Raw genomic sequence first — 57,671 nt, 5'->3', positions numbered from 1 at the left:
CAGCGCATGTCGCACCGAGCAGCACCATCACCGCGCCGACCGCCTGCACGGTCTCGACGGTTTCGCCGGCCAGCGCACTCAGCCTTGGCGAGAGCACCACCAGCACCCCGACCAGCCCCAGGGCCACCGCGCCGAAGCGGAACACGCCGACGCGCTCGTCAAGGAACATGGCGGCGAACACCACCGTCAGGAGCGGCGCGGCATAGCCGAGCGCCGTCACCTCGGGCAGCGGCAAAAGGCCAAGCCCCCCGAACATAAGCCCCATCGCTGCCGTGCCGACGAAACCGCGCCAGAAATGGCCCATCGGCGATGCGACCCTGAGCCCGGTTTGCAGATCGCCCCGCAGGGCGAGCCAGCCCAGGATCACCGGGATGGCGAAAAAGGAGCGGAAGAACACCGCCTGTCCGGGCGGAACATGGTCGGATGTCGCCTTGATCAGCGCCGACATGATGACGAACAGAATGACGGAAATCAGTTTCAGGGCGATGCCCTTGAATGGGCTCATGGGCGCGACTCCTTGCCGCTTATCCATGCGACGCGACGCGCCCAAGGTCAATCGCCACCCGCACGGACCCGCGCATGGCGCGCCGTAGCGGAGCGCATATCAGGCTCTGTTACAGCCTGATATGCCTGTTTTCATCAGCCGGTTTTCTTTGGCGCACTGTGTTTCAGCACCCAGTCCGGGCGCGGGAAATGGCAGGTATAGCCATTGGGAAACCGCCTCAGGTAATCCTGATGTTCGGGTTCGGCCTCCCAGAAATCGCCGACCGGCTCGATCTCGGTCACGACCTTGCCGGGCCAGTTTCCCGAGGCTTCCACATCCGCGATGGTGCGCTCCGCCTCGTGTTTCTGATCTTCGTCGACGTAATAGATCGCCGAGCGATAGCTCATCCCGAGATCATTGCCCTGCTGGTTGGGCGTGGTCGGATCGTGGATCTGAAAGAAGAATTCCAGAAGATCGCGAAAGGTGATTCGCGCCGGATCGAAGATGATCTCGATCCCTTCGGCATGGGTGCCGTGGTTGCGATAGGTGGCGTTCGGCACATCGCCGCCGGTATATCCGACGCGCGTGCTGATCACCCCGTCGAGCTTGCGGATCAAATCCTGCATGCCCCAGAAACAGCCTCCGGCCAGAACTGCGCGTTCCGTCATGTCACGTCCTCCACTTGGTCCAGGTAATCGCCATAGCCTTCGGCCTCCATGTCGTCGCGATGGATGAACCTCAGGCTTGCCGAGTTGATGCAATAGCGCAAGCCGCCTCGATCCATCGGACCGTCGGGAAACACATGCCCCAGATGGCTGTCGCCGTGGGTGCTGCGCACTTCGACGCGCTCCATGCCATGGCTGCTGTCGCGCAGTTCATTGATATGGGCGGGCTCGATGGGCTTGGTGAAACTGGGCCAGCCGCAGCCTGACTCGTATTTGTCGCCGGATGCGAAAAGCGGCTCGCCCGATACCACGTCCACATAGATGCCCGGCTCCTTGTTCTGGAGGTATTTGCCGGTGCCGGGACGTTCGGTGCCGTTTTCCTGCGTCACCCAATAGCTTTCCGGCTCCAGCGCGGCGATCGCGTCAGGGTTTCTTTCATATTTGGCCATTGATGCGCTCCATTCTCCTGTGCCTGACAAGATGGGGCAAATCGCTGCGGATAAAAGGGTTGTGCGGTTTTGAGGGGCTCAAAGCGCGATTCGCGGACGGCCGGAGGCTTCGACAGTGATTTCGGCCTCGAGAAACACCTCTCGCCCCTCGGCCTCGGCGCTGCGCAACTGGCGGCTGGTCTCGATATGGATATCCTCGGCACCCGCTGCGATCGCGTGGCTGCGTGCCTCGGCCTCAAGCGCGGACTGAAGCGCCGCCATCGCGGCCTCCGGGGTTGGGTAATCCTCGGGTCCGGTTTCAAGGTGAACCCGGTATTTGCCCTGATCGGGCGACGTGACCGTGCCGCTGCGCCGGATCGTGACGCGCCCGACCACGGCACCGATGGCATTGGCGACACCGGCATGCTCCGGCAGGATCATCCTGCATCCCAGCCGCTCGCCCACGGCGGGATAATAGCTGGCGGCGGAGGCGCCCAGCCCGACAACCGGCACGTTCAACCCGGTCTCGAGCCGCACCAGCCCGCGATGCCCGGAAAGCCCCTTCTGCATCAGCACATGGCGCGCCAGCTCTTCGGGGGGCAGTCCGAAATCGTCATGCTCTTCGGCAAAAGCAGTCTCTAACAAGGCGAAACTGGTCTGATATGTCAGACGATCAACAATCATCTGCGCAAGGATCAGCGGGTTGGGCGACAGCATGTTCCCATCCCCCAGGCGCTTGCGCCCGATCAATGCCAGCGCCTTTTGCGCGGCCTCTGCGTCCCAGCTGTCAAGCTGGCCCAGAACATGGCTCGCATCCGAAGGCGTTACCCCTGAAAGCTGCACAAACCCGCGCGCCAGCAGCCGCCGCAGCGACTGACCGTCAAGCCGCGTGCGCAGCACAGCGCCAAGCGGCCTCACATCCGCGCCGATCCTGTCCAGCAACTCGGCTTCGCGGCCGGAAAGGGCGTCGGTCTCGCCGCCGCGCACCGCGCGAACGAAACGGGCGTCATGCTCGCCCGGCACCGTGCGGCGCAACTGGTCGTCGAGCGCATCATGCACCACCTTGGGCGCCTGCCATGCCATGAGGCTGACCGGAATGAGCCGCTGCGGCCCCAGCACAAGACCGCCTTTCAGCCCTTCGTCAAGGATATGCACCTCGCTGTCGCCGCCCAGGCCGGTGGTGCGCATCGCAACCGCCTCGACCATCGTGCGCCAAGGGCCGACCCGTGCGCCGGCCGGGTCGATCAGCGGCTTGCCATCGCGCAGCACAGCCACATCGGTGGTAGTGCCGCCGATATCAGACACCAGAGCATGATCCGCACCCGTCAGCCAGCGCGCGCCGACGATACTGGCGGCGGGGCCGCTCAGGATGGTCTCGATGGGCTTTTCGCGCGCCTGCCGGGCCGAGATCAGCGCGCCGTCACCGCGCACCACCATCATCGACGCGGTGATGCCGTGCGCACGCAACGTGCCTTCGGCCCGCTCGATCAGCCGTGCGATCATCCCGATCAGGCGCGCATTGAGCAGCGCGGTCAGCGCCCGTTTCGGCCCGTTGAGCCGCGCCGACAGGTGATGCGAACAGGAAACCGGCCGCCCGGTGACTTGCCGGATAATCTCGGCGGCGCGCAGCTCATGCGCCGGGTTGCGGGTGGCGAACTGCGACGCCACGGCAAAGGCGGACGCGCCTGAAACAGTCTCTAACCATGCGCAAAGCGCGGATTCATCCAAGGGGGCGGCTTCGACCCCGGCATGGCTGTGGCCCCCCGCCAGAACCAAGGCCGGATCGCCCGAAAGCGCCTCGTTCAGACCGTGCGCCGCCAGATCGCCCTCGCCAAACCCGATATAGACAAGACCGGCGCGCGCGCCCTGACCTTCGACCAGAGCATTTGTTGCGAGCGTGGTCGAAAGCGACGCCAGCCCGATCTGCTCAGGTGCGGCCCCGCTTTGCGCCAGCACTTCGGCAATCGCCGCACCGATCCCCTCGGCCAGGTCGTGGCGGGTGGTCAGCGCCTTGGCCTGCGCGATGATCTCGCTTTCATCATGCCGGATCAGAACCGCATCCGTATAGGTTCCGCCCGTATCCACACCCAGCAACAACGCCATCCGCCTGCCCCTTGCCTGTCTCAATGGCGGTTTAGCGGGTTTTCCCGCTCAATCCATCCCGTTTGCGTCATGCGCCAGTCGCATCGCAGCCCACCGGGCCGCATCGGCGACGGTTTCGTCGGGATCGTCGCGCAAACCCTGCGCCACATCGCGCAGCGCCGGATCGCCCGAATTGCCGATGGCATAAAGGACATTGCGCACAAAGCGATCGCGCCCGATCCGCTTGATCGGCGAGCCCGAGAACATCGCGCGAAACCCGGCATCGTCAAGCGCCGCCAGATCGGCCAGCTTCGGCGCCTCGAGATCATCGCGCGCGTGATAGCGCACCTCGCTTGCCTCTTGCGCGAACTTGTTCCAGGGACAGACGGCAAGGCAATCGTCGCATCCATAGATCCTGTTGCCCATCAACGGGCGCAATTCGGGATCGACCGGGCCTTTGTGTTCGATGGTCAGATACGAAATGCAGCGCCGCGCATCGAGCTGATAGGGCGCCGGAAATGCATCGGTCGGGCAGACGTCAAGACAGGCCCGGCACGACCCGCAATGATCGGTCTCGGCCATGTCGGCTTCGAGGTCGAGCGTGGTAAAGACCGATCCGATAAAGAACCAGCTTCCCAGATCGCGGCTGACCAGGTTCGTATGCTTGCCCTGCCAGCCAAGGCCCGCGGCCTGCCCCAGCGGCTTTTCCGGCACCGGCGCGGTATCCACGAAAACCTTCACCTCGCCCCCGGCCTCGGCGATCAGCCAACGTGCCAGCCGCTTGAGCCGCTTCTTGACGATATCGTGGTAATCCTTGTTTCGGGCATAAACAGAGACTGTTCCGACATCCACTTGCGCCAGTGTCGCGCGCGGATCGCTGTCCGGCGTATAGCTTTCGCCCAGCACGATCACCGAGCGCGCCTCGGGCCACAAGACCGACGGATCGCCGCGCCAATGGCTGCGCTCGGCCAGCCAGCCCATCTGCCCGTGATACCCCTTGTCCAGAAACGCCTGAAGGCGGGGCGGCACATGGCGCACGTCCCAAGGCCGGCAGATCCGCGCCATGTCGAACCCTTCGGCGCGGGCCTGAGCGATCAGTTTGTCCTTCAGCATATCCATGACCGTAACGCGCGGGGCGCGGGGCCAATACCCCCGGCTTCAGAAATCGAGGTCGGCATAATGCGCAGGCGGCGGGAAGCCCGGCACCTGATCGGCCAGGATGCCGCGAAACGCCGGGCGCGACTTGATCTTCGCATACCAGTCCTTGACCGTTTCGCTGCGTGTCCAGTCGACATCGCTGATGTAATCAAGCGCGCTGAAATGCGCGGCGGCGGCGAAATCGGCCAGCGTCATCGCATCGCCCGCCAGCCAGCGGCGCCGGTCCAGCAGCCAGGTCATGTAATCGAGGTGATACTTGATCGCCTTGGCGCCCGCCTTGACATTGGTGCTGTCGGGAAAGCCGAGACCCATGACCTTCTTGTTGACCCGCTCGTAAAGCAATTTCGACGTGACTTCGGAATGGAACTTGTCATCGAACCAGGAAACCAGCCGCCGCACCTCGTAACGTGCTTCGGGGGATTTGGGCATCAGCACCGGGTCGGGGTATTTCTCTTCGATATATTCACAGATCGCGCTGCTTTCGGCCATCGTCAGAGCATCCAGCTTGAGCACCGGCACCTTGCCCGCCGGATTGCGCCGAAGGAAATCGGGGTCTTTTTCCCAGTAGCGTTCCTCGATCAACTCGCATTCGATCTTCTTCTCCGCCAGGCTCAGCCGGACCTTGCGGCAGAACGGCGAAAGAGGAACGTGATAGAGTTTGGCCATGTCTCGATCATACCTGTTCGGGTTCGCAATACCCCTCCATGCCGTGAATGAGTGGGGTTTTCAATCCTCGAAACAATCCGCGCGCCCGTCTCGGTCGATCGTTGCCGCCCCGTCCATGATCCCCGCCGCCCTCTTGCGCAGCCAGGCATCCGGGCGCGAGGCGGACCGTCCCTTGGGATCGGGCAGAACCGCCGCCAGCCGCGCGGCCTGCACCGCGCTCAGCTCGGATGGGGCAACGCCGAAATAGTGCCGCGCGGCCGCAGCCACGCCAAACACGCCCTCGTCGAATTCAGCCACGTTCAGATACACCTCGATGACGCGTCGCTTGGGCCACATGATCTCGACCAGGGGCGTGATCGCGGCCTCCAGCGCCTTTCGCAGCCAGCTGCGCCCATGCCAGAGATAGACGTTCTTCACCACCTGCTGGCTGAGGGTCGATGCGCCACGGTTGCTGCCCGCCTCGATCGCGGTGCGGATCGCCTGCATGTCGAAACCCCAGTGAAGGCAGAAATTCGCATCCTCTGCCGCCACGACCGAGCGCGCCATTTCCGGCGCTACCGCGTCGATCGGCACCCAGAGATGGTCGATCCCGCCCAGCCGACGTGCCTCTTGTCCCATGTAGAAACTGCGTGGCGGGTCGATTTCGCGATGCGCCGCAACCGTGCCGATCACGATCAGCCCGGCAATCAGGGCCAGCCTGGTCCCCGAACGCCAAAGCCGCCGCACGGGTCGAAAACCCGATACGCCTCCGCGCGATGCTCTTGTCGATCTGCTCTTTGCCATCCTTCCAGCTATAGACAGGACCGCTACCCCCGGTAAAGTGAAACGCCGCACGCCTTGCGGGGAAACCACGTGCTCAGGGTCCTTCGGCAAGGATGCGGATCGCGGGCTGAAGGTGATAAAGCGACGAGGCCGGCATGACGGAGGAGATCACCTTGCCGCGCGCATCGCACCTGTCGAACCAGCCACCCGGCACGGCCTTGTCCAAGTAATCCCGCGCGATCCGCGACATGATCTGCTCGGGCGTATCACGCAGGTCGAGGGTATGACCGCGCTGGCGCATCACCGCTGCGGCGCGCAGATATTCCAGCTGCGGCCACAACCTTCGGGTGGCAACCCGCGGATCCGCGCGATCAGGCAGGAACCCCGATTCTGTCCTGTGTCTTTGGACGGCGGCAAACAGGCGTTCGGGCACGGATCCGGGCGAGCGCCCCGTGACCTGCTGATATCGGTGCAGAAGGTAGATCCATTCGGCCATATGACCCGGCTCGACCGATTGCCGCGCCCCTGTCAGGGGTTGGAGTCCCGCATCGTAGTGCTCCAGTATCCGCCCGTCCTTCTGCAGGAACAGGGTCGAAAACAGGTCGTGACATTCCTCCGCGATCCCGAGGAACCGCGGCGCGCCGGTGATATGGTAAAGCTCGGTCGCGGCCTCGAAGAGATGCATATGGGGGTTCTGCCGACGCGGCAGCGCCTGGTCCATCGTCTCGAACCAGCCGCAGCCCGCCTTCAATACACCAAGCGCCGCCTCGAGCCGGGGCAGGTCGTCCGCGCGCAGGCGTCCCTGCGCTAGCAGCGTCGAAGCCGCCAGAAGCATGAACGCCAGATCATAGAGATCATGCGGCGCATGGCGGATGTTCAGGTGGCTGTCGAAAACCGCGGCGAGCCTGCCGCTCTGCGCGCAGAATCCGTGGTCCATTGCATAGCGGAACTGGCGTTCGCCCAGCTCGACCAGGGTGGGCCGACCACTCCCCACGAAACAATAGGCCTGACGCGCCAGCACCCTCAGCCTGCGGTCGCTGTCGAAGAGCGGTTTGCCGGCGTGATCCAGCGCCTCCCAGACGATGCCGGTTGCCGGGTCGACCCCGCGGCCCGACCAGAGCGGATAGGCCGCCTCCTCAAGCCATTGGATGTAATTCGCGGCCACCCCCGAGATCAGCATTGCCTGCCTCTCATCTTGTCAAGATAGCCCGCCCAGCCGCGCAGATGGCGCAACGCACGCAGCATCCGGATGTCGTAGAACCCGCTGCGCAGCGCCCAGTCCGTCGGTGCCTTTCGAGGCGTTGCCGCACAGACCGCCCCATCGCGCTGCGGCGCCAGTGGCAACAGATCGTCAAGCATCGTCTGGTTGCTTGCGCGCCACAGGCTGACATCGCCACGCTGCATCAACGCCTCGAGAATCGCGCGGTCGAGATCGGGGGCATGCAGGCGTTCATCCGTTCCCCGGTGGCCAAGATCCTGCCCCATCAGCGCGCGGCATTGCGGACCCGGTCGATAGATATAGCGCTGCCCCCCGCCATACATATCGAACCCGGCCAGAACGATCCGGTTAACCCCCATCCCATGCGCCATCAGCACCGCATATGTGCCTGTCATCGGCTTGCGGTCATAGCGCGCCATAAGGCTGCGCACCGCCCGCTCGATATGTGCATCGCGATAGTTCATGGGCCGGAACAGAGACTTGAATCGCCGTCGCCCAGCACGGATCACCGCCGGGTTATGGCTGGTCCAGGCAGCAAGTTCGTAATCCTTCCTGCATCGCCAAAGCGTCTCGAACATGAAAGGCGCAACGCGCGGATCGCCCGCCATCACCGCCATGTCCACCCTGCGCCCAAGGAAATACTGCGGCTCGAAAAAGAAGTTGTTGGTGCGAAACACCATGTCCCCGGACAGCACGCGCCCGGACGCGATCCTTGCCAGCGAGGGGCCATTCCCGCCAACGACCGCGATGCGCCCTTTCATTGCGCGGCCTTCGCTGCCAGAAGCGCATCCGCCATCGCGCGCAGCGCACCCGCACCGCCCGGCTGCGGCAGGATCCAGTCGGCGATCGCCAGGATGTCGGGGTGGCTGTCACTGGGACAGGCCGACAGCCCCGCCGCCATCATCGCGGCCTTGTCGTTCACGTCATTGCCGACATAAAGCAGCGCGCTGCGTTCAAGCCCCTGATCGGCCAGCCACGTTTCAAGAGCCCCCGGCTTGTCATCCACACCTTGGAGCACCGGCAGCTTCAGCTTGTCGGCACGGCGCGACACCACGGGGTTGCGTTCCTTGGAGAGGATCATCATCCGCCACGATCCCGCCTCTCGCAGCATCGACAGGCCCAACCCGTCCCCGCGCGACACGCGCACGCTTTCGATGCCGTGCTCGTCGATGCTGGCATGATTGTCGGTATGCACACCGTCGAAATCCATCACGATTGCGCGCACCTGCCTCAGTCGGCTGGCCTCGATTCCCGTTCCGCGCCGTTGCCGTGCAATCGCGTTGCACAGCGCCAGATCGGCCTCGCTGTCGATCTCGACCGGGGGATGATCCAGCGGGCAAAGCGCGACCTTGCCACAGAAGCGATGGCCGGTTTTCGCGAAGGCCTCGGCATCGACGCAATAGATCGCGCCGCTTTCGCGGAATGACGGCGCAAGATCCTGACGGCGCTGGCGGGGCGCGTCATGGGCGTGATTGGTGCCGATGCCGAATCCCTGTGCATCGCGCTGCCACAGAAACGAATGATCCTCGATCACCGAAAGCGCGCATGCCGCGCCCTGGTCTTGCATTGCGACGAGGCACGCCTCGATATCGGCACCGGTGGTGAAGGGCGAGGTGCATTGCAGGAAGACCAGACGCTTCAGCCCCGGCATGTCCCGACGCAGGATGGGCAGCGCATGCAACCAGCCGGATTCGGAGCTGGCACGATCCCCGGCAAGTTCGCGTGGCCGATCAATGACATGCGCCCCGTGTCGTCGCGCCTCTGCCGCGATATCGGAATCGTCCGTGGACACATGGACACTGCCCACAGATGGCGCATCCACCGCCGCCCGCACCGCGCGCGCGACAAGCGAGAGCCCGTCGATACGTCTCAGGTTCTTGCCGACCACCCCTTTCGAGCCGCCACGCGCCAGCACGATGCATGCGGTTGGCAGTTGCGCAGCAGTGGGAAACGCCGTGTTCATGATACCTTACCCAAGCGGCCCACGGCCGCAAACCATTGAACGAACCTGATCACATCATGCTCCGCATTAGGCAGACTCAATACAATTTACAAGAGAGTGCGATAGATTTATAAATCCTTTACGTTGCGTGACCTGAGTTGATTAATGATCAAGAATCTTAAGAATTCGTTTCTGGGCCGAAGGATCCATCGCCTTTCGCGAGACCCGCTGTTCGGCGCGCCGCTGCGCGCCCTCGCCAGGCTCTTGCGTCATGACGGGGCGAACCCGGCCTATTGGTCTCGCGCCAACCGGCACCACAACCGCGCCCAAAGGGCAGCGCTTGCCCGCTTCGAGGCGGATACCGGCAACCAATCATGACCAGACGCGCCCCTCGTATCCTGCTCCTGTTTTCGGACGATTCGACCCTGATCTTCGCCACGAGGATGCGCAGTTTGCTGCGCGACGCCGACGCCCCGGCCGAGATCGTCATGGGCGCTTACCTCCCCGAGACGGCGCTGTCGGATCGCCAGCTTCGCCAGTTCATTCCCGATGGCCGCTACGAGATTCTCGACAAACCCGCCCTGGCCGAGGCGCTGATGGGTGGGCGCTACGCCGCCATCGTGACCAGCCGTGTCTACGGCCATCTGGACTTTCTGCTCTCCAAGGCGCTCAACCGCCAGAAGGCGGGCCGCGCCCGTGTCATCGCCTTTCTCGGCGGGCTCGATTTCTTTCCCCATCGCGGGATGCGCAACCGGCGCAACTGCGATGCGGTCTACCTGTTTCCGCGCAGCACCTGCGACAGGTTCCGCAACACCGAGGTCCGCCCGGCAACCCCCGAGCTCGCGGCATGGCCGCATGTCGGCTTCGGTCACCCGGCCTTCCTCTATCCGCACAAGACCCCGGCGGCCTCCCTGCCAGAAACGGGCGACATCTATTTCTTCACACAGGCGCTCAGCCCATCGACCGCGCGCGCGCGTCTGCACATGCTCAGGGTGATGGCGGCCATCGCGCGGCGCAATCCGGACCGCACGGTCTGGATCAAGCTGCGTCACCTGCCTGACGAGAACACGCGCCACCTGCACCGCGAAAGGCATGACTATCCCTCGCTTGCAGAACAAGTTCCCGACCTGCCCGCAAACCTCAAACTGACGGCCTGCACGATGGACCAAGCGATGCGCAACGCTGCGCTGGGGATCACCTGCACCTCGACCGCGGCGATCGACCTGCTCCGTGAAGGGGTGCCCACGATCATCCACCTCGATTACCTGGACCGCGCGCTCGACCCCCTGGTGGCGCCGATGCAGCGCCTGTTCGAGCACAGCAACCTGATCCGGCCGCTGGAAGATCTGCTGCACCTGCGCTTTGCGCCCCCGGATCCCGGCTGGCTCTCGCGGATGTTCTGCCCTCCCGATCTGGGCGCCGATGTCCTGCGTGTCCTAGACACGCTCAATGCACCGGCCAGGCGGCAAACGGCCCCGCGCCGCAAGAAAACTCCGGCGGCAATGCAACTTTAACACGTTTCTATATTGGATTGCTCGCGCTTAGATGATACGACGCGCCTGTTACTGATTGCTGCGGGTAAGACATGTTCGACAACAAACGCATCCTCGTGACCGGCGGCACCGGGTCCTTCGGCAATCGCTTCATCTCGACGATCCTGAATGACTATTCTCCATCGGCGGTCGTGGTCTACAGCCGCGATGAGCTGAAGCAATTTGAAATGCAGCAACGCTTCCCCGACGAATCCCGCCTGCGCTACTTCATCGGCGACGTGCGTGATGCCCAGCGCATGACCGAAGCGATGGAAAAGGTCGATTTTGTTGTTCACGCGGCGGCGCTCAAACAGGTGCCCGCAGCGGAATACAACCCGATCGAATGCATCCGCACCAATATCACCGGCGCCGAAAACGTCATCCGCGCTGCCATCGCCCAAGGCGTCGAGAAAGTTGTCGCCCTGTCCACCGACAAGGCCGCGAAACCGATTAACCTCTATGGCGCGACCAAGCTGGTCTCGGACAAGCTGTTCGTTTCCGCCAACAACACGGTCGGCGAACACCGCACCCGCTTCGCCGTGGTTCGGTATGGCAATGTGGTCGGCTCTCGCGGGTCGGTCATCCCGTTCTTTTACCGGATGATCGACTCGGGCGCCAATTTCCTGCCCATCACCGATGACCGCATGACCCGCTTCTGGATCACGCTGGATCAGGGTGTGGATTTCGTGATCAAGGCGTTCGAGCGCATGTGGGGTGGCGAAATCTTCGTGCCACGCATCCCCAGCACCCGGATCACCGACCTTGCACAGGCAATGGCGCCCGATATCGAACAGCGCGTCGTCGGCATCCGCCCCGGTGAGAAACTGCATGAGGTCATGTGCCCCGAAGAGGACGCGCATCAGACCGTCCAGTTTCAGGATTTCTTCTCGATCACCCCGACCATCAAGTTCAACAATGCCGGGGTCGATTTCGCGACCACCCGTCTGGGTGAAACCGGCGCGGCGGTCGAGCCGGAGTTTGAATACAACTCCGGCAACAACCCGGTGTTCCTGAACCAGCGGGAGATCGTCGCCCTGCTGAATGAAACAGGGTTCGGGCGGTGATACCCTATGGGCGCCAGTCGATCAGCGACAAGGATGTCGCCGCGGTGGTTGATGTCCTGCGCTCGGATTTCCTGACGCAGGGACCGACGGTGCCGCGCTTTGAACAGGCCCTGCGTGCCGCATGCAAGGCGCCCCATGCCATCGCCGTCAACAGCGCCACCTCGGCGCTGCACATCGCCTGCCTCGCGCTGGGGCTCGGCCCCGGCAAACGGCTCTGGACCTCTCCCAACAGCTTCGTTGCCTCGGCCAATGCCGGCAGGCTTTGCGGCGCGGATGTGGATTTCGTGGATATCAACCCGGATACCCTCAATATGAGTACGACGCAGCTCAGCGACCGCCTTGAACAGGCGCGGCGCGACGATACGTTGCCCCATATCGTCATGCCGGTGCATTTCGGCGGCCAATCCTGCGACATGCGCTCCATCCACGCCCTGTCCGACGAATACGGCTTTCGCGTGATCGAAGACGCTTCGCATGCAATCGGCGCAATCTACGATGGCGCGCCGGTCGGCGATTGCCGCTACTCGGACGCCTGCGTGTTCTCGTTTCACCCGGTCAAGATCATCACCACCGGCGAAGGCGGCGCCGTCACCACGCGCGATCCCGCGCTGGCGAACCGGCTTGGCATGCTGCGCAGCCACGGGGTCATACGCGACGCGGGCCAAATGACCCATGACAGCGACGGCCCCTGGTATTACCAGCAGATCGACCTGGGGCTGAACTATCGCATGACAGACCTTCAGGCCGCGCTGGGCGCCAGCCAGATCGCGCGCCTCGACCGCTTCGTCAAGCAACGTCACGACCTGGCCGCGCGCTACGACGAGGCATTCGAACAGCTGCCCTTGCGCCGCCAGAGGCGCGACGCCGCGAACCGCTCTGGGCTTCATCTCTACCCCGTGCAGCTCGACCCGGCGCTGCCCGACCGCGCCGCGCTGCGCCTGCGCCTCTTTGACATGCTGCGCAAGGATGGGATCGGCGTGAATGTCCACTACATCCCGATCCATACACAGCCCTATTACCGCGCGCTCGGCTTCAACGACGGGCACTGCCCCGAGGCGGAATCCTATTATCAGGGCGCGCTGTCGCTTCCGCTGCATCCGCAACTCACCAGAACCGAGCAATCCCACGTCATTCTCAGCCTGCGCAACGGCCTCAGGACACTCGGCTTGTCCTAGGGTGGGCGCATCCGGCCAACACAGGCACAGAGGTGCATCATGGCAATCGCAGTCATTCCAGCCAGAGCAGGATCAAGGCGCGTTCCACAGAAGAACATTGCCGATATCTGCGGCCGCCCGATGATCGCCTGGACCATTTCCAACGCGCTGGCCTCCCATGCCTTCGACGCGGTCGTGGTCAGCACCGATTGCCCCGGGATCGCCGAAATCGCAGAATCCGCCGGCGCCCATGTGCCGGGCCTGCGCGCGCCGGATCTCTCGGATGATCACACCCCGCTCGATGCGGTGATGCGCGATTTCACCAAGGCCGCCGATCCGCGTCATGACTGGATCTGCATGATCTACGCCACCGCGCTCCTGCTTGAGCCCGCGACCCTCGCGCGCGCCGCACAGCTCGCTGCGCAGGCGGCGCAAGACGACGATTTCGTGCTGTCGCTCCTTCCCTACCCACATCCCCCGCAACGCGCAGTCGCGCTCGAAGACGGCATCGTCCGCATGATCACCCCCGAACATGCCCGCACCCGCACACAGGATCTGCCGCGCCGCCTGCATGATGCCGCGCAATTCGTGTTCGGGCGCCGCCGCGCCTGGCTTGACGGCCAGACCGTCTGGAACAGCCGCACCCGCGGCATCGCGCTGTCCCCGGCCGAAGCCATCGACATAGACCTGCCCGCCGATCTCGAGATCGCCCGCGCGCTGATGGCCCGCCGCATCGCATCAAGGGAGCCCGCGACATGAGCCTCGATCAGACCCTCGAACGCTTCACGCTTAGGATCGCGGTTGATAGCGACAAGGAGGATATCCGGCGCTGGCGCAACCAGCCGCATGTGCGCGCCTCGATGATCCACCAGGACGAGATATCACCGGAAACCCACGCAGAGTGGTGGGACCGCGCCAGATCGGACCCGACCCGGCGGCTGTTCATTCTCGAGCAGGGTCACATACCGGTCGCGGTGCTGACCTTCTTCGACATCACTCCGGACGGGACGGCGTGGTGGGGGTTCTATCTGACCGACAGGATCGCGCCTGGCGAAGACGAACTCGCTATCTGGATGAATGTCGAGGCCATCGCGCTCCGCTACGCGTTCGAGCATTTGCATCTTGAGCGGCTGCTTTGTGACACCAAGGCGGGCAATCACTCGGTTCTGATGCTGCACGAACGCTTGGGATTCGAGACTGTTTCACCTGAAAATTACCCAAAGGCCCAAGCCCATGACCTTGTGATCAAGGAAATGACCGCGCGGAGCTTCTCAAGTGTCAAGGCACGGGTCATGTCGCCAGAGGTTCTTGAAATGGCGCTGCCCGATGATCCCCATCCGTTTCGACTCCCCCGCCTCGCCCTCATCGGTGCGGCCAACTGGGACGAGATCGCCGCCGACCTGTCCCGCAGCATCGCGGCTCATTGCCCCCTGCGTCTCAAGGCCATCGTGCCCCCGTTCGGGCAGGGGATGCTGGATCTGCTCACACCCGGCTCTGATCTGGCGGTAAACCCGCCCGACTACCTGGTGTTCTGCGACCGGGCCGAGGATTTCCTGCCGCCCCTCGCCCCCGCCACCGAGACACAGATCGACGGGATGGAGAGCCGCTTTGCCGCCTATCTGGACAATATCCGACATTTGCGCGGCACAATGAGCGGGCATTTCATCGTTCACGACCTGCATCTCGTGCGCCCGCAAATGCAAAGCCTGCATGACATGACCGCCCGGCAAGGCGCTCTGAGCGCCGCCATCGACCGGATGAACCGAAATCTGGCCGAAACCTGCGCCGCACTGGCCGACTGCACCCTTCTGCCAGTGTCGCGGGTCATCGAACAGATCGGCCATGACGCCGCCGATCCGGGCAAGTACTGGCTCATGGGCCGCTTCCCCTATGGGCCGCGCTTCACCCACGCCTATCACCACCTGCTGACCGGCGCGCTGATGGCGCTGCACGGGCTGACGGCGCGGGCGCTGGTGCTCGATCTCGACAATACGCTCTGGGGCGGGGTGATCGGCGATGACGGCACCTTCGGCATCCAGCTTGGCAGCGACTATCCCGGCAACCAGTTCACCACGTTTCAGCATTTCGTCAAATCCCTGTCCGGTCGCGGCCTTGTCCTGACTCTGTGCAGCAAGAACACCGAAGACATCGCGCTGGCCGCGTTCCGCGATCATCCCGACATGATCCTGCGCGAGGACGATCTGTTGGCCCACCGGATCAACTGGTCCCCGAAATCCGCCAACATCGCCGAGATCGCCGCCGAGATCGACCTTGGACCGGGATCGCTCATGTTCATCGACGACAACCCGATGGAACGCGAGGAGGTGCGCCAGAACCTGCCCGGCGTGATCGTCCCCGAAATGCCCGCCGACGTGGCCGAGTGGCCCCGCTTTCTTGCCAGCCACCCGGCGCTTTGCGCATTGCAACTGCTCGATCAGGACCGGGACCGCGCCGCGAAATACAGGATTCGCCAGCAGATCCTGCAAGTCGAGCAAAGCGCCCCCGACAAGCAGAGCTTCCTGCGCAAACTGGGCATGAAGATCGAGATCGCCACCATGCGCGATTCCACCCGTGCGCGGGCGATGCAGCTGTTTGCCAAGACCAATCAGTTCAACACCACCACGATCCGCTATTCGGAGCAGGAATTAGACACTGTTATGGCCGAAAACGGCGATATCCTGACCGTGCGGATCGAAGACAGATTCGGCTCGAACGAGGTGATCGCGGTGCTGGTTGTGACCTACGGCGCCACGGCACCCGACACGGCGCGCATCGAGAACTTCGTCATGTCCTGCCGTGTGCTCGGTCGCGGTGTCGAAACGGCGGTCCTGGCCGATATATGCCGTCGCGCCAAGGCGCACGGCTGCGCCACGCTGCTTGGCCCGATCATCGATACCGAGCGCAACCAGCCCTGCCGCGATGTCTATGAGCGCCACGATTTCATCGCACAGCCGGACGGGGTCTTCGCGCGCGCGCTCGACAACCCTATAGCGTTTCCGGACTGGTTCGCATACATCTCTGACGTGTAGTTTGCGAGGTTCAAGATGTTTGCAGAGATCGGCGTGCTCTGGGTCGACCATGTCGCCATCACCACCGACCGTTTCCACGATACAGCCCGGCATTACCTCGCCATGCCCAATGCGCGCATCTTGCGCGGCCCCGGCTGGAACGCGGCGCAGAAGGTGCATTTCCTCTTCGTCGGCTTCGGGGGTGACCTCTGCGTCGGTATCCGCGGCCTGCCCCAAGACGGCGACTCGCCCATCGCCGCCCATGTCGCAGGCGGAGGCGGTGCCTCTCACCTTTGCCATGCCGTTGCCGATCTCGACGCCGCGCTGGCCATTGCCGGGCGATCGGGTTGTCACATCGTCGCGCCAGCAAAGCCCGACGATGCCTGTGACGGACGGCGCGTCGCCTTCCTGAAACATCCCGCGCATGGCCTTTTTGAACTGGTCGAGGCCTATGGCACCCTCGCGCCGCCGCTCGATGCAACCCCTGCCGCCGGCGCTGACCCTGACACCGTGCAGGCGCTGCAAGACGCCTTCGCCAGCATCTTTGCCGGGGCGCTGCCCACCGATCCCGCTCATTGGCGCGCCGATCAGGTCGACCGCTGGGATTCCCTTCAACACATGCGCCTCATTATGGAGGTCGAGCGCCGCCTCGATGTGACACTGCCCTCCTATATGCTGGGCGAACTCAGAAGCTACGACGCCTTCCTCGCCGCGATCGGAGACATCTCCGATGGCTGACATGAACAACGCCCCGATCATCGCGATCCGCGCCGACGGCTCCGCCGCAATCGGATCGGGCCATATCCGCCGCGTCGGGTTGCTTGCGGATCACCTGCGCAGGGGCGGGCTTGCCCCGGTTCTCCTGTGCAATCCCGAGGCGTCCGAGATCTTCCCGGACGCGCTCCATTCCTTCGCTGCGGTGCACCCCGTCACCGACGAGGCGGGCGCGCGCACGCTGCTCGCAGACCGCTACCCGCAAGGGATTGCTGGCGTCTTCTTCGATCACTACGGGCTCAATGCCACGGATCACCAGCTCTATCGAAGCATCGCCCCGCATCTTTCGGGCATCGACGATCTGGCCAACCGTCCGCTCGACTGGGACATCCTGTTCGACATCAATCTTGGCCGCAGCCCCGCCGATTATGCCAGCCTGGTGCCCCCGCAGACCGCGATCCATCTGGGTCGCGACTACCAGATCGTCAGGCCCGAATTCCATCAGCGGCGAGACACCTGCCTGAAAGCCCGCAAGGCACGCGGCGACCGGCTCGACCGGGTGCTGATCGCAATGGGCGGAACCGATCCGCAGGGCCTGACCCATTCGCTGCTGAACGTGACGGCCGCGACGCTTCCCGATGTGGCGATTGACGTGATATCAGGCTCTGTTTCACCTGAACTTCCTCGCCTTCGGTCTGCGGCCGCGCGGCTTGGCCCGCGCGTCGCCCTGCATGTGGACACACCCGACGTGGCCGAGCTCATGTGCCGGGCCGATCTTGGAATCGGGGCAGGCGGCACCATGACATGGGAGCGCAACATGCTTGGCCTGCCCTCGATCCTCCTGGTCGTCGCCGACAATCAGCTGCATGTGGGCCGCGTCATGGCACGCGAACGTGCCGCTCTGGTCATCGACCTGCGCCACGGGCATGACGCCCGGACCCTCACCGCTCATCTGTCGCTGTTCAGGAACGCCCCCGGCGATCTTGCCTTTCTGTCGGAACGTGCCGCGCAGCTGAGCGGCGCCGACGGCGCGCGCAACATGGCCCGCATCCTGTGCGATGCGCTGGCCGCCAATCGGTAAGACATGAGGAATGACGCCATGGATACGATCACCATCGCAAACCGCCCCATCGGCCCCGGTCATCCCAGTTTCATCATCGCCGAGCTCTCGGCCAACCATAACCACGACCTCGCGCGCGCCAAGCGCATCGTCGAAGCCGCCGCCGATGCCGGCGCGGATGCGATCAAGCTGCAGACTTACACCGCAGACACCCTGACATTCGACTCTGATTCAGCCGAATTTCGCGTCGACGGCACGATCTGGGAGGGCAAGACCCTCTACCAGCTCTATCAAGAGGCCAGCCTGCCCTGGGCCTGGCACAAACCCCTGATGGACCATGCGCGCAACCTCGGGCTCCTCGCCTTTTCCACCCCCTTCGATGCGACCGCCATCGAGTTTCTGGAAAGCCTCGACGTGCCCGCCTACAAGATCGCGTCCAGCGAACTGGTGGATATCCCGCTCATTCGCCGTGTCGCCGGACTGGGCAAGCCGATGATCATCTCGACCGGGATGGGCACCCTGTCCGAAATCGACGAAGCGGTGCAGACCGCCCGCGCAGCGGGCTGCGATCAGATCATCCTGCTCAAATGCACCGCCGCCTATCCCGCACCCATCGACGAGGCCAACCTCGCCACCCTGCCGCATATGGCACAGCTGTTCGGCACCGTTGTCGGGCTCTCGGATCACACGCCCGGCAGCATCGCGCCGGTCGCGGCAACCGTGCTGGGTGGCTGCGTGATCGAAAAGCACCTCACCTTGTCGCGCGCCGATGGCGGCCCGGATTCGGCCTTCTCGATGGAGCCGCAGGAATTCGCCGCGATGGTCGCCGATGTCCGCGCCGCCGAAAGGGCCATCGGACAGATCCGCTATGAGCCGACCACCCAGGAGATGCGCTCGCGCGATTTTCGCCGATCGCTCTTCGCCGTCCGCGACATCCCCGCCGGCACGCCCTTCACCCCCGAGAACCTGCGCTCCATCCGCCCCGCGACCGGGCTGCACACCCGCCACTATGATTCACTCCTCCAAAGCCGCGCCAGCACCCACATCAAGGCCGGAACGCCGCTCTCATGGGGGCTGGTGGCGCAATGAGTGGTGTCGCGGCGTCCCATGCCAAGCCTCACCGCGTGAACACGTTCTTTCCACCAACCGTGAGAAATGCCCATGATTGACGCAACCGCCAGCGCGAAGCGCAGACTCAGGTCTCTCTTGAAACCGGCGATCAACAAGTTGGTCCCGCCGCCGCCCAAACCCGCGCCGCTGAAACCAGGCCCCGCGCCGCGCCCTCCCGCGCCGAAAATCGCAGCGGTTCGACCAGGCCCACCGCCCAATCCTCCCGCACCGAGCCCCTCGGAAAAGGAATCCCGCGAGCTGCTGCTAAAGGTTTCAAAGGATTTTCAGGGAAGAGGCTATCTCCGTTCCGCCCTCTCGTCACTCGAACTGATTCCCGATCCGATGCGCGTAAACAAGCATTGGCATGCTCTTGCGGACCTCTATCTGGCAATGGGTAAATACGAGCACGCCGCCGCTTCCTTGGACCGCATGCAGGTCCGCGACCTGAGCCAGAACGGGTTCCGGCTCTACCTGATCACCGCAGCAAGGCTTGCGCAGGCGCAGGGCGACACGCGCAAAGCTCTCGATCTCGTACAGAGGCGCCGCGCGGCATTTCCCGAGCACATACTCGAAGCGACTGTGGAATATTATCGGCTGTATCGGCACGGCCATTCCGACGCGGAATTCATGGAATTCAGCGATATCCTTTTCCGGACGCTTCCCAGCCACCAGCTTCTCGCCGAGATCTACGCCCAGCATCTCTATGAGAGCAACATGCTGGCCAAGCTCAAGGCCTTTTTGCAGCTCTACCATCCCCGCTTCCGCCGCTCAGGCAAGCTGTTTGTGCTCGAAGCGACCTGCGCCTGGATCGATCAGGATGACGCCCGCCTCGCCAACGCGTTCGAGATCGCAAGACACGAAAAACTTGTGACACGCCAGGTTGCGGAGATGGTGCAGCGCCTGCGCCAACACCGTCCCGACGCCGAGGAATTCGCACAGGAAATGATAAGGCTCGCTTCCGATGACGCCCCGGCCGAGAACATCACGCGCCTCGATCCGGTCCAGAGAGCATGGGTTCTTCTTTCACTTGACGAGGTCGATGCCGCACTCGCCATTCTGGATACGCACATAGAACGGGAAAACGGACCGGTTCTGGCATTTCTCGTGCGGGGTCTCGCGCATCATGCCGCGGGCAACAGTGCGCAAAGCGAGGCTGACCTCAAGCTCGTCGTGAAAGAGGCTCCGCAACAAGTGCTTGCCTACCGAACGCTTCTTCAGATCGGACTGGAACGCTATCCGGAAATGAGCGGGCCCGATGAGCTGATCCGCTATCGCAATGAACACAACCCGGTCTTCACGCGCCGGGACAAACTGGGGCGGTCCGGTTTCCATGACGTCGAAGCGGGTCAGGTCATGTGGTTCAAGGGGCAATATATGGAAGGATACAGGGCCAAGCTGCAAAAGCAGACCTGCGTCTATCTCGCCACCAAGTTCCCGGCGCAATACAATGTTCTCGAAAAACCCGAACTCGCGGATCTCGAGCAGAAATCGGTTCTCGTGCTTGGCGATGACGGAGTCAGCGATGAAGTGCGCTATGCCTATGGCTACCGGATGCTCCCTGAAAACTGCAGGGCCGTCATCACTTGTGAGCCACGCTTGCACGGGCTCCTCTCCCGAAGCTTCCCCCGGCATGAATTCATCGCTGTCACAAGGCGATGGCCCGACCTGCCCATCAAGGTCGAAGACAACAGAAGCGGGATCGACAACGTGGATTTTGCCCGCATCATCTCGCAGGATCTGTTCGACCGGATTCCCACATTTGATCGCCTGCGCTTCCAGCAGGATCTCGTGGCAGGTCGCTGGCTGCGCCAGCCGGGCGGCGCCCCATGCACCGAGGGCGCAGGCACCGGCGCCTTTCTGAAGCCCGATCAGAAACTGGTCCGCAAATGGAAATCCCGCATGAGATTCAGGGCCAACGGCGCCGCCGCGCCTCTGAAGGTCGGCTTGATATGGCGCAGCGCGTTGCAGAATGCGCGCCGGTCGCGGCAATACCTCAAGATCGAACAGCTTGCGCCGCTCCTCGAGGTCAAGGGTGCCGTCCTCTACAGCCTGCAATACGACATTTCAGAGGACGAAGCGGCATTCTGCAAGAGCAACGGTATCCGCCTTCTGGATGATGTCGATTGGCGCAATGATCTCGAAACCGTGGCCGCGGTGACATCCCAGCTCGATCTCGTGATCGGTATCAGCTCAAGCTCATATGAAATCGCCGCAGCGGTCGGAACAGAGTGCTGGTTGCTCGGGGTATCCCCCGAGGCTCTCGGATTGCGGCTGGGTGACAGCGACAAGGATTTCGACCGGATCACATGGAATTCCCGGATCATCAGGCCAGACCTGCCAGCAGCCCGGTCAGCCGCGCCCGATGCGCCATGGCCCAAGGAGAACGCCGTCGCCCGCGCTGCCGAATTGCTTCAGCAAAGAAGTAACGCCAGAGATTCGAAACTGAATTGAGCAATACGTTCGCCCACTCGACAAGCGGGGTTTTGCGGTCAAGCGCCATCCTGCGGATAAAACAGAGCGAAATCCCTCTCATATCGCCGCGCGATCCGCTCCAGCACGTCATCCGGCAGGTCCTCGGCGATACCGGGCATCGCCATGCCCCGCACATTCCTGCGCCGCATCGGCCCAAGCGCAACGCCGGTCCGGGCCTCGATCTCATCACTGATCCGCGCCCAATCCGCGTCGATGGTTTCCAGCCGGCCGACGAAATCCGCCACCAATCGCCCGCGAAACTCCAGGATCGCGGCTTGCGAACAGACATGGATATCGGCCCGATCATCCGGCGTGTCTTCGACCGCGCGCACGAAATCGGCAAAGCTCATGCCGGGGCGCACGCCCATTCGCTCGAAGGCCGGGCTCAGGCCGTCGTTCTCGATCACCTTGTTGTTCCAGCACGAGTAAAGCCGCGCCACCGGATGACGCACAAAGGTAAACGTCCAGCATCGCGCGGCATATGCGCCGCTCACGAACCTCCCCGGCGTCAGCCGCAAGGCCTCGCCCTCGGCCACGTGGTTCCAGAACCGGTCCTGCGACACCGGCGCATCCACCTTGCTGCGCAGCCTGAAAGCCAGCGCCAGTGCCGCCTTGACCGATGAATTGGCCGCTTTGGGCACCCGGACATAAGCGATCCCGTGGCGCGGCAACAGGATCACATGGCGCGGATTGTGGCCACTGGCGGGCCTGCGCCACAAGCGCCTTGCAAACCCGCCGATCATCCCGCACGCCCCAACGCGAACCGCAACGTCGCGCGTATCCCCCCAAGATCGCGCCGATGCTTCAGCGCGTAAAGAGGATATACCAGCGGCGCCAATCGCCCGAAGACCCGCCTCTGCACGGCCAGCCGCGCCTGCAATATCGCGGTATCGTGCCAGATTTCGCCGCTGCTCTGGCCCTCATGCGCGCCCACCACCACCGGCAGCGCCTCGCCGCGCAACCCGGCGCGCAGCATGTCTGCGACAAACACGTAATCCTCGCCAAGCGCGTATCGTGCGCCTTTCCCGAAACCGGTGTCAAAAGAAATGCCCCGCTCCGTCACCGCGCTGCGCCTTATCATCAGCTCAGGCGCACAGACGCGGCCACTGTTGCGCAGGGTCAGCCGGTGCCGCTCTGCCCGCGCGCCCCTGACCGGCAAACGGCCTTCGCGCCACCCGGCCGCAAAATCCAGGTCGGGATTTGCAGCCAGATGATCCGCAAGCCGCATCAGCCCACCGGGATCAAGCCGCATATCGTCATCCGCAAAGGCCAGGAATGCGCTTTTGCCATGCAGCAACGCCGCATTGCGGCTCTGCGACAGCCCGACCGTGTCCAACCACAGGGTCTCGACATCCCCGCGCACCTCAAAGGGATCGCCCCCGTCAGGCACTGGCGTCTGAACCAGCACCAGAAACCTCAGCCGTGGCGAAGGCGGCGGCAACACGATGCCATGCAGGCCCGTCCCGACCGTCGACACGGCGACGCAGAGAATGTGATCTTCACACGATACCCGACCCGACACTCGCAACACCTCGAACAACTTTTACTTGCTATAACCCTATAGCAAACGCCTTTAGGTCGTCCACGGCTGCGTCGTCGCGCCCGGGCGCTGAATCCGGTCCGTCAGTCGCTGCCGATGAATGTGTAGGAGTATTGCCGCTGAGATCCGAAACGGTTCTCGATCATGATAACACCCGGCCCCACCGCGACCGAACTGCGCCCCGAGGTGCCGCTCGTTCCCGTCAGGATCGTCGTTCCCAGATTGGTCATCGACGACGCCAGCGTCATGCTCTGCAACAACGGGGTCAGCCCCGTATCATAGACGAAAATGCCCGAATGCGGGGCCTGCGAATAAACCGAATCCACGATCGTCAGGAACAGGAACCCCCCCGCCCCCGGCGGCGTGATCGTGCCCACATTGTCGTTGGCGATCTCGATGATCCCCGATTGCAGGCATGGCATCCGGCAGATCCCCCGCGCGGGTTCGACGCTCATCGCGGTGGTCCAGCCGCTGCCATCCGGCGACACCTTGATCGAGAAGTCGTCCTGCCCGGCCAGCCCAAGCTCGGCGCGTCCCTCGAAATCGGTCTGGAACAGCAGGCTCGCGGTGTCCGCCTCACCGGCCTTGTTGATCTTCAGCTGATGCCCCGCACCTTCATGGCTGAACAGGCTCGCTTCGGATCGCACGCTGAACCGCGTGATTCCATCGGCCGTGGCGTTCACGCCCGCGCGCTCGATATTCTCGAGCACCTGAGGCCCCGGCAGCGGCAACCACCCGGTTCCGTCGAAATGCAGGATTCGCCCCGCCGCACGGTCATGCGCCAGCCACCCCGGCGCCGCCTCATGAAAGATCCAGCCCCCACCGAAAAAGCTGGCCACCGCACCATCCTGTCCCGCCCAGTCACCGCTCGCGCCACTCGCCACGATATAGCGATCCCCCTGCGCCGGGCTTGCGGGCGGCGCGGTCAGGTCCGCCGCCAGCACCGACAGCTGCGCAAGCGTGTCCAGGATGCGCAGCGCCTCGTTATGCGTGACGTGTTTTTGCGCCTGAGACGGCAGGATATAGGGCAAGGAAAGGTTGGGCGACGTATTGGACATGGTTTTCCCACTTCAGAGATGACATCGCAGCAACGTCACCCCCGGACCCTAAGAAACCATGACGGCAAGGCCCGCCCGGTTAACCCCGCATTTACCGCTCACAGAAAGGCGAAGTTATCCGCCAGGTCCCCGATGCCCAGGTAGAGCGAGATCTCGATCATGTCGCCGCCACCGAAATCGAACAGCACATGACCGTCCCCGACAGTGGCATAGGCATCAAGGATCGCCATCGCGTCGGTCTCGCCATCCACCAGGTCCGGGTCCAGAATCAACAGGTCATGCGCCGCCTCGAAATCCCCGATCTGGTCCTGCCCATGTCCGCGGCGAAAGACGAACTGATCCTCCAGGCTGCCGCCAAACAGCGTGTCATCGCCAGCACCGCCTTCGATCACGTCCAGCCCCTGTGAGCCATAGATCAGATCATCACCATCGCCTCCCGACAATGTATCGTTACCCGTCGCCCCATAAAGTTCGTCATTACCCGCACCGCCCGTCAGGTAATCCGACCCCTGGTTGCCATAAAGCGAATCCTCCCCGTCCCCGCCGTCCAGCCAGTCGAACCCCAATCCCCCCGAAAGGTAGTCATCCCCAGCCTCACCAAAAAGGGAATCCTCCCCCTCGCTGCCAAACAGGCGGTCATGACCGTCCCCCCCAAAAAGCGTGTCATAGGCGCTGCGCCCGATCACTGTGTCGTCGCCCGCATCGCCAAATGCCAGGTCCGCCCCTTCGCCGGCGCTGATCCAGTCATTCCCGGCCCCGCCGTGAATCTCGTCGACCCCGGTATTGCCCAACAGTGAATCCTCGCCCTCGTCGCCAAAAAGCGTATCCGCCCCGGTCCCGCCGCGCAGCGTGTCATTGCCCGCACCGCCATGAAGCTCATCATACGAGCTCTCCGCCAACAGGCTGTCGTTGCCATCGCCACCAAACAGCGTGTCCATCCCGGTGCCGCCGCGCAGCGTGTCGTTCCCAAGACCCCCCTGCAACAGGTCGTGCCCGCCTTCACCATAAATCAGATCATGACCCCCAAGTCCGATGACCGTGTCGTTGCCATTCATGGCGCGTATGGTGTCGTTGCCCTCGCCCCCGGTCAGGTGGTCATGCCAATCGGTCGGCTCCAACAGGTCTTCTGGTCGCCAGATCGGCACGATTCCCAGGATGTCGGTTTCCAGGAAATCCCGATACCCAAGCGGTTGGGCCGCTGACGTGCGCAGGGTCAGGACCTCGTCGCCATAGGTGATGCGGGCACCGTCCTCCAGCGTCTCGACCCCGATCTGAAGCGTCGTGTAAAGCCCCTGCCATGCCGTCAGATCGACCCTGTCCCGGCCCAATTCAAAGTTTCTGATCTCGTCTGCAGCGCCATCCACCACCAGGACGAACACATCCTGCCCCGCGCCACCCGTCATCGTATCGCTGCCGCCGCCATCCCAGATGACACCGCCACCGGCACCCGCCATCAGCGCATCGGCATTGCCCGTGCCCGTCACCGCCTCCCATCCCGGCGCGATGGGGACGCTCAGATGCGTCAGCCCCGCTTCGCGCTCCGATGAGGCAAAGACATGCAGCGTGCCGCCCGCCACCGTCAGGGCCAGCGCATTCACATTGTTCAGCCCCAGCGATTGGCTGTCGGCAATCGTATCCAGATGGACCAGCCGGCCATTGGGCAACAGCTGAAACAGGCTCAGCCCGTCATCCGCGCCGCCCGCCACCACATAGGCCTGCCCGTCATGCACGATTGCCTTCATCGCGCTCAGGCCGCCGAAACGGGTCATCCGTCCGTCAACGGCACTGTCCAGCACCCGCAGCGCGCCGGTCGCGCCGACATTCAGCACCGTGATCGCGCCCGCATCGAACGACCCTGCCAGCAACAGGTCGCGCCCGGCGAATGTCAGCGCCTCAAGGTGACTGGGCCGATAGGATGTATCGCCCTCCTCGATCCCCAGCGACGCGCACAGCACCAGCCCGCCGCTCGAACTCACCTGAAAGGCGCTGATCCCGACCTCGCCATAGGACGCCGTGAACACCATCGAGCGCCCCGACCCGAGCACCATGCTCGCAAGCGCCACCGGTGCGCGCATGTAACTGTCGTCGTCATCCGGCCTGTAGCTGACCTCGGTCAGCCCGCCCTGCACCGTCGGTTTCAGCACCGACAGCCCCGCGCCATCCGGCGCGGCGGCCACCAGGTAACTCTGCGCGCCGACAGGCGCATGCACCAGCGCCAGCAGATCGCCGTAGTGGCCACTTTGGGCCGAATAGAGACTGATCTTGTCGCCCTGATCCTGCAATGTCTCCAGCCCGGCGGCCAGCAGGTGATAGCGCCGTCCGGCAATCATCGGCGAGACATAGCCGGTCGGCTGCGAAGCGACCTCGTCGAAGATCAATGCGCCCGTCGGGTTCAGCCGATAGACGCTCTCCTCCAGCCCGACGCCCGACAGAACCGAGACGCTGATCGCCGGCACCGCGGCCGGGCCGGTTTTCGTCAGCGCGATCCGCGGCACGATGGCGGTATGCGCACCGGCATCGCCAAGGCTGTGGCTCTCTTGCGTAAACTCCATGACACGTCCCTCACCACCGGTGAAAGAGTGCCCGCATCAGGTGCCCGCAGGCGGCTGGGTCGATGGCGAAACCATGACCTTCTCGCACGATTTTTCTTAATTCAGGCGGGTTTGTCCATGTTCTTCAGATGCCGTGCGATCGCCTCTTCGACATCCTCGAAAAAGCTCAGGGTTCCGTTCTCCAGGATCGCCCCGGCATTGCACAGGTTGCGCACCTCGGCCAGCGAATGCGTGACCACGATCGCGCTCCGGGTCGCCAGCCGCGCCTTGAACATCTCGGCGCTCTTGGCGCGAAAGGCCCGGTCGCCCACCGATGTCACCTCGTCCACGAGGTAGGTGTCGAAATGAATGCCCATCGATATACCGAATGCCAGGCGCGAGCGCATACCGGACGAATAGCTGCGCACCGGCATGTTGAAATGCCCGCCCAACGCCGAGAAATCCGCGACGAAATCCAGCAGCTCGCCGGTATCCACGCCATAGATCCGCGCGATGAACCTGCAGTTCTGCGCCCCGGTCAGGTCGCGGTGAAACGTTCCCGCGAATCCGACCGGGAACGACACCGTTCCGGCGGTGACGATCTGTCCTGAATCGTGGCGCATACTGCCTGAAATCATCTGTAACAGGGTCGATTTCCCCGCACCGTTGCGCCCCATCAGCGCCACCGCCTTGCCGGTCGGAAAGACCGCGTTGATCCGGCGCGCGACATATTTGCGCCCGCGCGGGGTCCGGAAGCTCTTGGTCAGGTTGCGCAGCTCGATCATGGCGCGTCAGCGACGATCACGCAGCGAATAATAGACCAGCGCCATGATGCTCCAGCCGATCGACAGGAACAGCACCGTCAGGCCCAGGATCAGCCAGCGGCGCGGGTATTCCGCGCTTTCGGGCAGGGTCGGGCGCTCGAACGCGGCCAGGTATCTTGTCTGCCGGCGCGCCTCGGCCTGCGCGGTGTCGAAATTCGACAGCGCCGTGGTGTATTTCTTCTCGGCGAACTCGCGGTCCACCGTCAGGCGCTCGAACTCCGTCACGATCGAGGCGTAATCCTCGCCCTCGGCATCGGTGCCGCCGCCCAGCTTGCCGCGCTCCTCGGCGATGCGGCTGCGGATCGCGGCGATGCGCAGGCTCGCCTGCACGGCGCGCGGATCGCTGTCCTTGGCCTGCTCGCGCAGCAGGTCCAGCTTGATCAGTTCCTCGCCCAATTGCTGCTGCAAGGTGTTGATCAGGCCCATCTGCACCCGGATATCCGCGTCCGGCGTGATCACCTGGTTCTGCGAGCGATAGGCCGTCAGCGCCTGTCGCGCCGCCTGCAACTGGCGCTCGGCGGCGTCCAGTTCCGTGCGCGCGAAACGGATCGAATCCGCCCGCGCGATCGCGGTCAGGTCGTTGATCCGCTTGAGGCTCTGGTCGAATATCTCCTGCCCGATGGTCTGCGCGTCCTGCGGGTCAAACGCGTTCACCCTGACCTCTATCAGCCCCGATCCCGACGTATAGGACACCTGCACCATCCGCCGCCAATAATCGCGCAGCTCCTCTCGCGTGGCATCCGGCGACAGCGCGAAGACCGGGTCGCGCGCGTGATACCGGTTGAACATGCTGCGCACGTCATGCAGCGCATCGACCGTCAGGATCATGTCCTGCGAATGGATGAACTCGAACAGCACGTCGCTGTCCGATGAACTCCCGCTTGAAAGCTTCCCCAGATTGCCCAGGAAGTCGGTCGGCGTCGGCGCCTCCTCGCGCCGGATCGTGAACCCCGCATAGGAAGCGTATTGATCCGCGCTGCGCTCCCACAGGTACCAGGCCGTCACCAGCGAGGGCAGCAGGATCATCACCTGCGCCGAGATCATCAGGAACAGATGCCGCGGTCGCGCGCGCGCCCTCAGGACAGGCGGACGCACGCGCCGTGCCTTGGCCGGCGATTTAACCTCTGGTTGTGTCGCTTGCGACGCCTTGCCGCGACTTGGCGATTGATCCCCGGCCACTGGTATGGTCCACTTTACTCGTGATCTGCGATACCGTTTCACAATCCAAAGATGAATTCCAGTGGCGATGACTCCGACAACCGTGACCGCCGACCAGCGCCCCGCCACCGGGTTCCGCATGGCGCGGGTCGTCCTCGCGCTGATCCTGCGCGAGATGTCCTCGACCTACGGAAGATCGCCCGGCGGCTATGCCTGGGCCGTGCTGCAACCTATCGGCACCATCGTGATCCTTGCCATCGCCTTCTCACTCTTGCTGCGCGCGCCCTCTCTCGGCACCAGCTTCCTGCTGTTCTACGCATCGGGGCTGCTGCCGCTCAGGCTGTTTCAGGAAATGGCCGGCAATGTCGGCGCCGCCATCAGCTTCAACCGCGCCCTGCTGGAATATCCCCGCGTCACCTTCATCGACGTGATCGTCGCGCGCGCATTGCTGGTCCTGCTCACGCAGGCGATGGTCGCCACCTTGATCCTGTCCGGCATCTTCGCATGGGGCGACATCCGTGAGTCCGTCGATCTGGCCCCCATTGTCACCGGATTCTCGGCGGCTGCGTTCCTGGGCGTCGGCTTCGGCGTATTCAACTGCTTCGCGATGTTTTCCTTCCCGCTGTGGAAGACCCTCTGGACGATGCTCACCCGGCCCCTGATCCTGATTTCCGGCGTCTTCTACCTTTTCGAGGACCTGCCCCCCAACATTCAGGACCTGCTCTGGTTCAACCCGCTCCTGCATGTAGCGGGCATCACCCGGCAGGGCTTCTACTCGATCTATGAACCGGGCTACATCTCGCCGGTATTGATCCTTGGCACGGCGCTCGTGCCGATGCTGTTCGGCTTTCTGCTGCTGTTCCGCTTCGGGCGCAGCATGTTGCACAACTAGGGGCGCGCGGCCGGCGCCGGCCTTACGCGGCGTCGCGGCTACGGGGCGGGTCCGTCCATTTCAGCTTGTCGCGCTGCACCTGTTCCACCGGCAGGATATCCTGTCCCTTCACATTCAGTGCCGCATCCACATGCCTGATATCCCGGCACAGTCGACGCAACCCGTCAGGCTCCAGGCTGGCGGCATGGTCGGTGCCCTTCCATGTCCGGTCCAGCGTGAAATGCCGCTCGATATGGGTGAACTTGCCCCAGGCCTCGGCCTCCAACATCCGGCCCACCGCCAGCGCCGCGACATCCGCCGCGATCCCCAGATGATGACCCGAGAACCCGATTCCCTTCACCCGCGTCCCGAACCGTTCCATCAGGTTGCGGATCTCGAGCAGGCAGACATCCTCGAACGCCACCGGGTAGCCCGATGTGCAGCTGTAAACCACCAGGTCCCTCGCGCGCCCCCGCTCTTCGTAGAACGCGATCAGCTCGGCAATCTCCTGCCCCGTGGACATGCCGGTCGAAACATGGATCTCGCCGCCGTAATGCTCGCACAGATAACTCTGCAATTCGTAATGCTGGTTCGTCGCCGACGGGATCTTCAGCATCGGAGGTTCCAGCGCCGCCATTTCCCGCGCCGAGGTCAGGTCCCACACACTGGTCGAATAGGCGATTCCGTTCTCCTTGCAGGCGGCGATCAGATCGCGGTGCTGCTCGGTATCGAATTCCAGGAACTCGCGATGCGCCCCGTATGTCGGGCCATAGGCGTTGTCGGGCACCGGGTGCGGCGCATCATATTGTTCGGGACTCAGCAATTCCCGATTGTGCCGTTTCTGGAACTTGGCGACATCGGCATTGCAAATCGTTGCCGCAACACGAATCAACTCAAGCGCGATTTCAAAACTGCCTTTGTGATTGCAGCCGATCTCGGCGACTACCTGAACTGCACGATCCGACATCACCAAAACACCCTTTGCACATTTCAACCTATGGTTTACTACCAGACCTGTGCTAACAAAGTGTCAACGCTCGAGTCAAATCGAATTGTCCGATCCCATCCGCCCCGATCAGCCGCCGCTCGTCTCGGTTCTGATGCCTGCGCATAACGCTCAGGTCTGGATGTCGCGCGCGATCCGTTCGGTGCGCGATCAGCGATCCCCTGACTGGGAGCTGCTGATCGTCGACGATGCTTCCGATGATGCCACCGGGGCGCTGGCCCGCTCCGCCGCCGCGCAGGATGCGCGCATCCGCGTCCTCACCGCCCCCCGCCGCCTGGGCGCCGCCGAGGCCCGCAACATGGCGCTGGCGCAGGCACAGGGTCGATTCATCGCCTTTCTCGACACCGATGACACCTGGCATCCCGACAAGCTGCACCTGCAGATCCGGTTCATGTGCGAAACCGGCGCCGCCTTGTCCTACACCGGTTTCTGGCGTGTGCGGGGCGCGCACCGGCACGAAGTCCGCGTTCCCGCCGAAATCACCCGCAAACGGCTCTTGCGCGGCAATGTCATCGGCTGCCTGACCGCGATCTATGACAGCCACGCCTTTGGCAAGGTGCCGATGCCGTCGCTCCCGCTGCGGCATGACTATGCGCTCTGGCTCGATCTTCTTTCGCGCTCTTGCAGCGCGCGTGGCCTGACACGCCCGCTGGCCACCCATTTCCGGCGCAAGGGGTCGCTGTCGTCGAACCGGCTCCATGCGCTCTTCGCCACCTGGCGGATATATCGCCGTCACGCCGCGCTCGGGCGCGCCTCCGCTGCGATGTGCCTGTCATCGCATGTCATCGGGCGCATGCTGCGTGGCTAGAGCGGCGCGCACATTGCGCCAGGACCACAGAAAGAGGGTATCATGAGTTTGAAAAAGCGTCTCGAATCCGCCCTGAAAGCCTTCGGCGAGCCCTCGCTGGTCATGCCGCGGCAAGAGCTGCTGCACATGATCGACGACCGTTTGCGCCTGGCCCTCGCCGCGATCGAATCCCAGACCGAAGCCGCGCTCGAGGCCGCACGTCAGGTTCCGGCGACCGATGCCGCGCTCGCCCGCGACGGCGAAGCCTGGACACAAGCCGCGCCCCGGTGGGACAGGGTCCGCGATCTGGCGCGGGACGCGCTTTCGCAGGCCGGGGTTTCAGGCGGCACCATGCTCGAGATCGGTGGCCGCCTGAACCCGCGCAATGCGGATTTCCCGGAATTTGCCTATCAGGCGCTCGATTTCGAGGACGCCCCCGGCACCGGTGTCGCGGTCACCACTGGCGACATCACCAATTGCCCGCAGATTCCCGATGAAAGCTACGATTTCATCTTCAGCTTCGATGTCTTTGAACATATCGACAAGCCTTGGCTTGCCGCCTCCGAGATCACCCGCCTGCTGCGCCCTGGTGGCGTGACAATGCATTCCACGCTGTTTTCGTGGCGCTATCATCCCTGTCCCATCGACTACTGGCGCTATTCGGCCGAGGGGCTGAAATCGCTGTTCGAGGGGCTGGATTGCCTGCATTCTGATTTCGACTATGCCGAGCGGCGGCGCGACATTCGCGGGCGCAACCGCAATGCCGTCACCCCCGACGCTTTCGGGGGCTGGCGCGAGAATGTTCGCGTGAACTATGCCGGGGTGAAGCCGAAGCCGCGCTGACGCGCGGCCCCGTTCCTTATTCCGCCGGAATTGCCGTATCCTCGATGCCCAACGGATGCTCCAGCTTGTTGAGCATCTCCTTGGGACAGACCTGCACGAACCGGGTTTTCTCATGGTCCCAGTATCGCAGGATCTGCTCGGCCTTCTGGCTCCCGGTTTCCTCGACATGGCGCCGGATCAACCCTTCCAGTTCGCTCAGGTAAGGCTCCTGCGTCACTGCGCATGTGACCACCGACTCCATGTTGATCAGCTTGTCGGTCTCACCTTCGGGGTCATACAGATACGCCATCCCGCCGGTCATGCCCGCACCGAAATTGGCACCCACCGGCCCCAGGATCACCGCGACGCCGCCGGTCGTGTATTCGCAGCCACTGCTGCCGCAGCCCTCGACCACCACATGCGCCCCCGAGTTGCGCACCGCGAACCGCTCGCCCGCGCGCCCGGCGGCAAAAAGATACCCCGCCGTCGCGCCATAAAGCACGGTATTGCCGATGATCGTGTTGTCGCAGGCCACCAGCGGGCTCGCCATCGGCGGGCGCACCACGACGGTACCCCCCGACAAACCCTTGCCGACATAGTCGTTGGCATCCCCCGACACTTCCAGCTTCAGCCCCGGCGCCGCGAAGGCCCCCAGGCTCTGCCCCGCGCTGCCCGTCAGCTTGACGGTCAGGTGGTCCGGCTGCAGGCTGTTGCGCATCCCGAAATTGCGCACGATGTGGCTCGAGACGCGGGTGCCCACGGTGCGGTCGGTATTCTGCACGGCATAATGCAGCTGCATCTTCTCGCCGTCCTTCAGGAACCGCGCCGCATCCCGCACGATCTCGGCATCCAGCGTGTCGGGCACCGGATTGCGCGGCTTGTTGCGGTCATAGACGTTGTCCTTGGCGCCATCCACCGTGATCAGCATCGGGTTCAGGTCCAGGTCGTCCAGATGCGCGGCACCTCGGCTCACCTGCGTCAGCAGGTCGGCCCGCCCGATCACCTCGTCCAGGCTGCGCGCGCCGATACTGGCCAGCAACTCGCGCACTTCCTGCGCATAGAAGGTGATCAGGTTCACCACCTTGTCGGCATTGCCGGTGAACTTGGCGCGCAGCGCCTCATCCTGCGTGCACACGCCCACCGGGCAGGTGTTGCTCTGGCACTGGCGCACCATGATACAGCCCATCGCGATCAGCGCGGCGGTGCCGATCCCGTATTCCTCGGCCCCCATCATCGCCGCCATGACGATATCGCGCCCCGTGCGCAGCCCGCCATCGGTGCGCAGCGTCACCCGGTCGCGCAGCTTGTTCATCGACAGAACCTGATGCGCCTCGGTGATGCCCATCTCCCAGGGCAGGCCGACATACTTGATCGACGTGGCCGGGCTTGCCCCGGTGCCGCCATTATGCCCCGAGATCAGGATCACGTCGGCCTTCGCCTTGGCCACACCGGCCGCGATCGTGCCGACACCCGACTGCGCCACCAGCTTCACGCAGACCTTCACCGTCGGGTTGATCTGCTTGAGGTCATAGATCAGCTGCGCCAGGTCCTCGATCGAATAGATGTCGTGATGGGGGGGCGGCGAAATCAGTGTAACCCCCGGCGTCGAATGGCGCAGCCTTGCGATCAGCTTGGTCACCTTCATCCCCGGTAGCTGACCACCCTCGCCCGGCTTGGCGCCCTGCGCGACCTTGATCTCAAGCTCTTCGCACTGGTTGAGGTATTCCGCCGTCACCCCGAACCGCCCCGAGGCGACCTGCTTGATCTTGGCGCTCGGATTGTCGCCATTGGGCTCGGGCACGAAATGCGCCGGGTCCTCGCCACCCTCGCCTGAATCGCTGCGCGCACCGATCCGGTTCATCGCCACGTTCAGGGTCTTGTGCGCCTCCGGGCTCAGGGCCCCAAGGCTCATCCCCGGCGTCACGAACCGCTTGCGGATCGCGGTCACGCTTTCCACCTCTTCCAGCGGAATCGGCTCGCCAAGGGGCTTGATCGCCATCAGGTCGCGCAGGTGAATGGGCGGGTTGGCCTCCATCGCCTTGGAATACTGCTTCCACAGGGAAAACGACGCCTTGTTGCACGCCATCTGCATCATGTGCATCGTCTGCGCGCCCCATGCATGGGTCTCGCCCGACTTGCGCATCTTGTAGAAACCGCCAATCGGCAGCACATCCTGCGAGCCGGAGAACGCCATCCTGTGAATGTCCTCCAGCTTCCCCTGGATACCGCTCACGCCGATGCCGCTGATGCGGCTGGTCAGGCCGGGGAAATACTCGGCACACATCGCCCGGCTCAGGCCCACGGCCTCGAAGTTGAGGCCCCCCCGATAGGACGAGATCACCGAGATCCCCATCTTCGACATGATCTTCAGCAGGCCCTGGTCGATCGCCTCGCGATACCGCGTCACGGCCTCGGTCAGGGTGCCATCCAGCAGGCCCCGGTCCAGCCGGTCGGCCAGCGTGTCCTCGGCCAGGTAGGCATTGACCACCGTGGCGCCCGCGCCGATCAGCACGGCAAAATAATGCGGGTCGATACACTCGGCCGAGCGCACATTGAGCGAACAGAACGTCCTGAGCCCCTTGCGCGTCAGATGCCCGTGAACCGCGCTCGTGGCCAGAATCATCGGCATCCCGACACGGGTTTCCCCCAGACGGTGATCGCTCAGCACCAGGTGTCCGGCACCACTGCGCACGGCATCCTCGGCCTCGGCACGGATACGTTCCAGCCCGGCCTGCAACGCGCCCGGTCCGGGCTCGAAGCTGCAATCGATCTCGGTCACCGCACCCTCGAACTGGCGCATCAGCCCGTCCCATTGGGCATTGCCCACGAACGGGCTTTCCAGCACCAGGATCTCGGTCTGCGCGCTGCTCTCATCCAGCACGTTCTTGAGGTTCCCGAACCGCGTCTTCAGGCTCATCACCCGGTATTCGCGCAGGCTGTCGATGGGCGGGTTCGTCACCTGGCTGAAATTCTGGCGGAAATAATGGCTCAGCGGGCGGTATTTCTTGGACAGGACCGCGCTTGGCGTGTCGTCGCCCATGCTGGCGACGGCCTCCTTGGCATCCTCGGCCATCGGCGCCAGGATCGTCTCGATCTCCTCCACCGAATAGCCCGCAGCGATCTGCCTCCGGCGCAGCTCGGCGCCCGTGAACATCGGCGCCTCGGCTACACTGCCCAGCACCTCGTCCAGATCCTTGATCTTGCCGACCCATTCGCCGAACGGCTGGGCATGGGCCATTTTGTCCTTGATCTCGGTATCGTGGTAAAGCTGGCCCTCCTGCATGTCCACGGCCAGCAACTGACCGGGGCCGAGCGCGCCCTTTTCCTTCACCGTCGCCTCGTCGATCGGCACCATCCCCGCTTCGGACCCGGCAATCACCAGACCGTCGCCGGTCACCACGTAACGCATCGGGCGCAGCCCGTTGCGGTCAAGCCCGGCACAGACCCAGCGACCATCGGTCATCGCCAGCGCGGCAGGCCCGTCCCAGGGCTCCATCACCGAGTTGCAATAGGAATACATGTCCCGCCAGGCCTGCGGCAGCTCCTCGGCCTGCTTCGACCAGCTTTCCGGCACCATCATCGTCTTGGCCATCGGCGCGTTGCGCCCGGCCCGCACCAGCACCTCAAACACGGCATCCAGCGCCGCGCTGTCGGACGAGCCGCCGGGGATGATCGGCTTGATATCCTCGGCCATCTCGCCAAAAGCGCCGCTGGCCATGCGGATCTCATGGCTCTTCATCCAGTTGATATTGCCCTTGAGCGTGTTGATCTCGCCGTTATGGGCCAGCATCCGGAACGGCTGCGCCAGCCACCATTGCGGAAAGGTGTTGGTGGAATAGCGCTGGTGATAGATCGCGAATGCCGATTTGAACCGCTCATCCTGAAGGTCGGGATAGAAGTCCGCCACCTGCTCGGCCAGCATCATGCCCTTGTAGATGATACTGCGGCAGGACAGCGACGCGATATAGAGCCCGGTGATCCCCTCTGCCGCGGCGGCCTTCTCGATCCGGCGGCGAATGACGTAGAGCTCGCGCTCGAAATCCTCTTCGGCGATCCCCTTACCGTTGGAAATCAGGATCTGCTCGATCTCGGGACGCGTCGCGTTGGCCTTTTCGCCAAGGCAGCTGACCTCGACCGGCACATGGCGCCAGCCATAGATATAATGTCCCATCCGCAGCACTTCGGTTTCCACGATGGTCCGGCAGGTCTCCTGCGCCCCGAAATTGGTGCGCGGCAGAAACACCTGCCCGACAGCCATCAGCCGGTCTTCATGCGGCTCATGCCCGGTGCGCCGAATCTGATCGTAAAAGAACGGCACAGGAATCTGCACATGGATACCCGCGCCGTCGCCGGTCTTGCCGTCCGCATCCACCGCCCCGCGATGCCAGATCGCCTTGAGCGCGGTGATCCCGGCCTCGACGACCTTGCGGCTCGGCTTGCCATCCACCGACACCACAAGACCCACCCCGCACGAGGAATGCTCCTCGGATTCGGAATACATGCCGTTCTCGGCCAGCCACTTGCGTTCGGCCTCTTGCTTGGCCTGCCAGTTAAGATCCAGTTTCGTCATCGTTCTTAACCCTTCGTTCAACGGGTGGGTCAGGCTGCCTGACCTTATTTTCGTTCTCTCGCCGTGCGTTTCGGCGCGGTTTTCGGGTTCTGTACCGAATATTTGGGCGAAGCCCCGGTTTCGGTACAAAACCGCTGTACAAATCGGACGTTTTGTACCGAATTCTACTCCGCCGCGACCGACTGCGCGTCGTTCAGATAGTCCAGCATCGCCGCAGCGGAATCGCGCCCGTCGCGGATCGCCCAGACCACAAGGCTGGCTCCGCGAACGATGTCGCCCACCGCGAAAACCCCGTCCATCGCGGTCTGCCCGGTGGTGAATTCCGCCTTGATCGTTCCCCAGCGCGTGACCTCAAGTTCCTTTTGATTCCATAGTGTTGGAAGGTCTTCAGGCTCAAAGCCCAGCGCCTTGATGACAAGGTCGGCGGGCTCGTCATGCTCCGCACCCTCGATCGGTTCGGGGCTCTGGCGGCCCGTCGCGTCGGGCTGGCCAAGGCGCATCTGCTGCACCTTCACCATGCTCACCGGATCGCCGGCAAAGCCTTTGGGTGCGCTAAGCCATTGGAACTCAACGCCTTCTTCCTCGGCATTCTGCACTTCGCGCTGGCTGCCCGGCATGTTCTCGCGGTCCCGGCGATACAGGCATTTGACCGATTTGGCCCCCTGACGCACGGCAGTTCGGACACAATCCATAGCGGTGTCGCCGCCCCCGATCACCACAACTTGTTTGCCCTCGGCATTCAGCTCGCCGCTTTCATACTCCGGCACGCTGTCGCCAAAGGACAACCGGTTGCTCGCCGTCAGATAGTCGATCGCCCGCACGATCCCCTTGGCCCCGGCCCCCGGACCCGGCAGATCGCGGCTCTTGTAGACCCCTGTAGCGATCAGCAACGCATTGTGTTTATTGCGAATTTCATCGAAGGCGATATCCTTGCCGACATCGCAGTTCAGTACGAATTCAACCCCGCCCTGCTCCAGCTGTTCGATCCGGCGCATGACCACATCCTTCTCCAGCTTGAAGCCGGGAATCCCATAGGTCATCAATCCGCCACCGCGGTCATAGCGGTCATAGACGGTCACCTGCACCCCGGCCCGCCGCAGCACATCCGCCGCCGCCAGACCACCCGGCCCGGCACCGATTATCCCAACAGATTCAGCACGTTCCTGGCTCGGCTGGATCGGCTTCACCCAGCCTTCGTCCCAGGCGGTATCGGTGATATACTTCTCGACGGCGCCGATGGTCACGGTGCCATGACCCGACTGTTCGATCACGCAATTCCCCTCGCACAGCCTGTCCTGCGGGCAGATCCGCCCACAAATCTCGGGAAAGGTATTGGTCGCCTGGCTGATGTCATAAGCCTCCTGCAACCGCCCTTCCGCCGTCAGGCGCAACCAGTCGGGAATGTTGTTATGCAACGGGCAATGCGACTGGCAATAAGGCACGCCACACTGGCTGCACCGGCCCGCCTGCTCCTTGGCCTTCGCATCCGCGTATTCCGCATAAATCTCGTTAAAATCCTCTCGGCGAACGCTCGCCGCACGTTTTTCGGGCATGTCCCGACCAACGGTCACGAATTTCAGCATCGGTTGCTTTGCCACGGCATGGCCTCCGGAAAAATCTTGCACCGCGCTTGTCTAATCCAAGTCTTCAACAAATAAAAGTCACAAACACTTACCTATTATTAAATAATTCCCTCCCCTCCGAGCCCTCCGGTAAGGAAACTTCAATACTTTAATTCCGATTCGGACCTAAATGGTTACTTTCCATCGAATCTCAGTGGTTTATAGCTGGCCGCACAGATTATCAGCAGGGCGCCGCCGATGCCGCTTTTCCATTTGCTTCTCGTCGCCATCATTCAGGGCGTGACCGAATTTCTGCCGGTTTCATCCTCGGGACACCTGATCCTTTTGCCGAATCTCGCGGGTCTCGACGATCAGGGGCAGGTCATCGACGTGTCCGTTCATGTGGGAACGCTTTTTGCCGTCGTTCTCTATTTCTGGCGCGATGTCGGGCTTGCGATCCTCGGCCTGCCCCGCCTGTTGACCGGACGCGTCGACACGCCCGGCTCCTGCCTTGCCATGCTGCTTCTGGCGGCCTCGATCCCCGTAGTGGCCCTGGGCCTGCTGCTTCACCTCACCGGCCTCGATGCCGAGATGCGCTCCATCAAGGTGATCGGATGGGCCATGCTGGTTTTCGGTATCGTCCTCTACTGGGCCGATCAGGCGGGCCCCGGCCGGAAGAAAGCCGAAGACTGGAACCTCCAGGACGCGATGGTCATCGGTGTCTGGCAGGCCATCGCACTGATTCCCGGCACCTCGCGCTCGGGCATCACGATCACCGGCGCACGTTTCCTGGGTTATACGCGCCGCGACGCCGCGCGTCTGTCGATGCTCATGTCGATCCCCACGATCATTGCCAGCGGCGTTCTTCTGGGCGCCGAATCCGTCGTCGACGCCAATGTATCCCTGCTGCGGGAAGGGCTGATCGCCGCCGCGATGGCCTTTGGCGCGGCGCTTCTGGCGCTGTCGGTAATGATGCGTCTGCTCAACAGGGTCAGCTTCACGCCCTATGTGATCTACCGGATCGTCCTGGGCATTGTGCTGCTGGTCGTTGCTTACCGCTGAGGGCGCAGCCTGCTGGCAGATTCCTTGATCGCCTCGTACTGACCTGCCGGGCGGAAGCGCCACAGGTAGTCTGGCATGACAACCTCCATCGCCACCGGTCTGATCCCGAGATCAGCAAAGCCGTGCGCCTCGCCGGAAACCACGTTATCCACCCGAAGGCTGCGCACCTGGTCCCGCGTGATCTGCGGCGGGATCAGGCCCAGAGACAATGTCTGCACCAGCTCGAAACCCCAGGCCATCGCAGTGGCGAGGCCGAAGGGAATATTCATGATGAGCCGGCGTCGGCGGATCACCTTGAGCATCTGTTGCATCAGCTCGCGGAAGGTATTCACATCCGGCCCGCCCAGTTCATAGATACCCGAGGGCGCAACGCCGGTGGCGCCCATCTCAGCGGCCTGCGCCACGTCATCCACATAAACGGGTTGAAACCGGGTCTCGGCACCCACGACCGGAAGAACCGGGCTGAACCGCGTCATTCCCGCGAAACGGTTGAAGAAATCGTCCTCGGGACCAAAAATAACCGAAGGGCGCAGGATCACCGCACCGGGAAACGCATCCTGAATTGCCTTCTCGCCTTGCGCCTTGGTCTGCGCATAGACGCTCTCCGACCCCTCGTTGGCGCCGATCGCCGAAATCTGCACGAGCCGCGCCACACCTTCTTCGGCGGCGATGCGGGCGATGCGCGCCGCGCCTTCGTTCTGGACCGCGTCGAAATTGTTCTTGCCCTTCCGGTCGAACGTGCCGACGCAGTTCACCACCGCATCCGCGCCGCGCGCCACCGCGCGCACGCTGGCATCGTCGCGGATGTTGCAGAACACCGGTTCCACCTGGCCGACAGTGCCATAAGGTTTGACATGCATCGCTTCATTCGGGCGGCGCACCGCCACGCGAACCCTCCAGCCCGCCTTGGCCATGCGCCGTGCAATATAGCGACCGACAAACCCCGATCCGCCGTAGATGGTGACGAGTTTCGACATCTCTGGATCTCCCGCTTGGATTTCACCCCTTCCTAATGCTCCGTGCCGTTTTGAACAAGGACATATGGCGATTGCCGCAAATCTATGAAATCGCCGTTGACACGCCACGGCGCCGGGTCTAAATGGCGGCTTCACGACACCTGCCCAGGTGGCGGAATTGGTAGACGCGCTAGCTTCAGGTGCTAGTGTCCGTATGGACGTGGAGGTTCGAGTCCTCTCCTGGGCACCATTCCCTCCACGAAGGGAATGAGCATGACGAATTACCTATACAAGAACGACCTTCCCGCGGATCTGGATCTGGGTCCGGTGGTCGCGATCGACTGCGAAACCATGGGCCTCAATCCGCATCGCGACAGGCTCTGCGTGGTGCAGATGTCAGGCGGCGACGGCAATGCCCACATGATCCAGATCGACAAGGGCCAGACCGAGGCGCCAAACCTGGCCGCGATGCTGGAGAACCCCGACATTCTCAAGCTCTTTCACTTCGGCCGTTTCGATATCGCGGCGATGTACAACGCCTTCGGCGCCCTTGCCGCACCGGTCTATTGCACAAAGATCGCAAGCAAGCTGGTGCGCACCTATACCGACCGCCATGGGCTCAAGAACCTGCTTCAGGAACTGCTCTCCGTGGACGTCTCCAAGGTCCAGCAATCCTCGGACTGGGGCGCGCCCGAACTGACCGAGGCGCAGCTTGATTACGCCGCTTCGGATGTCCTGCACCTGCACCGCCTGCGCACCGAGCTTGACCGGATGCTGGCGCGCGAGGGCCGTGTCGAAATCGCACAAGCCTGTTTCGACTTCTTGCCCGCCCGTGCCAGACTGGACCTTGCAGGCTGGCCCGAGATCGACATCTTCGCGCATTGAATCATGGCACGACATAACAGCCTCCATTCCCGGCTCGTGGCTTGGATGAAAGTCATCCTGCCCCTGGCCGCCTTGGCGCTGCTATCGATGCTGTTTCTTTTGTCGCGCTCGATTGGCCCGACCAAGACGATTCCGGTCGCCGAAGTCGGTCTCGAACAACGCGCCCAGGAACAGGGTGCCAGCAACGCGACCTTCACCGGCATGACCGACGAGGGCGACCTCATCACCTTGAGTGCGCAGGCGGCGCGCCCCTATGCAGATGATCCGAGCCGGATCCTGGCGGATGTGGTGGAATCCCGGCTGACACTGACCTCCGGATCGCTGATCGATATCCTCTCGGACGAGGCGGACGTGAATCAGGACGACTCGACCATCAAGATGACAGGCGACGTTCGGATCAACACCAGCACCGGCTTCCATATGACCACCGATGTGCTGAACACGCGCTTTGATTCACTCTATGCCCAAACCCCCGGCCCGGTCACGGGCAATGGCCCCCCCGGCGATCTAGATGCAGGGCGGATGGTAATCGCACCGAACGATGAAACGGGCGATACACATTTGTTTTTTACAGATGGCGTCAAGGTGATATACCAGCCCAAGAATGCAGAGGATTGATACTTTTGAACCGTTTTTCGTGGCCCGCTCTCTGTCTGCTTCTGCTGACCGCGCCCTCTGCGGGCCTCGCCCAAGGGGCTCAGATCGCCTTTGGAGAAAGCCAGCAGGACAGCGACCTTCCTGTTGAGGTCACCTCCGAAAACCTTGACGTGAACCAGACCGATGGAACCGCTGTGTTTACCGGCAACGTGGTGGTCGGCCAGGGCGAGATGCGCCTTTTCGCGCCGCATGTTCTGGTGATCTACAAGGAAGACGAAAGCGGGATCGACCGGCTGAAGGCCACCGGCGGCGTCATCGTCATCAGCGGCGAAGATGCGGCCGAAGGGGATCAGGCGGATTATTACGTCGATACAGGCATGATCGAGATGGAGGGGTCGGTGCTTCTGGTGCAGCCGCGGCAGACGCTGACCTCGGATAACATGGTCGTGGACACGCGCGCTGGCACCGCACGGATGACCGGCCGGGTCAAAACCATCTTGCAGCCGCAGGACTGAACGATGCCTGCGCCCAAGCTCCATATCGCGCACGAAAGCATGGGCCTCGAGGTCTCGAACCTGCGCAAGAGCTACAAGCGCAGGGTCGTGATTCGCGACGTGTCGCTCTACCTGCAACAAGGTGAGGTGGTCGCGCTTCTGGGGCCGAACGGGTCAGGCAAGACCACGACCTTTTATGCCATCGCGGGACTGATCCAGCCCGAGAGCGGCAAGGTGATGATCGATGGACAAGACGTGACCAGCCTGCCGATGTATCGTCGCGCAAAACTGGGCGTCGGCTATCTTCCTCAGGAAATGTCGATCTTTCGGGGGCTGTCGGTCGAAGACAACATCCTGGCCATCCTCGACATATCCGAGCGCGACCGCCACAAGCGGCGCGAGCGCCTCGAAGAGCTGCTTTCGGAGTTCTCGATCGAACATCTGCGCCGTGCGCCCGCGCTGGCGCTGTCTGGGGGTGAACGCCGCCGCGTAGAGATCGCCCGCTGCCTTGCGGCGCATCCGCGTTACCTGCTGCTGGACGAACCTTTCGCCGGGGTTGATCCGATCTCGGTCGGCGATATCCGTCACCTCGTCGCCGATCTGAAGAAACGCGGCATCGGTGTGCTGATCACGGACCACAACGTCCGCGAGACGCTCGAGATCGTCGATCGCGCATATATCCTTCATGACGGACAGGTCCTTATGTCTGGCAGCCCCGAAGAGGTGGTCCAGAACGAGAACGTTCGCCGGGTCTATCTGGGTGACAATTTCCGCATTTCCTGACGTTTGGGCATGCTGTCGCAGACCCGCACCTGCAACACCGATCTTCATTGACAAACCCCGGTAAAAGCGCCTCAAATAGGGGCATGACATTTCAGGCTTCCGTGCTGATCCCGCATCGGGCCCTCGTTCCAGGGGCCGGGTCAGAGCAAGCAGGCGAAATGTCAGTTTCCCGCATCCGGAAATGAACGTCATCAGGGTCGAACGCCCCTGGTGCGCGCCACCGGATCGTCAAATGAAGGAGTGAAGATGCGCTATCAAATCAGTGGTAAGCAGATCGACATAGGTGAATCGCTGCAGACACATGTCAAAGAGCAGCTTGGTGTGGCCGTGTCGAAATATGCCGAACGCCCGACTGACGCCCATGTGATTTTTTCCAAAAGCGCCAGTGAATTCGTCTGCGAAACCATAGTGCATCTGTCGACCGGGTTGACCACCCAGGCCAAGGCGCGCGCGCATGAAATCTACGCCGCATTCGATCAATCCTGCGAGAAAATCGAGAAGCAGCTTCGCCGCTACAAGCGCCGTTTGAAGGATCATCATCGCGACCGTTCACAGCCTGTTGAACTTTCGGGCGCATCCTCATATATCCTCGCCTCGGAAAGTGACGATGCGGATTCGGAACCTGAAAGCCTCCAGCCGATGATCGTCGCCGAAATGGAGACGCAAATCCCGTCTCTGTCTGTCGGCGAAGCGGTCATGCAGATGGAACTGGCAGGGGCTCCGGTGCTGATCTTCCGCAATGAGGGTAACAATGGGTTGAATGTCGTTTACCGTCGGGATGATGGTAATATCGGCTGGATCGACCCTTAACAGACACAAGGTGCCGGGCGCGGCATGCGCCAAGCCCGGCAGAGCGTCGAGAAAACCAATGGATATGGATATGATCCTCAAGCCAGAGGCCGTGCGCGTGTTCTCTGCTGTCTCCAGCAAGAAACGCCTGCTGCATGAACTGGGTGGCATCGCCGATTCGGTCTACCAAGTGAACCAGACCGAAGCCGTCGAGGCCCTTCAGGAACGCGAAAGCCTCGGGCCGACCGGCGTCGGCAATGGCGTAGCCCTGCCGCACGCCCGGCTGGATGGGCTGGAACATGTTGTCGGTGCACTGGTGCTTCTGGAAAAGCCCGTGGATTTCAGCGCGGTCGATCGGCAGCCTGTCGATCTGGTCTTCGCACTGTTCGCGCCCCGCGATGCCGGGGTGGAACACCTCAAGGCGCTGGCGCTAGTGTCACGCACACTGCGCGACCCGTCGGTCTGCGCCAAGCTGCGCGCGAACACCGATCCGATGACGCTCTATACCATCGTGACCGAGGCGCAGGCGGCGCAAGCCGCCTGACACCTTGCGGCCCTATTGCCAGGGTTCGAATCCGAAGGTCATGTAATCGCGCTGATAGATGTCGCTTACCAGCGACTCGATCTCGTCGTCATATATATCCGACAGGGCAAATGGCGTGTCGCCCGTGGCCCGCTCCGGGCGCGGTGCATCGCGGTAGCCGACCCGTCCCGCCATCTGCGGCAGATCGGTCTGCATCTCATCCTCCCGGATGAGCATATCGGGCACCGCGAACTGCGCCATCCCCTGCAATACCGCCACCTGCGACGCCCAATGCGCGTCGATCCGGATACCTGTCTGCCCCGCAAGGTTGGCACGCAGGAAATCGAGGAACCCCACAAAAGCCGCACGATGCGCGCGCCGGTCATAGCTTTCGTCCAGATCGCCGCCGGGGATCGGCAGCTTGTGAAAATTGCGCAGCGTCTTGCGGATATCGGCATAGGTCCCAGGCCCGCGCATCAGGATCTTGTTGCAGAACGCGTCATGCGCGCGCGCCGCCGGGTGTCGTAACACCGTGAAACTGCGGTGCCGCCGGTTGCGCCGTTTCCATTGCCTGAGGGCCTTCTGGTTGAGATGCGTCGGCAGACTGTCCTCGGGCACCTCGTCCAGCGCGGCAAGCCAGGCCCTGACCTCCGCCTCGGGTCCGGACCTGACCGGCATGTAAAGCAGCGGCGCGCGCGCACCCGTCACGAAGCCCGGCACCGCCGGCCCGCGACGCGGCTCGAAATTCGGGATGCGCGTCATGTTGAACGGATCCTGCCCAGACAGCGCCCGCTCCATCTCGTCGTAATTCGCGACCTTCTCGCTCAGCGGGCTCGGGTTCTGCTTCTTGAGCGATGAATCCAGCGCATCAAGCTGCGTGCCACAGCCAAGAAACCGTGCCATCCCATTGATCACCGCCAGGTTCTGAAGATCCTCATATGCAACATAGAACGCCGTCTGCCCGGTCATCTGAAGCCGGTTCAGCAAGAACACCTGGAACGATTGCAGATGCGCGACATGCCTTTCAAATTCGTCCCCGTCAAAGCTGACCTTGCTGTCCTTGCGACGTTTGACATTGGTCAGTTTCCACTGACCGGTCGCCTGCGCGATCTTCCATGAGACATAACTGTCCAGCGGATTGCGGGTCAGGATGATCTTGGCACACCGCGGATCGTCAAGGCAGATGTCCAGCACCCGGCCATCATGGTCGTGAAAGAACCGGAACCCGCCCAAACCCTCGGACCCTGTCTTGATCGCCTCGATCAACCGCCCCGGATCGCCATCGCGCATCGCCTGGGTGACGCCCAGTATCTCGGTCTTGTTGGGATAGCCGATGAAATGCGGGTTGAACGCCTCGCCATGACATTCAAGACCCTCGAACGCATTGAGATTCGTTTCGAGAAAATTCGAGCCGGTGCGCATTTCGGCGAACACCACGAAGTAGTCGAAATTTCCGCTCATGCCGGGTTACTGCACCAGATAGGGTTTGGGAGTTGTCTGCTGGGGCTCATGCAACCCATGCTGCACCGGGAAATCCCCCATCAGATACGGATGCATACCCTGGTTCTTGAGGTTCTGCAGGAACTGCCCGAAGCCGGTCAGATCGGCCATCTTGGGGACCTCGGCCAGACCGCGCAGGTTCTGCTGGCCGATCTCGTCGATGATGGTCTGCAGGGGTTCCATCGGCGCCTCGATGAACTCGGCCATTGTCCAGATACGGATCCGCGCCTTGGCCCAGGGCGAGCGCAAAACACCCAGATGCTTGCTTTCGATCTGTTGCAGCCTCGCCGCCTCCTGCCGGATATCCGCGAAATTCCGGTTCGACTTGAACAGCGGGACCGCCCAGCTTCCCGAGATGACCGAGATCTGCGCATTGGGGTCCTTGGCGATATCCCATTCGACATCCTCGATATGGTCCCGCGGCCCCATCTGGAAACACTGCCGCTCGCCGCGTGTATTCCAGATCAGGCTGGCGAGAAACGCCCTCGGGTTATAGTCTCGCAAGGCCGCACTGTCGCAAAGCGCCCCGTTCATCACCGTCTGCCCATCCGAGAACTCGGCACGTTCGGGCGCGAACAGGTGGCCGTGCACCCGTGTGCCGGTGACCCGCGCCAACCATTGCTCGAAATTCTCGAAAAGGTCGCCAAACCCCTCGAAAACCGAGTACTGCGCACAGGTCAGCCCGTTTTCACGCCCTTCGACCGGAAAACGGCTTTGCATGTAAAGGCCGGGACGCCCGCGCGTCCGCCGCTCCACCGCCTTGGAAAAGATGCGGTCGATCTTGCCGGGATTGGGCTCGGTGCGCTTCATCGCGCCCGCATTGTCGCTCATGAAGGCATCGTAAAGCCGATTGGCAAACGGCCAGATCTTGCGCGCCACGAAACAGTCCGACCGACGCAGAAGCTGTAGGTGATCGTCATAGAAAATATGCGGCTTGCCCTGATAGTCGAATTTCGACAGCGTCAGCGACCGGCTTTCAATCTGCAGCGAATACTGCCGCGAAAGCGTCTGGAAATAGCTTTCGTCGGGGATCCAAACCCGCTGGAAATAGGCGTCGTAAACCTGCCGGTCAGGATCGGACAGGATCGCCGACAGGGTCTGGCGCGTCAGGCACCACCATTGGCTGCCCATATGCGGCACGAGCCCATTGGGGATGCGCCGCTTGAACCCAAGGCGGCGTTGCAGCGACACGTATTTGTCGAACAGATAGCGATGCTTGCGCCACGAGAACGGGAACCGCAGCGTGAAACGCTCTTGATCGAGGCCCCCCATCGTCCAGGGCACGTCGGCGGTGGTGGCGGATTCGATGAAATCGGTATGCGGACGCTCGGCCAGATAGTCTTTGAGCTCCTGCACCGGTCGGAGCGGCAGGCACGAACCCGAGGCCAGATAGACATGCCGCACATCCTCGAACTCATCCAGCATGAGCTGACCGGCGCTTTGCGTCGCCGCCACCAGCCCCCATGTGCCCCATTCACAGCGATGCCGCTTGCAGAAACGGACATCGGGCAGATCGGAAAGCGCATTGACGAAGGCGTTATAGGTCTTGGCGGGCACCGACTTGTCGGCATGTATCACAAGCGGGCAACCGGCCGCGGCCCAGTGGCGCGCCACCTGCTCCGCACGGTCAAACGCCGTGTGAACCAACATGATGATACCAACACTCACTGCCCGTCGCCCTTTTTCAAGCCCAGTTCCCCTTGGACATCAGTCCGAGGATCTCCAGTTGCCGCCAGTTTATATACTTTTCCGACCATTTGCACCAAAGGTCTGGATTATCCTTAAGGTTATCGTAATAGGCCTTGTATTCGATGCTGGCCGCATAGTGCTGCTTGCGCTCCAGTTCCTCTTCCGCCTTGGCGGCGAAGGTATCGAGAAACTTGGCGTGAAGCAGGATGCCGCTGGCCTTTTCGCCGCCAAGCGTATCGTAGGTCTGGTTCAGCCCTCGCGGCAAAAGCATGTGGGTCGAACTGACATAGGCATAGCGCCGGTCCCATTTCACCAGCGGGATCTTGTTGAGCGCGGGCGCCTTGGCCGGGGTATTGGGAAAGAACACCCGCGCGCGCGGACCGCCCTGAATCCACAAATTGCCGAAGGCCGGATTCTTCTGGATCAGGTAGTTGCCGGGATCGAACCACGAGGCGATCTCCATCGGGTTCTGACCCACGCGGTAGGGCACCGCGTCCATCCGCCCCTTGGGATACATATCCAGCAACATCGCCCCGAACGATCGAAGCTGCGACACGTCAAGCCAATCGGTCAGTGCGCGGATCGGGCGGGTATCGCAGAACGGATAGACAAAGAATTCGTCGGGATCGACCACCAGGGACCAGTGCTCATGACCGTATTTCGCCTGCAACCAGTTCAGCCAGTCGACCCCGAACCGCGCGGCCTTGTAGCTGGCCTTGGTTGTCCAGAGAGACACATCCGGCTGATCGGCCAGATACTCCCGGCCGCCATCCTGGCTGTTGTTGTCCACCATCAGGAAATGCGACACACCAAGGTCGCGATAGTATTTCAGGAAATAGGGCAGCCGCACGTTCTCGTCGCGAAAGGTCGAGAACAACAGGATATCGCCCGCGCGGATCTTTCCGGTGCGGTTCTCGACCGGGATCAACGAGAAATGCTTGCGCCAGGCACGAACCTTCGCCCGCTTGCGCTTGAGACGCATGTGATATGACTGCACAAAGCTCAAGCCGTGCCTCTCTGCTGTTCTCTTATATTTGCGGCGTAAACTAGCCGATCGTGGCTTAACATACTCTTTTTCCAGACCGAAAATAAACCTGTGCCGTTCTTTCCCGCTTCATGCTTGCGGTCAATCCTAAACCCATCCTCCCCTGGACATCAGCCCCATCGCCTCGAGCTGGCGCCAACTGACGAACTTTGTCGAGCCCTCGCACCAGAAGTCCGGGTTGGCGATCAGCCCGTCATAGTAGCTCTCATATAGATCGCTATTGGCGAAATGTTCGCGCCGCTCCTTCTCCTCGGCGGATTTCTCGACGACCACATCAAGGAACTTGCTATGCAGCAACACACCCGACAGAATCTCGCCGCCCTCCTCGCAGTAAACCCTGTTGAGACGCCGAGGCAGTAGCGAATGGGTCGAGCTGACATAGGCGAAACGTCGGTTCCATTTGACAAGAGGGGTCTTGCTCAATGTCGGCGCCTGCTGCGGGCGATCGGCAAAGAAGAACCGCGCGCGCACCCCGCCCTGCACCCAAAGGTTCTGAAGGTCCGGCTTCTTTTGCATCACGTAATTGCCGCCATCGAACCAGCACAGCTGTTGAAACGGATCGTCTCCGGGCCGATACGTCTGCGCCTTCAGCGGCCCCTTGGGATACATGTCCAGCATCAACGCGCCAAAGGACTGCCGGTCATTGGTCTCCAGCCATTCGCACAACGCACGCAGCGAGCGGGTGTCGTGATGCGGATAGATAAAGGTCTCGTCGGCATCCAGCGTCAGGCACCAATGGCCATGCGCGTGACGGATCTGCAGCCATGTCAGCCAGTCCATGCCAAAGCGCGACAGCTTGTAACTCTGCCCTGTCGACCAAAGCGAAACGTCACTCTGCGCCGCCAGATACTCCTGCGTGCCGTCATCGCTGTCATTGTCGACGATCAGAAAATGATCGACCCCCAACCGCCGGTGATGATTGAGGAAATGCGGAAGCCGAACCATCTCGTTGCGCATGGTCGCCGCCGCAAGGATCGCACCGGGGGCAATCTGGCCCGTCCGATCGGCAACCGACGTCAGCTGATGGCGCTTGCGCAGCGCACGATACAGCAGCCTGCGCCGCTTCCATCGCAGCCGATAGGCGATACCTGCATCCCTGAGCAACCCCATACAGCTTTGCCTGACCTGTGCTAAACACCCGGAGAATCGGCTTTATTTGGCGTAATGTCCAGTTTGATGCCATCGCCAGGCATCGCCGATCATCTGTTCCAGCGTCGATCGCGCAGGGCTCCAGCCCAGTTCCGAAACCGCGCGCGTCGATCCCGACACCAGCTTGGTGCAATCGCCCGGCCGCCGCAGCCCCTCGATGGTCGGCACTTCGCGACCGGTCATCGCGGCGGCGCGATCGATGACCTCGCGCACCGAAAACCCGCTGCCGGTCCCAAGGTTGAACGCGCGGCTTTCCTTGCCCTCTTCCAGCCACTTCAGACCCTGAAGATGCGCATCCACCAGGTCCATCACATGCACGTAGTCGCGGATGCAGGTGCCGTCCGGTGTCTCGTAATCGGTCCCGAAAATGGTCAGCGCATCGCGCTTGCCGTCAATCGCATCGAGAATCAGCGGCACGAGATGCGTCTCGGGCTGGTGGAACTCGCCCACCTCGGCCTCGGGATCGGCACCGGCCACGTTGAAATAGCGGAAGATAACGTGGCGCAGCCCATAGGCTGCCTCGAAATCGCGCAGGATGTCCTCGACCGCGCGCTTGCTTGAACCATAGGCATTGATCGGGTGACGTGCGCTCGATTCATCCAGCACCACGTTATCCTGATCGCCATAGGTCGCGCAGGTGGACGAGAACACCACGTCAAGACAACCCGCCTCCACCGCCGCCTGAAACAGCGTCAGCGAGCCGGCGACATTGTTATGCCAGTAAAGCCCCGGCTCGCGCATGCTCTCGCCGACCTGGCTCAACGCGGCAAAATGCAGGATGGCTGCGGGCTGGTAGGCGGCAAATATCTGGTCCAGCCGCTCGCGGTCATTCAGGTCGCCCTTCTCGAACGGACCGAACTGCACCGCGTCCTCCCAGCCCGTGCTGAGATTGTCGTAGGTCACCGGCGTATAGCCCGCGCCCTTCAACGCCTTGCAGGCATGAGAGCCGATATACCCGGCGCCCCCCGTGACAAGGATATTGGTCAAACCCGACCCTCCGCGAGATTACTGCGCTGCCTTCTCGGAATACATGATATCGCTGAGAAAGGCCCGCAGATCGTCGCGCAGATCCTCACGCGCCAGCGCAAAGGCGACGGTCGCCTGCAGGAAACCGGATTTGGAACCACAGTCATAGCGCTGCCCGTCAAAACGGTATCCGTAAACCTCTTCGCCGGCATCCCGTGCATCGGCGATCGCGTCGGTCAGCTGAATCTCGCCCCCCGCGCCGGTCCGCTTCTTGTTGAGCATCTTGAGAACCGTCGGCGTCAGGATATAGCGCCCGATCACCGCCAGGTTCGACGGCGCCTCGCCCAGCTTCGGCTTCTCGACCATCCCCTTGGTCGACACGATGCGCCCCATGTCTTCCTTGATATCCAGAACACCATAGGACGAGGCCTGCACGTCGGGCACTTCCATCGCGGCGACGATATTGCCCTGGGTCTCCTCGAACGCCTCGACCATCTGCGACAGGCACGGCTTGTCGGCGGCGATCACGTCATCGGGCAGGATCACGGCGAAAGGCTCGTTCGCGATTAGGTGGCGTGCGCACCATACCGCATGGCCCAGCCCAAGCGGCTTGTGCTGGCGAACATAGGCGATCTGCCCACTATCCATGTTGGTGCTTTTCAGCAGTTGCAGAAGATCGTCCTTGCCCTTGCGGCGCAGCTCCTGTTCGAGCTGCGGTGCAAGATCGAAATAATCCTCCAGCGCACCTTTGCCACGCGAGGTGACAAAGATGAAATCCTTGATGCCGGCCGCGCGCGCCTCGTCGATCGCATATTGGACCAGCGGACGGTCGACCAGGGTCATGATCTCCTTGGGGACCGATTTCGTCGCAGGCAAAAATCGTGTGCCAAGCCCAGCAACCGGAAAAATTGCTTTTGTTACTTTCTTCTTCATGACTGCTCCCGACTGTTTACCCAACGTGGCCGATCTATAAGCCACTCAGGAACCCAATGCATTGATTAATGTCCAAATATGAAGATTTCTGGGCCTCGCTGCGACAATCGCAACATCAGGCCAAAAAACACTCATTCCGCTTTCATTTGACTCATCATCGTTTCGATCCGCAAGACATCTTCCGGATTATTCAATTCCCAGAACTGCCTCCCACGCGATTCGACCTCGACACAGCGCACGGCGTGGCCGTTCTCCAGGAACCGAAGCTGTTCCAGCCCCTCAAGCCGCTCCAACTCTCCTTCCGGCCAGCCCGGATAGGCCGAGAGCGCCGCCGGCCGATAGGCGTAGACCCCGACATGGTGGAACACCGGCGTCGGGTCTTCGTCGCCATAAGTGACCGCGGAAAAGGGAATCACCTCCTTGGAAAAATAAAGCGCGTGCCGGCGGGCATCGAACACCGCCGTCGTTCCGCCCACTCGTCCCGCGCGACGGTCCTCAAGGAATCCGTTCAGCGCCCTACCGTCGCAGCGCAACACCGGTGTCGCCATGCTTGCGTCGGGATCGTCGGCCAATTGCGCGATCAGTGCCTCGACGAACCAATGCGGGGTCAGCGGTGCATCACCCTGCAGGTTCACGACGATCTCGTATTCGCCGCCCAGCGCCTCATGGGCCTCGGCGCAGCGTTCGGTGCCGTTCCGGCAGGTTTCGGACGTCATCACCACGTCTGCGCCAAAGCCTTCGGCCGCCTGCCGGATGCGTTCGTCATCCGTCGCCACCACGACCCGCACATCGCCCGCCACCCTCAGCGCGGCTTCCCAGCTTCTCTGGATCAGGCTCTTGCTGATCCCCGTGGCGCCGGTCAGTTCCACCAATGGCTTTCCGGGGTAACGGCTCGAGGCGTATCGCGCCGGGATAACGACAAGAACAGACATCATGCGCCCTTCAGATTAACGCCCGGTGCAAAGGCGATGAAGAACGGATTGGCGAATCCGTCCTTGCCATAGCGCAGCGGCGTGTGGTCGTCGAAGCGCACCACCTGCCCGCCGGCACCATGCAACACGGCCTGCCCGGCGGCGGTATCCCACTCCATCGTGCGCCCAAGGCGCGGATAAAGATCGGCCTCGCCCGTCGCCACAAGACAGAACTTCAGAGACGATCCCGCGCTGGTCATGTCCTTGACGCCGTATTTGCCGATATAATCGTCAGTGGCCTGATCGCGGTGCGATTTACTGGCCACCACCATCAGCGCCGCGTTATCCGGTTCCGATACCCGGATCGGATTCAGCGCGCCGACGACCTCCCTGTCGAAAGGCCCCTCTTCCTCGACCGAAGCCCCATCAGCCTGCGTAAAGAACATGCGCTCACGCGCCGGTGCGTAAACCACACCACGAACCGGCACGCCGTTCTCGACATAGGCGATATTCACGGTGAAATCGCCGCGACGGTTGATGAATTCCTTGGTGCCGTCCAGCGGATCGACAATCAGGAAGGTATCGACGCTCTGCCCATGTGATTCCGCCTGCTCTTCGGTCACCAGCGGCATGTCGGGAAACGCCGCGCGCAACCCCGCCGAGATCAGCGCGTCAGCCGCCTCGTCGGCCTCGGTGACGGGGCTGTCATCGGATTTCACCTTCACGTCGAAATCATCGGCGTTATAGATATCCATGATCCGGTCGCCCGCTTCCAGGGCCAGTTGCCGCATGACCCCGACAAGTCTCTCGTGATTCAATGTGATACTCCTGCCTGCTTGTGCTGCGGCATGTTCACCGCCTGTTGATCGAATGCTTGCAGCCCCTTATGATACGCCGCTAACCGGACAGCAAGAAATCCGTGCAAGTATTCAACAGGCAGTCAGCGGCGGTTAAATGTTTCACAAAGTCACTCCCAGAAGTGGGCTGCAATCTGCCTTCGCGATTGCGGAACTGATATATCATTCGGTTGTCCGGTCGGTTCGCAAGTCACATGGCAATGCGTTCATGGCGCTGTTCAACAACATCCTTACAGCGGTCATATTCGTTCTCGCCTTCTACCTCATGTTCTCGGTTCTCGGCCTGCGCAGCGCCCGCCTGCGTGGCGACTTCCTGCTTTACATGATGACCGGGATCTTCCTGTTCCTGACCCACATCAAGGCGCTTGGCGCCGTCGTCGGGGCCGAGGGTCCATCTTCCCCGATGATGCAGCACGCGCCGATGAACACGGTCATATCGGTGGCTTCGGCGGCGCTCGGCTCGCTCTATATCCAGGTGCTGTCGATGCTCGTAATCCTGTTCGTCTATCATGTCGCCTTCACTCCGTTCGAGGTGGACCAGCCGATCGCGGCGTTCTCCATGCTGCTTCTGGCGTGGTTCACGGGTGTGTCGGTCGGGCTGGTGCTGCTGGCGGTCAAACCTTGGGCGCCCGGTTTCGTGACGATCTTCACCACCATCTACCAGCGCGCCAACATGATCGCCTCGGGCAAGATGTTCGTCGCCAATTCGCTGCCACCCTTCATGCTCTCGATGTTCGACTGGAACCCGCTTTTTCACGCCATCGACCAGTGCCGCGGTTTCACCTTCATCAATTACTTCCCGCGCAATTCGTCGCTTCAGTATCCCATCACTGTCGCCGTGGTTCTTCTGGTCATCGGCATGATGGGCGAGTTTTACACCCGCCAATACGCCTCCAAAAGCTGGAACGCCCGCCGCTGATCGCGCTCAATCCACCACCCTCAGCGTCAGGTTGATCCGCCCGCCGCCCTCCAACAGCGTCGAGGAACCCGGCCTGATCCGGTCGATCCCGTGGTAGACCAGCCGCGCCTCGCCCCCCATCACCACCACGTCGCCTGATTCCAGCCACAGCGATTCGGTCTTGCCGCCCCGCGTGGTGTTCCCGATCCGGAACAGCGCCGAATCTCCCAGCGACACCGACAGCACCGGCCAGCCGAAATCGGCCTCGTCGCGATCCTGGTGCATGCCCATCCTTGCCCCGTCACGATAGACATTCACAAGACAGCAATCCGGCAGCCGCTCGCGCCCCACCAGGTCACGCCAGATCTCCAGCACCTCCTCGGGGATCGGCGGCCACGCCTGCCCGTCCGGGTGCCGCCGCTCATAGCGGTATCCCTTGCGGTCGGCATACCACCCATATCGCCCCGCCGATGTCATGCGCACGGTCATTGCCTTGCCATAGGGTGTCATCGGCGAAAACAGCGGCGCCTGGCGCACCACCTCCCGCAACGCCGCGACCAATGCGTCCTGCCTGGCCCCGTCGAGCGCCCCCTTGTAGACCTCCACACCCCTCACCTTCAGCGTCGGTTCCGTCATGTTGCACCTTTCTCAGACAGCCCTTCCCTTGAATTAAGCGCAGAATCCCGATTTCCAGCCCTCCAGCCCGCTTGCAGGGTCAGTTCCGCCTGCCTATATACCCGCAAAGCGCGGACCCACGGCAGGTCGTGGCCCGCTCCCAGATCGGAGGCCCGGTGCCAGAACGGGTCGGGCGTCCGGAACATCGCCTTAATAAAGAAGGGATCGAACAACATGTCCAAAGTCATTGGTATTGACCTCGGAACCACCAACAGCTGCATCGCCATCATGGATGGCAGTCAGGCGCGCGTGATCGAAAACTCCGAAGGCGCCCGTACGACGCCCTCGATCGTCGCCTTCACCGAAGGTGAGCGCCTTGTCGGCCAGCCCGCCAAGCGCCAGGCCGTGACCAACCCAGAGAACACCATCTTCGGCGTCAAGCGCCTGATCGGTCGCCGCGTAGACGACAGCGATCTCGCCAAGGACAAGAAGAACATGCCGTTCAACGTCATCGACGGCGGCAACGGCGACGCCTGGGTCGAGGCCCGTGGCGAAAAATACAGCCCCTCGCAGATTTCCGCCTTCATCCTCGGCAAGATGAAGGAAACCGCCGAGAGCTACCTCGGAGAGGAAGTGACCCAGGCGGTCATCACCGTCCCGGCCTATTTCAACGACGCACAGCGTCAGGCCACCAAGGACGCCGGCAAGATCGCCGGCCTCGAAGTGCTGCGCATCATCAACGAGCCGACAGCCGCCGCGCTGGCCTACGGTCTCGACAAGAAGGAAACGCAGACCATCGCCGTCTATGACCTTGGCGGCGGTACCTTCGACGTGACCATCCTCGAGATCGACGATGGCCTGTTCGAGGTGAAAGCCACCAACGGCGACACGTTCCTCGGCGGTGAAGACTTCGACATGCGGATCGTCAACTACCTCGCCGACGAGTTCAAGAAAGAGCACGGAGTCGACCTGACCAAGGACAAGATGGCCCTCCAGCGCCTGAAAGAGGCCGCCGAGAAAGCCAAGATCGAACTGTCCAGCAGCTCGCAGACCGAGATCAACCAGCCCTTCATCTCGATGGGTTCCGACGGTCAGCCGCTGCACATGGTCATGAAACTGACCCGCGCCAAGCTGGAAAGCCTTGTGGGCGACCTGATCAAATCCTCGATGAAGCCCTGCGCCGCGGCCCTCAAGGACGCCGGCATCTCGGCCGATGAGATCGACGAGGTTGTCCTTGTCGGCGGCATGACCCGCATGCCCAAGGTGGTCGAGGAAGTGACCAAATTCTTCGGCAAGGAGCCCCACAAGGGCGTGAACCCTGACGAGGTGGTTGCAATGGGCGCCGCCATTCAGGCCGGTGTCCTGCAAGGCGACGTCAAGGACGTGGTCCTGCTCGACGTGACCCCGCTGTCCCTTGGTATCGAAACGCTTGGCGGCGTCTTCACCCGCCTCATTGACCGCAACACCACGATCCCGACCAACAAGTCGCAGATCTTCTCGACCGCCGAGGACAACCAGAGCGCCGTGACGATCCGTGTCTTCCAGGGTGAACGCGAGATGGCGGCCGACAACAAACTGCTCGGCCAGTTCAACCTCGAAAACATCCCGCCCGCACCGCGCGGCATGCCCCAGATCGAGGTGACCTTCGATATCGACGCCAACGGCATCGTCTCTGTTTCCGCCAAGGACAAGGGCACCAACAAGGAACAGAAGATCACGATCCAGGCGTCGGGCGGCCTGACCGACGAAGACATCGAGAAGATGGTCAAGGAAGCCGAGGAAAACGCCGAGTCCGACAAGGCCCGCCGCGAACTGATCGAGTCGAAGAACCAGGCCGAAAGCCTGATCCATTCGACCGAGAAATCGCTCGAGGAGCACTCGGACAAGGTCGATCCGACCACGGTCGAGGCGATCGAACTCGCCGTCGCGGCCCTCAAGGACGACCTCGAGAAGGACGACGTGACCGCCGACAAGGTCAAGGCGGGCATCCAGAACGTCACCGAGGCCGCGATGAAGCTCGGCGAGGCGATCTACAAGGCCCAGACCGAGGATGGCGATGGCGAACCCAGCGCCGCCGATCAGGCCGGGGCCGGTGACGATGACATCGTCGACGCCGACTTCGAGGACCTTGACGACGACAAGCGCTCGTAACGCGCCTGACGGGACCAACAGGGCCGGTCCTATCATTGGACCGGCCCTGCGTGTTCCAGCAAAAGGAGATCCCCGATGGCCAAACGAGACTATTATGAAGTCCTCGGCGTAGCACGGGGCGCGTCGGCGGATGAAATCAAGAAAGCCTATCGCACCAAGGCGAAAGAGCTTCATCCCGACCGCAACAAGGACAATCCCGACGCCGAATCCCAGTTCAAGGAAGCTGGCGAAGCCTATGACGTCCTGAAGGATCCGGAAAAGAAGGCCGCCTATGACAGGTTCGGCCATGCCGCGTTCGATGGTGGCATGGGCGGCGGTGGCGGCCCGCGTCCGGGCGGCGGCTTCGGCGGTGCCCAGGGTCAAGGCGATTTCGCCTCGGCCTTCTCCGATGTGTTCGACGACCTGTTCGGCGATTTCATGGGCGGCGGGCGTGCAGGTGCCGGGCGACAGCGCGCATCGCGCGGCTCCGATCTGCGCTACAACCTGCGCGTCACCCTCGAAGACGCCTTCACCGGCATCCAGAAAACCATCAACGTCCCGACATCCGTTGCCTGTGATGCCTGCAGCGGCACCGGCGCCGAAGGCGGCTCCGAGCCCACCACCTGCCCCACCTGTTCGG

51 protein-coding genes and 1 tRNA gene (2 of these 52 only partly in view) are annotated in these 57,671 nt (G+C 62.6%); 23 read left to right on the top strand and 29 right to left on the bottom strand.

What is annotated here, in order from left to right:
• The 10 genes from ROH8110_RS10780 to ROH8110_RS10735 form a co-directional block, all read right to left on the bottom strand.
• Window positions 1-505, bottom strand: partial view of a DMT family transporter gene (locus ROH8110_RS10780; protein ID WP_085817736.1) — the 5' portion only. 419 nt of this gene lie to the left of the window's left edge; 505 of the gene's 924 nt are visible here — the first part of the coding sequence; it begins with the start codon at window positions 503-505; its stop codon lies beyond the left edge, outside the window.
• Between the two features lie 134 nt (window positions 506-639).
• Window positions 640-1,152 (bottom strand): peptide-methionine (S)-S-oxide reductase MsrA, encoded by a 513-nt coding sequence (msrA, locus tag ROH8110_RS10775; RefSeq protein ID WP_085817735.1) that lies wholly within the window; start codon window positions 1,150-1,152, stop codon window positions 640-642.
• A complete protein-coding gene (msrB, locus tag ROH8110_RS10770; RefSeq protein ID WP_085817734.1) occupies window positions 1,149-1,598 on the bottom strand; it encodes a peptide-methionine (R)-S-oxide reductase MsrB in 450 nt (149 codons plus the stop codon). The genes msrA and msrB overlap by 4 nt, the downstream gene beginning before the upstream one ends.
• 78 nt (window positions 1,599-1,676) lie before the next feature.
• Complete coding sequence (locus ROH8110_RS10765) at window positions 1,677-3,680, bottom strand: glutamate mutase L (protein WP_085817733.1); 2,004 nt, start codon at window positions 3,678-3,680, stop codon at window positions 1,677-1,679.
• Between the two features lie 48 nt (window positions 3,681-3,728).
• On the bottom strand, window positions 3,729-4,778 hold the full coding sequence (gene queG / locus ROH8110_RS10760; RefSeq protein ID WP_085817732.1) for a tRNA epoxyqueuosine(34) reductase QueG: 1,050 nt from the start codon (window positions 4,776-4,778) through the stop codon (window positions 3,729-3,731).
• 39 nt (window positions 4,779-4,817) lie between these two features.
• The gene (gene fzlA, locus ROH8110_RS10755; protein ID WP_085817731.1) at window positions 4,818-5,483 is read right to left on the bottom strand and encodes an FtsZ-binding protein FzlA; all 666 of its coding nucleotides are present in this window, start codon (window positions 5,481-5,483) and stop codon (window positions 4,818-4,820) included.
• A 60-nt stretch (window positions 5,484-5,543) separates the two neighbouring features.
• Window positions 5,544-6,266 carry a monofunctional biosynthetic peptidoglycan transglycosylase gene (mtgA, locus tag ROH8110_RS10750; RefSeq protein ID WP_085817730.1) on the bottom strand — a complete coding sequence of 241 codons (723 nt, stop codon included), beginning with the start codon at window positions 6,264-6,266 and terminating at the stop codon, window positions 5,544-5,546.
• Between the two features lie 73 nt (window positions 6,267-6,339).
• Window positions 6,340-7,425, bottom strand: a complete 1,086-nt coding sequence (locus ROH8110_RS10745) for an AGE family epimerase/isomerase (RefSeq protein WP_085817729.1) — start codon at window positions 7,423-7,425, stop codon at window positions 6,340-6,342.
• On the bottom strand, window positions 7,419-8,225 hold the full coding sequence (locus tag ROH8110_RS10740; RefSeq protein WP_085817728.1) for an alpha-2,3-sialyltransferase: 807 nt from the start codon (window positions 8,223-8,225) through the stop codon (window positions 7,419-7,421). The genes ROH8110_RS10745 and ROH8110_RS10740 overlap by 7 nt, the downstream gene beginning before the upstream one ends.
• On the bottom strand, window positions 8,222-9,427 hold the full coding sequence (locus tag ROH8110_RS10735; RefSeq protein WP_085817727.1) for an acylneuraminate cytidylyltransferase: 1,206 nt from the start codon (window positions 9,425-9,427) through the stop codon (window positions 8,222-8,224). The genes ROH8110_RS10740 and ROH8110_RS10735 overlap by 4 nt, the downstream gene beginning before the upstream one ends.
• Window positions 9,428-9,780: 353 nt before the next feature.
• On the opposite strand from ROH8110_RS10735, the gene ROH8110_RS10725 reads away from it, so the two are divergent.
• The 9 genes from ROH8110_RS10725 to ROH8110_RS10685 all read left to right on the top strand — a co-directional run bounded on the left by ROH8110_RS10725 (window position 9,781) and on the right by ROH8110_RS10685 (window position 21,499).
• Window positions 9,781-10,920: a DUF6716 putative glycosyltransferase gene (locus ROH8110_RS10725; protein WP_085817725.1), complete on the top strand. Its 1,140-nt coding sequence runs from the start codon at window positions 9,781-9,783 to the stop codon at window positions 10,918-10,920.
• 71 nt (window positions 10,921-10,991) lie between these two features.
• Complete coding sequence (gene pseB, locus ROH8110_RS10720) at window positions 10,992-12,002, top strand: UDP-N-acetylglucosamine 4,6-dehydratase (inverting) (RefSeq protein WP_085817724.1); 1,011 nt, start codon at window positions 10,992-10,994, stop codon at window positions 12,000-12,002.
• Window positions 11,999-13,177 (top strand): UDP-4-amino-4,6-dideoxy-N-acetyl-beta-L-altrosamine transaminase, encoded by a 1,179-nt coding sequence (gene pseC, locus ROH8110_RS10715; protein ID WP_085817723.1) that lies wholly within the window; start codon window positions 11,999-12,001, stop codon window positions 13,175-13,177. Before pseB ends, pseC begins: the two co-directional genes overlap by 4 nt.
• Before the next feature lie 39 nt (window positions 13,178-13,216).
• Window positions 13,217-13,915 (top strand): pseudaminic acid cytidylyltransferase, encoded by a 699-nt coding sequence (pseF, locus tag ROH8110_RS10710; RefSeq protein WP_085817722.1) that lies wholly within the window; start codon window positions 13,217-13,219, stop codon window positions 13,913-13,915.
• Window positions 13,912-16,185 (top strand): HAD-IIIC family phosphatase, encoded by a 2,274-nt coding sequence (locus tag ROH8110_RS10705; protein ID WP_085817721.1) that lies wholly within the window; start codon window positions 13,912-13,914, stop codon window positions 16,183-16,185. Before pseF ends, ROH8110_RS10705 begins: the two co-directional genes overlap by 4 nt.
• Window positions 16,186-16,200: 15 nt before the next feature.
• Window positions 16,201-16,902: an acyl carrier protein gene (locus tag ROH8110_RS10700; protein ID WP_085817720.1), complete on the top strand. Its 702-nt coding sequence runs from the start codon at window positions 16,201-16,203 to the stop codon at window positions 16,900-16,902.
• Window positions 16,895-17,959, top strand: a complete 1,065-nt coding sequence (gene pseG, locus ROH8110_RS10695; RefSeq protein WP_085817719.1) for a UDP-2,4-diacetamido-2,4,6-trideoxy-beta-L-altropyranose hydrolase — start codon at window positions 16,895-16,897, stop codon at window positions 17,957-17,959. Before ROH8110_RS10700 ends, pseG begins: the two co-directional genes overlap by 8 nt.
• A gap of 18 nt (window positions 17,960-17,977) precedes the next feature.
• Window positions 17,978-19,027, top strand: a complete 1,050-nt coding sequence (gene pseI / locus ROH8110_RS10690; RefSeq protein WP_085817718.1) for a pseudaminic acid synthase — start codon at window positions 17,978-17,980, stop codon at window positions 19,025-19,027.
• Between the two features lie 411 nt (window positions 19,028-19,438).
• Entirely contained in the window at window positions 19,439-21,499 is a 2,061-nt protein-coding gene (locus ROH8110_RS10685; RefSeq protein ID WP_139837405.1) for a tetratricopeptide repeat protein, read from the top strand.
• A gap of 38 nt (window positions 21,500-21,537) precedes the next feature.
• Here ROH8110_RS10685 and ROH8110_RS10680 read toward each other — a convergent pair whose 3' ends face one another.
• The 6 genes from ROH8110_RS10680 to ROH8110_RS10655 form a co-directional block, all read right to left on the bottom strand.
• A complete protein-coding gene (locus tag ROH8110_RS10680; RefSeq protein WP_170156477.1) occupies window positions 21,538-22,239 on the bottom strand; it encodes a sulfotransferase family protein in 702 nt (233 codons plus the stop codon).
• A gap of 20 nt (window positions 22,240-22,259) precedes the next feature.
• Window positions 22,260-22,997 carry a glycosyltransferase family protein gene (locus ROH8110_RS10675; protein ID WP_085817715.1) on the bottom strand — a complete coding sequence of 246 codons (738 nt, stop codon included), beginning with the start codon at window positions 22,995-22,997 and terminating at the stop codon, window positions 22,260-22,262.
• A 146-nt stretch (window positions 22,998-23,143) separates the two neighbouring features.
• Window positions 23,144-24,118 (bottom strand): DUF2793 domain-containing protein, encoded by a 975-nt coding sequence (locus ROH8110_RS10670; protein ID WP_085817714.1) that lies wholly within the window; start codon window positions 24,116-24,118, stop codon window positions 23,144-23,146.
• 98 nt (window positions 24,119-24,216) lie between these two features.
• Window positions 24,217-26,670 carry a calcium-binding protein gene (locus tag ROH8110_RS10665; RefSeq protein WP_085817713.1) on the bottom strand — a complete coding sequence of 818 codons (2,454 nt, stop codon included), beginning with the start codon at window positions 26,668-26,670 and terminating at the stop codon, window positions 24,217-24,219.
• Between the two features lie 101 nt (window positions 26,671-26,771).
• Complete coding sequence (locus tag ROH8110_RS10660) at window positions 26,772-27,434, bottom strand: ABC transporter ATP-binding protein (protein ID WP_085817712.1); 663 nt, start codon at window positions 27,432-27,434, stop codon at window positions 26,772-26,774.
• A 6-nt stretch (window positions 27,435-27,440) separates the two neighbouring features.
• A complete protein-coding gene (locus ROH8110_RS10655; protein ID WP_176236594.1) occupies window positions 27,441-28,568 on the bottom strand; it encodes a KpsE/RkpR family capsule polysaccharide export protein in 1,128 nt (375 codons plus the stop codon).
• Between the two features lie 151 nt (window positions 28,569-28,719).
• Here ROH8110_RS10655 and ROH8110_RS10650 point away from each other — a divergent pair, with 151 nt between their 5' ends.
• Window positions 28,720-29,523, top strand: coding sequence for an ABC transporter permease (locus tag ROH8110_RS10650; RefSeq protein WP_121143670.1), 804 nt, complete (start codon window positions 28,720-28,722; stop codon window positions 29,521-29,523).
• Between the two features lie 22 nt (window positions 29,524-29,545).
• Here the strand turns inward: ROH8110_RS10650 and ROH8110_RS10645 are convergent, their stop codons facing one another.
• On the bottom strand, window positions 29,546-30,469 hold the full coding sequence (locus tag ROH8110_RS10645; RefSeq protein WP_085817709.1) for an N-acetylneuraminate synthase family protein: 924 nt from the start codon (window positions 30,467-30,469) through the stop codon (window positions 29,546-29,548).
• An 85-nt stretch (window positions 30,470-30,554) separates the two neighbouring features.
• Between ROH8110_RS10645 and ROH8110_RS10640 the strand changes: the two genes are divergently transcribed.
• Together ROH8110_RS10640 and ROH8110_RS10635 are read left to right on the top strand one after the other, a co-directional pair.
• Window positions 30,555-31,316: a glycosyltransferase family 2 protein gene (locus ROH8110_RS10640; RefSeq protein ID WP_245962802.1), complete on the top strand. Its 762-nt coding sequence runs from the start codon at window positions 30,555-30,557 to the stop codon at window positions 31,314-31,316.
• Window positions 31,317-31,358: 42 nt separating this feature from the next.
• Entirely contained in the window at window positions 31,359-32,138 is a 780-nt protein-coding gene (locus ROH8110_RS10635) for a class I SAM-dependent methyltransferase (protein WP_085817708.1), read from the top strand.
• A 16-nt stretch (window positions 32,139-32,154) separates the two neighbouring features.
• Here ROH8110_RS10635 and gltB read toward each other — a convergent pair whose 3' ends face one another.
• Both gltB and ROH8110_RS10625 read right to left on the bottom strand, forming a co-directional pair.
• The gene (gene gltB, locus ROH8110_RS10630) at window positions 32,155-36,687 is read right to left on the bottom strand and encodes a glutamate synthase large subunit (RefSeq protein WP_085817707.1); all 4,533 of its coding nucleotides are present in this window, start codon (window positions 36,685-36,687) and stop codon (window positions 32,155-32,157) included.
• A 164-nt stretch (window positions 36,688-36,851) separates the two neighbouring features.
• On the bottom strand, window positions 36,852-38,285 hold the full coding sequence (locus tag ROH8110_RS10625; protein WP_176236593.1) for an NAD(P)-dependent oxidoreductase: 1,434 nt from the start codon (window positions 38,283-38,285) through the stop codon (window positions 36,852-36,854).
• Window positions 38,286-38,507: 222 nt separating this feature from the next.
• On the opposite strand from ROH8110_RS10625, the gene ROH8110_RS10620 reads away from it, so the two are divergent.
• Window positions 38,508-39,311, top strand: a complete 804-nt coding sequence (locus tag ROH8110_RS10620) for an undecaprenyl-diphosphate phosphatase (RefSeq protein WP_085817705.1) — start codon at window positions 38,508-38,510, stop codon at window positions 39,309-39,311.
• Here ROH8110_RS10620 and ROH8110_RS10615 read toward each other — a convergent pair.
• The gene (locus ROH8110_RS10615; protein ID WP_085817704.1) at window positions 39,302-40,288 is read right to left on the bottom strand and encodes a complex I NDUFA9 subunit family protein; all 987 of its coding nucleotides are present in this window, start codon (window positions 40,286-40,288) and stop codon (window positions 39,302-39,304) included. The two genes, ROH8110_RS10620 and ROH8110_RS10615, sit on opposite strands and share 10 nt — an antisense overlap.
• A 142-nt stretch (window positions 40,289-40,430) precedes the next feature.
• Between ROH8110_RS10615 and ROH8110_RS10610 the strand changes: the two genes are divergently transcribed.
• The 7 genes from ROH8110_RS10610 to ROH8110_RS10580 all read left to right on the top strand — a co-directional run bounded on the left by ROH8110_RS10610 (window position 40,431) and on the right by ROH8110_RS10580 (window position 44,359).
• Window positions 40,431-40,517, top strand: a tRNA-Leu gene (locus ROH8110_RS10610).
• Window positions 40,518-40,540: 23 nt separating this feature from the next.
• Window positions 40,541-41,152 (top strand): ribonuclease D, encoded by a 612-nt coding sequence (locus tag ROH8110_RS10605; protein WP_085817853.1) that lies wholly within the window; start codon window positions 40,541-40,543, stop codon window positions 41,150-41,152.
• 45 nt (window positions 41,153-41,197) lie between these two features.
• A complete protein-coding gene (gene lptC / locus ROH8110_RS10600; protein ID WP_254903791.1) occupies window positions 41,198-41,770 on the top strand; it encodes an LPS export ABC transporter periplasmic protein LptC in 573 nt (190 codons plus the stop codon).
• Window positions 41,771-41,775: 5 nt separating this feature from the next.
• Window positions 41,776-42,264 carry an LptA/OstA family protein gene (locus ROH8110_RS10595; RefSeq protein WP_245962803.1) on the top strand — a complete coding sequence of 163 codons (489 nt, stop codon included), beginning with the start codon at window positions 41,776-41,778 and terminating at the stop codon, window positions 42,262-42,264.
• Between the two features lie 3 nt (window positions 42,265-42,267).
• Window positions 42,268-43,026 carry an LPS export ABC transporter ATP-binding protein gene (lptB, locus tag ROH8110_RS10590; RefSeq protein ID WP_085817702.1) on the top strand — a complete coding sequence of 253 codons (759 nt, stop codon included), beginning with the start codon at window positions 42,268-42,270 and terminating at the stop codon, window positions 43,024-43,026.
• Between the two features lie 246 nt (window positions 43,027-43,272).
• Window positions 43,273-43,836 (top strand): ribosome hibernation-promoting factor, HPF/YfiA family, encoded by a 564-nt coding sequence (gene hpf / locus ROH8110_RS10585; RefSeq protein ID WP_085817701.1) that lies wholly within the window; start codon window positions 43,273-43,275, stop codon window positions 43,834-43,836.
• A gap of 58 nt (window positions 43,837-43,894) precedes the next feature.
• Complete coding sequence (locus ROH8110_RS10580; protein WP_085817700.1) at window positions 43,895-44,359, top strand: PTS sugar transporter subunit IIA; 465 nt, start codon at window positions 43,895-43,897, stop codon at window positions 44,357-44,359.
• Between the two features lie 12 nt (window positions 44,360-44,371).
• On the opposite strand, the gene ROH8110_RS10575 is transcribed toward ROH8110_RS10580, so the two are convergent.
• The 8 genes from ROH8110_RS10575 to cysQ all read right to left on the bottom strand — a co-directional run bounded on the left by ROH8110_RS10575 (window position 44,372) and on the right by cysQ (window position 53,349).
• Complete coding sequence (locus tag ROH8110_RS10575; RefSeq protein WP_085817699.1) at window positions 44,372-45,799, bottom strand: sulfotransferase family 2 domain-containing protein; 1,428 nt, start codon at window positions 45,797-45,799, stop codon at window positions 44,372-44,374.
• A gap of 6 nt (window positions 45,800-45,805) precedes the next feature.
• A complete protein-coding gene (locus tag ROH8110_RS10570) occupies window positions 45,806-47,506 on the bottom strand; it encodes a DUF5927 domain-containing protein (RefSeq protein ID WP_085817698.1) in 1,701 nt (566 codons plus the stop codon).
• Between the two features lie 16 nt (window positions 47,507-47,522).
• Window positions 47,523-48,509: a glycosyltransferase family 2 protein gene (locus ROH8110_RS10565; protein WP_085817697.1), complete on the bottom strand. Its 987-nt coding sequence runs from the start codon at window positions 48,507-48,509 to the stop codon at window positions 47,523-47,525.
• 150 nt (window positions 48,510-48,659) lie between these two features.
• On the bottom strand, window positions 48,660-49,682 hold the full coding sequence (locus tag ROH8110_RS10560; RefSeq protein ID WP_085817696.1) for a glycosyltransferase family 2 protein: 1,023 nt from the start codon (window positions 49,680-49,682) through the stop codon (window positions 48,660-48,662).
• Window positions 49,683-49,724: 42 nt separating this feature from the next.
• A complete protein-coding gene (galE, locus tag ROH8110_RS10555; RefSeq protein WP_085817695.1) occupies window positions 49,725-50,708 on the bottom strand; it encodes a UDP-glucose 4-epimerase GalE in 984 nt (327 codons plus the stop codon).
• Between the two features lie 18 nt (window positions 50,709-50,726).
• Window positions 50,727-51,620 (bottom strand): UTP--glucose-1-phosphate uridylyltransferase GalU, encoded by an 894-nt coding sequence (gene galU / locus ROH8110_RS10550; RefSeq protein WP_085817694.1) that lies wholly within the window; start codon window positions 51,618-51,620, stop codon window positions 50,727-50,729.
• Between the two features lie 131 nt (window positions 51,621-51,751).
• Window positions 51,752-52,552: a 3-deoxy-manno-octulosonate cytidylyltransferase gene (locus ROH8110_RS10545; RefSeq protein ID WP_085817851.1), complete on the bottom strand. Its 801-nt coding sequence runs from the start codon at window positions 52,550-52,552 to the stop codon at window positions 51,752-51,754.
• Window positions 52,552-53,349, bottom strand: coding sequence for a 3'(2'),5'-bisphosphate nucleotidase CysQ (gene cysQ / locus ROH8110_RS10540; protein WP_085817693.1), 798 nt, complete (start codon window positions 53,347-53,349; stop codon window positions 52,552-52,554). The genes ROH8110_RS10545 and cysQ overlap by 1 nt, the downstream gene beginning before the upstream one ends.
• 136 nt (window positions 53,350-53,485) lie before the next feature.
• On the opposite strand from cysQ, the gene ROH8110_RS10535 reads away from it, so the two are divergent.
• The gene (locus ROH8110_RS10535) at window positions 53,486-54,307 is read left to right on the top strand and encodes an ABC transporter permease (RefSeq protein WP_085817692.1); all 822 of its coding nucleotides are present in this window, start codon (window positions 53,486-53,488) and stop codon (window positions 54,305-54,307) included.
• Window positions 54,308-54,313: 6 nt separating this feature from the next.
• On the opposite strand, the gene ROH8110_RS10530 is transcribed toward ROH8110_RS10535, so the two are convergent.
• Window positions 54,314-54,922: an alpha-ketoglutarate-dependent dioxygenase AlkB family protein gene (locus ROH8110_RS10530; RefSeq protein ID WP_085817691.1), complete on the bottom strand. Its 609-nt coding sequence runs from the start codon at window positions 54,920-54,922 to the stop codon at window positions 54,314-54,316.
• A gap of 213 nt (window positions 54,923-55,135) precedes the next feature.
• On the opposite strand from ROH8110_RS10530, the gene dnaK reads away from it, so the two are divergent.
• Both dnaK and dnaJ read left to right on the top strand, forming a co-directional pair.
• Window positions 55,136-57,052, top strand: a complete 1,917-nt coding sequence (gene dnaK / locus ROH8110_RS10520; protein WP_085817689.1) for a molecular chaperone DnaK — start codon at window positions 55,136-55,138, stop codon at window positions 57,050-57,052.
• Between the two features lie 75 nt (window positions 57,053-57,127).
• Window positions 57,128-57,671, top strand: partial view of a molecular chaperone DnaJ gene (gene dnaJ, locus ROH8110_RS10515; protein WP_085817688.1) — the 5' portion only. The gene runs 623 nt beyond the window's last position; only the first 544 of its 1,167 coding nucleotides appear in the window; the start codon lies at window positions 57,128-57,130; the stop codon falls past the right edge of the window.

This window comes from Roseovarius halotolerans (assembly GCF_900172255.1).
Lineage (GTDB): Bacteria > Pseudomonadota > Alphaproteobacteria > Rhodobacterales > Rhodobacteraceae > Roseovarius > Roseovarius halotolerans.
Note: the sequence above shows the minus strand (reverse complement) of the source record. Positions and strands in the feature narration are given on the sequence as shown.

Excerpts from the sequence above, each read along its gene's own strand:
- lptC (WP_254903791.1), top strand. The coding sequence starts at position 41,198 with ATGAAAGTCATCCTGCCCCTGGCCGCCTTGGCGCTGCTATCGATGCTG.
- ROH8110_RS10670 (WP_085817714.1), bottom strand. The coding sequence starts at position 24,118 with ATGTCCAATACGTCGCCCAACCTTTCCTTGCCCTATATCCTGCCGTCT.
- queG (WP_085817732.1), bottom strand. The coding sequence starts at position 4,778 with ATGGATATGCTGAAGGACAAACTGATCGCTCAGGCCCGCGCCGAAGGG.
- ROH8110_RS10645 (WP_085817709.1), bottom strand. The coding sequence starts at position 30,469 with ATGTCGGATCGTGCAGTTCAGGTAGTCGCCGAGATCGGCTGCAATCAC.
- ROH8110_RS10560 (WP_085817696.1), bottom strand. The coding sequence starts at position 49,682 with ATGGGGTTGCTCAGGGATGCAGGTATCGCCTATCGGCTGCGATGGAAG.
- ROH8110_RS10735 (WP_085817727.1), bottom strand. The coding sequence starts at position 9,427 with ATGAACACGGCGTTTCCCACTGCTGCGCAACTGCCAACCGCATGCATC.
- pseG (WP_085817719.1), top strand. The coding sequence starts at position 16,895 with ATGGCTGACATGAACAACGCCCCGATCATCGCGATCCGCGCCGACGGC.
- fzlA (WP_085817731.1), bottom strand. The coding sequence starts at position 5,483 with ATGGCCAAACTCTATCACGTTCCTCTTTCGCCGTTCTGCCGCAAGGTC.
- ROH8110_RS10725 (WP_085817725.1), top strand. The coding sequence starts at position 9,781 with ATGACCAGACGCGCCCCTCGTATCCTGCTCCTGTTTTCGGACGATTCG.
- lptB (WP_085817702.1), top strand. The coding sequence starts at position 42,268 with ATGCCTGCGCCCAAGCTCCATATCGCGCACGAAAGCATGGGCCTCGAG.
- ROH8110_RS10650 (WP_121143670.1), top strand. The coding sequence starts at position 28,720 with ATGACTCCGACAACCGTGACCGCCGACCAGCGCCCCGCCACCGGGTTC.
- pseF (WP_085817722.1), top strand. The coding sequence starts at position 13,217 with ATGGCAATCGCAGTCATTCCAGCCAGAGCAGGATCAAGGCGCGTTCCA.
- galU (WP_085817694.1), bottom strand. The coding sequence starts at position 51,620 with ATGAAGAAGAAAGTAACAAAAGCAATTTTTCCGGTTGCTGGGCTTGGC.
- msrA (WP_085817735.1), bottom strand. The coding sequence starts at position 1,152 with ATGACGGAACGCGCAGTTCTGGCCGGAGGCTGTTTCTGGGGCATGCAG.
- ROH8110_RS10685 (WP_139837405.1), top strand. The coding sequence starts at position 19,439 with ATGGGTAAATACGAGCACGCCGCCGCTTCCTTGGACCGCATGCAGGTC.
- gltB (WP_085817707.1), bottom strand. The coding sequence starts at position 36,687 with ATGACGAAACTGGATCTTAACTGGCAGGCCAAGCAAGAGGCCGAACGC.
- ROH8110_RS10575 (WP_085817699.1), bottom strand. The coding sequence starts at position 45,799 with ATGAGCGGAAATTTCGACTACTTCGTGGTGTTCGCCGAAATGCGCACC.
- ROH8110_RS10705 (WP_085817721.1), top strand. The coding sequence starts at position 13,912 with ATGAGCCTCGATCAGACCCTCGAACGCTTCACGCTTAGGATCGCGGTT.
- ROH8110_RS10530 (WP_085817691.1), bottom strand. The coding sequence starts at position 54,922 with ATGACGGAACCGACGCTGAAGGTGAGGGGTGTGGAGGTCTACAAGGGG.
- ROH8110_RS10620 (WP_085817705.1), top strand. The coding sequence starts at position 38,508 with ATGCCGCTTTTCCATTTGCTTCTCGTCGCCATCATTCAGGGCGTGACC.
- ROH8110_RS10615 (WP_085817704.1), bottom strand. The coding sequence starts at position 40,288 with ATGTCGAAACTCGTCACCATCTACGGCGGATCGGGGTTTGTCGGTCGC.
- ROH8110_RS10535 (WP_085817692.1), top strand. The coding sequence starts at position 53,486 with ATGTTTCACAAAGTCACTCCCAGAAGTGGGCTGCAATCTGCCTTCGCG.
- ROH8110_RS10740 (WP_085817728.1), bottom strand. The coding sequence starts at position 8,225 with ATGAAAGGGCGCATCGCGGTCGTTGGCGGGAATGGCCCCTCGCTGGCA.
- pseI (WP_085817718.1), top strand. The coding sequence starts at position 17,978 with ATGGATACGATCACCATCGCAAACCGCCCCATCGGCCCCGGTCATCCC.
- ROH8110_RS10765 (WP_085817733.1), bottom strand. The coding sequence starts at position 3,680 with ATGGCGTTGTTGCTGGGTGTGGATACGGGCGGAACCTATACGGATGCG.
- ROH8110_RS10580 (WP_085817700.1), top strand. The coding sequence starts at position 43,895 with ATGGATATGGATATGATCCTCAAGCCAGAGGCCGTGCGCGTGTTCTCT.
- ROH8110_RS10565 (WP_085817697.1), bottom strand. The coding sequence starts at position 48,509 with ATGCGTCTCAAGCGCAAGCGGGCGAAGGTTCGTGCCTGGCGCAAGCAT.
- mtgA (WP_085817730.1), bottom strand. The coding sequence starts at position 6,266 with ATGGCAAAGAGCAGATCGACAAGAGCATCGCGCGGAGGCGTATCGGGT.
- pseB (WP_085817724.1), top strand. The coding sequence starts at position 10,992 with ATGTTCGACAACAAACGCATCCTCGTGACCGGCGGCACCGGGTCCTTC.
- msrB (WP_085817734.1), bottom strand. The coding sequence starts at position 1,598 with ATGGCCAAATATGAAAGAAACCCTGACGCGATCGCCGCGCTGGAGCCG.
- hpf (WP_085817701.1), top strand. The coding sequence starts at position 43,273 with ATGCGCTATCAAATCAGTGGTAAGCAGATCGACATAGGTGAATCGCTG.
- ROH8110_RS10605 (WP_085817853.1), top strand. The coding sequence starts at position 40,541 with ATGACGAATTACCTATACAAGAACGACCTTCCCGCGGATCTGGATCTG.
- dnaK (WP_085817689.1), top strand. The coding sequence starts at position 55,136 with ATGTCCAAAGTCATTGGTATTGACCTCGGAACCACCAACAGCTGCATC.
- ROH8110_RS10745 (WP_085817729.1), bottom strand. The coding sequence starts at position 7,425 with ATGCTGATCTCGGGGGTGGCCGCGAATTACATCCAATGGCTTGAGGAG.
- ROH8110_RS10545 (WP_085817851.1), bottom strand. The coding sequence starts at position 52,552 with ATGTCTGTTCTTGTCGTTATCCCGGCGCGATACGCCTCGAGCCGTTAC.
- ROH8110_RS10700 (WP_085817720.1), top strand. The coding sequence starts at position 16,201 with ATGTTTGCAGAGATCGGCGTGCTCTGGGTCGACCATGTCGCCATCACC.
- ROH8110_RS10665 (WP_085817713.1), bottom strand. The coding sequence starts at position 26,670 with ATGGAGTTTACGCAAGAGAGCCACAGCCTTGGCGATGCCGGTGCGCAT.
- ROH8110_RS10660 (WP_085817712.1), bottom strand. The coding sequence starts at position 27,434 with ATGATCGAGCTGCGCAACCTGACCAAGAGCTTCCGGACCCCGCGCGGG.
- ROH8110_RS10635 (WP_085817708.1), top strand. The coding sequence starts at position 31,359 with ATGAGTTTGAAAAAGCGTCTCGAATCCGCCCTGAAAGCCTTCGGCGAG.